General features: G+C 72.1%; 51 protein-coding genes and 1 pseudogene (1 of these 52 only partly in view). 27 read left to right on the top strand and 25 right to left on the bottom strand.

What is annotated here, in order from left to right:
- The 4 genes from ISO16_RS01845 to ISO16_RS01830 all read left to right on the top strand — a co-directional run.
- Window positions 1-556 carry the 3' portion of an alpha/beta fold hydrolase gene (locus ISO16_RS01845; RefSeq protein ID WP_006935025.1) on the top strand. 482 nt of this gene lie to the left of the window's left edge, so the window shows 556 of its 1,038 coding nt (coding positions 483-1,038); the start codon falls outside the window, past its left edge; the stop codon is at window positions 554-556.
- 185 nt (window positions 557-741) lie between these two features.
- Window positions 742-3,246, top strand: a complete 2,505-nt coding sequence (locus ISO16_RS01840) for a DEAD/DEAH box helicase (protein WP_072635143.1) — start codon at window positions 742-744, stop codon at window positions 3,244-3,246.
- Window positions 3,247-3,249: 3 nt separating this feature from the next.
- Window positions 3,250-4,692, top strand: coding sequence for an amidohydrolase (locus tag ISO16_RS01835; protein ID WP_072635142.1), 1,443 nt, complete (start codon window positions 3,250-3,252; stop codon window positions 4,690-4,692).
- Between the two features lie 4 nt (window positions 4,693-4,696).
- Window positions 4,697-5,449: a LysR substrate-binding domain-containing protein gene (locus tag ISO16_RS01830; RefSeq protein WP_072635141.1), complete on the top strand. Its 753-nt coding sequence runs from the start codon at window positions 4,697-4,699 to the stop codon at window positions 5,447-5,449.
- Window positions 5,450-5,484: 35 nt separating this feature from the next.
- On the opposite strand, the gene ISO16_RS01825 is transcribed toward ISO16_RS01830, so the two are convergent.
- Window positions 5,485-5,862 carry a VOC family protein gene (locus ISO16_RS01825; protein WP_006935029.1) on the bottom strand — a complete coding sequence of 126 codons (378 nt, stop codon included), beginning with the start codon at window positions 5,860-5,862 and terminating at the stop codon, window positions 5,485-5,487.
- A 95-nt stretch (window positions 5,863-5,957) separates the two neighbouring features.
- The gene (locus tag ISO16_RS01820; RefSeq protein ID WP_029543381.1) at window positions 5,958-6,614 is read right to left on the bottom strand and encodes a hypothetical protein; all 657 of its coding nucleotides are present in this window, start codon (window positions 6,612-6,614) and stop codon (window positions 5,958-5,960) included.
- Window positions 6,615-6,754: 140 nt separating this feature from the next.
- On the opposite strand from ISO16_RS01820, the gene ISO16_RS01815 reads away from it, so the two are divergent.
- The 4 genes from ISO16_RS01815 to ISO16_RS01800 all read left to right on the top strand — a co-directional run bounded on the left by ISO16_RS01815 (window position 6,755) and on the right by ISO16_RS01800 (window position 10,028).
- On the top strand, window positions 6,755-7,804 hold the full coding sequence (locus tag ISO16_RS01815) for an alpha/beta fold hydrolase (RefSeq protein ID WP_006935033.1): 1,050 nt from the start codon (window positions 6,755-6,757) through the stop codon (window positions 7,802-7,804).
- 111 nt (window positions 7,805-7,915) lie between these two features.
- A complete protein-coding gene (locus tag ISO16_RS01810) occupies window positions 7,916-8,503 on the top strand; it encodes a cysteine dioxygenase family protein (protein WP_006935034.1) in 588 nt (195 codons plus the stop codon).
- Window positions 8,504-8,555: 52 nt separating this feature from the next.
- On the top strand, window positions 8,556-9,653 hold the full coding sequence (locus ISO16_RS01805; protein ID WP_230304461.1) for an MBL fold metallo-hydrolase: 1,098 nt from the start codon (window positions 8,556-8,558) through the stop codon (window positions 9,651-9,653).
- A 111-nt stretch (window positions 9,654-9,764) separates the two neighbouring features.
- On the top strand, window positions 9,765-10,028 hold the full coding sequence (locus tag ISO16_RS01800; RefSeq protein ID WP_006935037.1) for a hypothetical protein: 264 nt from the start codon (window positions 9,765-9,767) through the stop codon (window positions 10,026-10,028).
- 49 nt (window positions 10,029-10,077) lie between these two features.
- Here the strand turns inward: ISO16_RS01800 and ISO16_RS01795 are convergent, their stop codons facing one another.
- Window positions 10,078-11,340, bottom strand: a complete 1,263-nt coding sequence (locus ISO16_RS01795; RefSeq protein WP_006935041.1) for an aminotransferase family protein — start codon at window positions 11,338-11,340, stop codon at window positions 10,078-10,080.
- A 68-nt stretch (window positions 11,341-11,408) separates the two neighbouring features.
- Here ISO16_RS01795 and hrpA point away from each other — a divergent pair, with 68 nt between their 5' ends.
- Window positions 11,409-15,329 (top strand): ATP-dependent RNA helicase HrpA, encoded by a 3,921-nt coding sequence (gene hrpA, locus ISO16_RS01790; RefSeq protein ID WP_072635140.1) that lies wholly within the window; start codon window positions 11,409-11,411, stop codon window positions 15,327-15,329.
- A gap of 42 nt (window positions 15,330-15,371) precedes the next feature.
- Here the strand turns inward: hrpA and nrdR are convergent, their stop codons facing one another.
- On the bottom strand, window positions 15,372-15,845 hold the full coding sequence (gene nrdR, locus ISO16_RS01785) for a transcriptional regulator NrdR (RefSeq protein ID WP_029543374.1): 474 nt from the start codon (window positions 15,843-15,845) through the stop codon (window positions 15,372-15,374).
- A gap of 192 nt (window positions 15,846-16,037) precedes the next feature.
- Entirely contained in the window at window positions 16,038-16,667 is a 630-nt protein-coding gene (locus tag ISO16_RS01780; protein WP_083662504.1) for a LysM peptidoglycan-binding domain-containing protein, read from the bottom strand.
- Between the two features lie 251 nt (window positions 16,668-16,918).
- On the opposite strand from ISO16_RS01780, the gene lexA reads away from it, so the two are divergent.
- Window positions 16,919-17,632 (top strand): transcriptional repressor LexA, encoded by a 714-nt coding sequence (lexA, locus tag ISO16_RS01775; protein ID WP_006935055.1) that lies wholly within the window; start codon window positions 16,919-16,921, stop codon window positions 17,630-17,632.
- 93 nt (window positions 17,633-17,725) lie between these two features.
- Here lexA and ISO16_RS01770 read toward each other — a convergent pair whose 3' ends face one another.
- The 3 genes from ISO16_RS01770 to ptsP form a co-directional block, all read right to left on the bottom strand.
- The gene (locus ISO16_RS01770; protein WP_029543369.1) at window positions 17,726-18,868 is read right to left on the bottom strand and encodes an acyl-CoA dehydrogenase family protein; all 1,143 of its coding nucleotides are present in this window, start codon (window positions 18,866-18,868) and stop codon (window positions 17,726-17,728) included.
- 80 nt (window positions 18,869-18,948) lie between these two features.
- On the bottom strand, window positions 18,949-20,259 hold the full coding sequence (locus ISO16_RS01765) for a uracil-xanthine permease family protein (protein ID WP_029543368.1): 1,311 nt from the start codon (window positions 20,257-20,259) through the stop codon (window positions 18,949-18,951).
- A 73-nt stretch (window positions 20,260-20,332) separates the two neighbouring features.
- Entirely contained in the window at window positions 20,333-22,018 is a 1,686-nt protein-coding gene (gene ptsP / locus ISO16_RS01760) for a phosphoenolpyruvate--protein phosphotransferase (protein WP_072635139.1), read from the bottom strand.
- Window positions 22,019-22,157: 139 nt separating this feature from the next.
- Between ptsP and ISO16_RS01755 the strand changes: the two genes are divergently transcribed.
- The 4 genes from ISO16_RS01755 to ISO16_RS01740 are packed head-to-tail and all read left to right on the top strand — an operon-like array spanning window position 22,158 to window position 26,295.
- On the top strand, window positions 22,158-22,925 hold the full coding sequence (locus ISO16_RS01755) for a DeoR/GlpR family DNA-binding transcription regulator (RefSeq protein WP_006935066.1): 768 nt from the start codon (window positions 22,158-22,160) through the stop codon (window positions 22,923-22,925).
- The gene (locus ISO16_RS01750; protein WP_065922626.1) at window positions 22,922-23,944 is read left to right on the top strand and encodes a 1-phosphofructokinase family hexose kinase; all 1,023 of its coding nucleotides are present in this window, start codon (window positions 22,922-22,924) and stop codon (window positions 23,942-23,944) included. The genes ISO16_RS01755 and ISO16_RS01750 overlap by 4 nt, the downstream gene beginning before the upstream one ends.
- Window positions 23,945-23,953: 9 nt before the next feature.
- Complete coding sequence (locus tag ISO16_RS01745) at window positions 23,954-25,999, top strand: PTS fructose transporter subunit IIABC (RefSeq protein ID WP_029543363.1); 2,046 nt, start codon at window positions 23,954-23,956, stop codon at window positions 25,997-25,999.
- Between the two features lie 38 nt (window positions 26,000-26,037).
- On the top strand, window positions 26,038-26,295 hold the full coding sequence (locus ISO16_RS01740) for an HPr family phosphocarrier protein (RefSeq protein ID WP_006935073.1): 258 nt from the start codon (window positions 26,038-26,040) through the stop codon (window positions 26,293-26,295).
- Between the two features lie 2 nt (window positions 26,296-26,297).
- Here ISO16_RS01740 and ISO16_RS01735 read toward each other — a convergent pair whose 3' ends face one another.
- The 5 genes from ISO16_RS01735 to ISO16_RS01715 form a co-directional block, all read right to left on the bottom strand.
- Window positions 26,298-27,329, bottom strand: coding sequence for a hypothetical protein (locus ISO16_RS01735; RefSeq protein WP_072635138.1), 1,032 nt, complete (start codon window positions 27,327-27,329; stop codon window positions 26,298-26,300).
- Window positions 27,329-28,777 carry a GTPase HflX gene (gene hflX / locus ISO16_RS01730; RefSeq protein ID WP_006935077.1) on the bottom strand — a complete coding sequence of 483 codons (1,449 nt, stop codon included), beginning with the start codon at window positions 28,775-28,777 and terminating at the stop codon, window positions 27,329-27,331. The genes ISO16_RS01735 and hflX overlap by 1 nt, the downstream gene beginning before the upstream one ends.
- A 102-nt stretch (window positions 28,778-28,879) precedes the next feature.
- Window positions 28,880-29,746 carry a diaminopimelate epimerase gene (gene dapF / locus ISO16_RS01725; protein WP_029543356.1) on the bottom strand — a complete coding sequence of 289 codons (867 nt, stop codon included), beginning with the start codon at window positions 29,744-29,746 and terminating at the stop codon, window positions 28,880-28,882.
- Between the two features lie 10 nt (window positions 29,747-29,756).
- Window positions 29,757-30,692, bottom strand: a complete 936-nt coding sequence (gene miaA, locus ISO16_RS01720; RefSeq protein ID WP_029543354.1) for a tRNA (adenosine(37)-N6)-dimethylallyltransferase MiaA — start codon at window positions 30,690-30,692, stop codon at window positions 29,757-29,759.
- The gene (locus ISO16_RS01715; RefSeq protein ID WP_029543353.1) at window positions 30,680-31,396 is read right to left on the bottom strand and encodes a hypothetical protein; all 717 of its coding nucleotides are present in this window, start codon (window positions 31,394-31,396) and stop codon (window positions 30,680-30,682) included. The genes miaA and ISO16_RS01715 overlap by 13 nt, the downstream gene beginning before the upstream one ends.
- Before the next feature lie 151 nt (window positions 31,397-31,547).
- Here ISO16_RS01715 and ISO16_RS01710 point away from each other — a divergent pair, with 151 nt between their 5' ends.
- Window positions 31,548-32,906 carry a DUF349 domain-containing protein gene (locus tag ISO16_RS01710; RefSeq protein WP_072635137.1) on the top strand — a complete coding sequence of 453 codons (1,359 nt, stop codon included), beginning with the start codon at window positions 31,548-31,550 and terminating at the stop codon, window positions 32,904-32,906.
- A 74-nt stretch (window positions 32,907-32,980) separates the two neighbouring features.
- Here the strand turns inward: ISO16_RS01710 and ISO16_RS01705 are convergent, their stop codons facing one another.
- Entirely contained in the window at window positions 32,981-33,589 is a 609-nt protein-coding gene (locus ISO16_RS01705; RefSeq protein WP_006948249.1) for an Rv2732c family membrane protein, read from the bottom strand.
- Window positions 33,586-35,136, bottom strand: a complete 1,551-nt coding sequence (miaB, locus tag ISO16_RS01700) for a tRNA (N6-isopentenyl adenosine(37)-C2)-methylthiotransferase MiaB (RefSeq protein ID WP_072635136.1) — start codon at window positions 35,134-35,136, stop codon at window positions 33,586-33,588. Before miaB ends, ISO16_RS01705 begins: the two co-directional genes overlap by 4 nt.
- A gap of 260 nt (window positions 35,137-35,396) precedes the next feature.
- Here miaB and ISO16_RS01695 point away from each other — a divergent pair, with 260 nt between their 5' ends.
- From ISO16_RS01695 to ISO16_RS01680, 4 genes are all read left to right on the top strand, one after another.
- The gene (locus ISO16_RS01695; protein WP_083662503.1) at window positions 35,397-36,125 is read left to right on the top strand and encodes an amino acid ABC transporter ATP-binding protein; all 729 of its coding nucleotides are present in this window, start codon (window positions 35,397-35,399) and stop codon (window positions 36,123-36,125) included.
- A 59-nt stretch (window positions 36,126-36,184) separates the two neighbouring features.
- The gene (locus ISO16_RS01690) at window positions 36,185-37,018 is read left to right on the top strand and encodes a glutamate ABC transporter substrate-binding protein (protein WP_006948252.1); all 834 of its coding nucleotides are present in this window, start codon (window positions 36,185-36,187) and stop codon (window positions 37,016-37,018) included.
- Window positions 37,019-37,100: 82 nt separating this feature from the next.
- Window positions 37,101-37,781: an amino acid ABC transporter permease gene (locus ISO16_RS01685; protein WP_006948253.1), complete on the top strand. Its 681-nt coding sequence runs from the start codon at window positions 37,101-37,103 to the stop codon at window positions 37,779-37,781.
- Entirely contained in the window at window positions 37,778-38,707 is a 930-nt protein-coding gene (locus tag ISO16_RS01680) for an amino acid ABC transporter permease (RefSeq protein WP_006948256.1), read from the top strand. The genes ISO16_RS01685 and ISO16_RS01680 overlap by 4 nt, the downstream gene beginning before the upstream one ends.
- A 4-nt stretch (window positions 38,708-38,711) precedes the next feature.
- Here ISO16_RS01680 and recX read toward each other — a convergent pair whose 3' ends face one another.
- The 4 genes from recX to ISO16_RS01660 form a co-directional block, all read right to left on the bottom strand.
- The gene (recX, locus tag ISO16_RS01675) at window positions 38,712-39,290 is read right to left on the bottom strand and encodes a recombination regulator RecX (RefSeq protein ID WP_006948258.1); all 579 of its coding nucleotides are present in this window, start codon (window positions 39,288-39,290) and stop codon (window positions 38,712-38,714) included.
- Between the two features lie 8 nt (window positions 39,291-39,298).
- A complete protein-coding gene (gene recA / locus ISO16_RS01670) occupies window positions 39,299-40,339 on the bottom strand; it encodes a recombinase RecA (protein WP_006948259.1) in 1,041 nt (346 codons plus the stop codon).
- Window positions 40,340-40,524: 185 nt separating this feature from the next.
- Complete coding sequence (locus tag ISO16_RS01665) at window positions 40,525-40,719, bottom strand: DUF3046 domain-containing protein (RefSeq protein WP_029543347.1); 195 nt, start codon at window positions 40,717-40,719, stop codon at window positions 40,525-40,527.
- A 63-nt stretch (window positions 40,720-40,782) separates the two neighbouring features.
- Complete coding sequence (locus ISO16_RS01660; RefSeq protein ID WP_044476646.1) at window positions 40,783-41,937, bottom strand: glycosyltransferase; 1,155 nt, start codon at window positions 41,935-41,937, stop codon at window positions 40,783-40,785.
- 160 nt (window positions 41,938-42,097) lie between these two features.
- Here ISO16_RS01660 and ISO16_RS01655 point away from each other — a divergent pair.
- Window positions 42,098-42,600 (top strand): annotated as a pseudogene (locus ISO16_RS01655) (DUF427 domain-containing protein).
- A 117-nt stretch (window positions 42,601-42,717) separates the two neighbouring features.
- On the opposite strand, the gene ISO16_RS01650 reads toward ISO16_RS01655, so the two are convergent.
- From ISO16_RS01650 to ISO16_RS01640, 3 genes are all read right to left on the bottom strand, one after another.
- Window positions 42,718-44,259 carry a serine/threonine-protein kinase gene (locus tag ISO16_RS01650; RefSeq protein WP_072635134.1) on the bottom strand — a complete coding sequence of 514 codons (1,542 nt, stop codon included), beginning with the start codon at window positions 44,257-44,259 and terminating at the stop codon, window positions 42,718-42,720.
- Between the two features lie 83 nt (window positions 44,260-44,342).
- Window positions 44,343-45,878: a glycerol-3-phosphate dehydrogenase/oxidase gene (locus tag ISO16_RS01645; RefSeq protein ID WP_006948267.1), complete on the bottom strand. Its 1,536-nt coding sequence runs from the start codon at window positions 45,876-45,878 to the stop codon at window positions 44,343-44,345.
- Window positions 45,875-46,492 carry a TetR/AcrR family transcriptional regulator gene (locus ISO16_RS01640; protein ID WP_029543340.1) on the bottom strand — a complete coding sequence of 206 codons (618 nt, stop codon included), beginning with the start codon at window positions 46,490-46,492 and terminating at the stop codon, window positions 45,875-45,877. Before ISO16_RS01640 ends, ISO16_RS01645 begins: the two co-directional genes overlap by 4 nt.
- A gap of 20 nt (window positions 46,493-46,512) precedes the next feature.
- On the opposite strand from ISO16_RS01640, the gene ISO16_RS01635 reads away from it, so the two are divergent.
- Together ISO16_RS01635 and ISO16_RS01630 are read left to right on the top strand one after the other, a co-directional pair.
- On the top strand, window positions 46,513-48,135 hold the full coding sequence (locus ISO16_RS01635) for an FAD-binding oxidoreductase (RefSeq protein ID WP_072635133.1): 1,623 nt from the start codon (window positions 46,513-46,515) through the stop codon (window positions 48,133-48,135).
- The gene (locus tag ISO16_RS01630; RefSeq protein ID WP_072635132.1) at window positions 48,132-49,037 is read left to right on the top strand and encodes a diacylglycerol kinase; all 906 of its coding nucleotides are present in this window, start codon (window positions 48,132-48,134) and stop codon (window positions 49,035-49,037) included. The genes ISO16_RS01635 and ISO16_RS01630 overlap by 4 nt, the downstream gene beginning before the upstream one ends.
- On the opposite strand, the gene ISO16_RS01625 is transcribed toward ISO16_RS01630, so the two are convergent.
- Window positions 49,019-49,738, bottom strand: coding sequence for a PIG-L deacetylase family protein (locus ISO16_RS01625; protein ID WP_006948272.1), 720 nt, complete (start codon window positions 49,736-49,738; stop codon window positions 49,019-49,021). The genes ISO16_RS01630 and ISO16_RS01625 overlap by 19 nt on opposite strands.
- A 57-nt stretch (window positions 49,739-49,795) precedes the next feature.
- Between ISO16_RS01625 and ISO16_RS01620 the strand changes: the two genes are divergently transcribed.
- Complete coding sequence (locus ISO16_RS01620) at window positions 49,796-51,130, top strand: alpha/beta hydrolase (RefSeq protein WP_072635163.1); 1,335 nt, start codon at window positions 49,796-49,798, stop codon at window positions 51,128-51,130.
- A complete protein-coding gene (locus tag ISO16_RS01615; protein ID WP_072635131.1) occupies window positions 51,127-53,616 on the top strand; it encodes a bifunctional lysylphosphatidylglycerol flippase/synthetase MprF in 2,490 nt (829 codons plus the stop codon). Before ISO16_RS01620 ends, ISO16_RS01615 begins: the two co-directional genes overlap by 4 nt.
- A 15-nt stretch (window positions 53,617-53,631) precedes the next feature.
- Here ISO16_RS01615 and ISO16_RS01610 read toward each other — a convergent pair whose 3' ends face one another.
- Window positions 53,632-53,805: a hypothetical protein gene (locus ISO16_RS01610; protein WP_029543328.1), complete on the bottom strand. Its 174-nt coding sequence runs from the start codon at window positions 53,803-53,805 to the stop codon at window positions 53,632-53,634.
- Window positions 53,806-54,022: 217 nt separating this feature from the next.
- Here ISO16_RS01610 and ISO16_RS01605 point away from each other — a divergent pair, with 217 nt between their 5' ends.
- From ISO16_RS01605 to ISO16_RS01595, 3 genes are read left to right on the top strand one after another with little or no spacing between them, the layout of a single operon-like run.
- A complete protein-coding gene (locus ISO16_RS01605; protein WP_006948276.1) occupies window positions 54,023-54,619 on the top strand; it encodes a biotin transporter BioY in 597 nt (198 codons plus the stop codon).
- Between the two features lie 22 nt (window positions 54,620-54,641).
- Window positions 54,642-55,322, top strand: coding sequence for an energy-coupling factor ABC transporter ATP-binding protein (locus ISO16_RS01600; protein WP_072635130.1), 681 nt, complete (start codon window positions 54,642-54,644; stop codon window positions 55,320-55,322).
- Window positions 55,319-55,924: an energy-coupling factor transporter transmembrane component T family protein gene (locus ISO16_RS01595; protein ID WP_006948278.1), complete on the top strand. Its 606-nt coding sequence runs from the start codon at window positions 55,319-55,321 to the stop codon at window positions 55,922-55,924. The genes ISO16_RS01600 and ISO16_RS01595 overlap by 4 nt, the downstream gene beginning before the upstream one ends.
- A 15-nt stretch (window positions 55,925-55,939) precedes the next feature.
- Here the strand turns inward: ISO16_RS01595 and pspM are convergent, their stop codons facing one another.
- A complete protein-coding gene (pspM, locus tag ISO16_RS01590) occupies window positions 55,940-56,749 on the bottom strand; it encodes a phage shock envelope stress response protein PspM (protein ID WP_029543323.1) in 810 nt (269 codons plus the stop codon).
- Between the last annotated feature and the right edge of the window lie 16 nt (window positions 56,750-56,765).

Genomic DNA, 56,765 nt, shown 5'->3' with positions numbered 1-56,765 from the left:
GCTGCGGCTGCCCGGCGCCCTGCCCGCGGTACGCATCGCCGGCGGCCTGCTCGGACAGTTGCACGACACGCCGCTGCGGCCCGGCCCCTTCCTGCACGACACCTCGGATCTGATCCGGGTCCTGAGCGGATTGCCCGATCCCACCGCGTACGAGGCGTTCCTGCGCACGCTGCGGGCCGTCGTGGACTGGCGCGGCCAGGTGGTGACGATGCTCGACCGCTGTTACCTGACCGAGAACCTGCCCGTGCAGCTGATCTGGGGAGATCACGACAGCGTGATCCCGGTCAGTCACGGTTACCTGGCGCATTCGGCGATGCCCAACTCCCGGCTCGACGTCTTCCGCGGCGCCGGCCATTTCCCGTTCCGGGACGACCCCATCCGGTTCCTGCGGGTCGTCGAGGAGTTCCTCGACTCGACCGCACCCCTCGTGTTCGACGAGCAACGCTGGCGCGAGTTGCTGATCAACGGCGTCAGCGAGAACCAGATCACGGGCGGTCCGGCCACCCGCAGGGCCGTGCTCGGCGCGATGGGCGCCGACGAACGCAGCGCCACCTGAGCGACCCGCCGCCCACGACGTCCCGCGCCGAGTCCTCGAACGCCGTCGCACGTCGCCGTCGGCCCGCTCCGGCAGGTGCAGCCGTCGAGACCGGCGCGGGCGGCAGGACCCGTCGGCCGCCGCGCGCCGGCCTGCCGCACACGGCGCGTCGGCGCGGTCACGGCGGCAACAACTAGCCTGGAGCGGTGCTGCTTCCGGATCTGACCCCCGACATCGTCGACGAGGACTCGCTGTTCGACGCCTTCACCACCTTCACGACCGGGCGCGGCCTCTCGCTGTATCCGGCGCAGGAGGAGGCGCTGCTGGAGCTGGTCTCCGGGTCGAACGTGATCCTCGCGACGCCCACCGGGTCGGGCAAGTCGATGGTGGCGCTCGGCGCGCACTTCTTCGCCCTGGCCACCGGTACGCGCACCTTCTACACGGCCCCGATCAAGGCGCTGGTCAGCGAGAAGTTCTTCGCGTTGTGCGAGGTGTTCGGCGCCGATCGGGTCGGGATGATGACCGGCGACGCCTCGGTGAACCCCGGTGCCCCGATCATCTGCGCCACCGCCGAGATCGTCGCCAATCTGGCGCTGCGGGAGGGCGCCGGCTCGGACATCGGCCAGGTGGTGATGGACGAGTTCCACTTCTACTCGGAGCCGGACCGCGGGTGGGCGTGGCAGGTGCCCCTCGTGGAACTGCCCCGCGCGCAGTTCCTGTTGATGTCGGCGACCCTCGGCGACGTCACCTTCCTGAAGAAGGACCTGACCCGGCGCACCGGCCGCACCACCACCGAGGTGTCCGGCTCCGAGCGGCCGGTGCCGCTGTCGTTCACCTACTCCCAGAAGCCGATCGGCGAAGAGATCGAGGAACTGGTCACCACGCACCAGGCCCCCGTCTACGTCGTCCACTTCACCCAGGCCGCCGCCCTGGAGCGGGCGCAGGCCCTGACCAGCGTGAGCATGTGCTCGCGCGGGGAGAAGGACGCGATCGCCGAGGCGATCGGCGCGTTCCGGTTCTCCACCGGCTTCGGCAAGACGCTGTCGCGGCTGGTGCGGCACGGCATCGGCGTGCACCACGCCGGGATGCTGCCGAAGTACCGGCGGCTCGTCGAGCGGCTGGCCCAGGACGGGCTGCTGAAGGTCATCTGCGGGACCGACACCCTCGGGGTGGGCATCAACGTGCCGATCCGGACGGTGCTGCTGACCGGCCTGACGAAGTTCGACGGCACCCGGACCCGGCAGCTCAAGGCCCGCGAGTTCCATCAGATCGCCGGCCGCGCCGGCCGTGCCGGATTCGACACGATGGGCACCGTCGTGGTGCAGGCGCCCGAGCACGAGATCGAGAACGTGCGGGCCCTCGCCAAGGCCGGTGACGACCCGAAGAAGCGCCGCAAGGTGCAGCGCAAGAAGCCGCCCGAGGGATTCGTCTCGTGGGGCGAGGGCACGTTCGACAAGCTCGTCGCCGCATCCCCCGAGCCGCTCACTTCGCGCTTCTCCGTGAGCAATTCGATGCTGCTGAACGTGATCGCCCGCCCCGGCAGCTGTTTCGAGGCGATGCGCCATCTGCTCGAGGACAACCACGAAGCGCGCCCCGCCCAGCGCCGGCACATCCTCAAGGCGATCTCGCTGTACCGGGGGCTGGTGCAGGCCGGGGTGGTGCAGCAGCTCGACGAGCCCGACGAGTTCGGCCGGACGGCGCGGCTGACCGTGGACCTGCAGCGCGACTTCGCGCTGAACCAGCCGCTGTCGCCGTTCGCGCTCGCCGCGATCGAGCTGCTCGACATCGACTCCCCCGCCTATGCGCTGGACGTGGTGTCGGTGATCGAGTCCACGCTCGACGATCCGCGGCAGATCCTCATGGCGCAGCAGCACGCCGCGCGCGGTGAGGCCGTGCAGCAGATGAAGGCCGACGGCATCGATTACGAGGAGCGCATGGAGCTGCTCGAGGAGATCACCTGGCCGAAGCCGCTGGCGGAACTCCTCGAGCCGGCGTTCGAGACGTACCGCGCCGGGCATCCGTGGGTCTCGGAGTTCCCGCTGTCCCCCAAGTCGGTGGTGCGGGACATGGTCGAGAAGGCCATGACGTTCGCCGAACTGGTCGGTCACTACGGGCTGACCCGTTCGGAGGGACTGGTGCTGCGCTACCTCGCGGACGCCTACCGGGCGCTGCGCCAGACGGTTCCGGACGCGGCCCGCACCGAGGAACTCGAAGACCTCACCGAGTGGCTGGGCGAGCTGATCCGCCAGGTCGATTCGAGCCTGCTCGACGAGTGGGAGTCGCTCACCAACCCCGGCGTCGAATCCGACGATCAGCAGGTGGCATTCGGCGCGGATGTGCCCAAACCGATCTCGGCGAACACGCGGGCGTTCAAGGTGATGGTGCGCAATGCGATGTTCAAGCGGGTGGAACTGGCGTCGCGGCGACGGTGGAACGAGCTCGCCGAGCTGGGCGACGGGCTCGAGGCCCAGGACTGGGCCGACCTGCTCGAGTTGTACTTCGAGGAGTACGACGAGATCGGCACCGGCCCCGACGCGCGGGGCCCGCAGCTGTTCACCGTGGTCGAGGAGAAGGATCTGTGGCGGGTCCGGCAGACCCTGGCCGACCCCGCCGGGGACCACGGCTGGGCGCTGCTCGGCGAGGTGAACCTCGCCGAGTCCGACGCGGCCGGCGAGGTGGTGTTCGACGAGTTCGAGATCGTCGAGGGCTGAGCGGTGCCGCCGTCCCTCGTCCTGCGTGGCGCCCGCACGGCGCCCGGTGCCGGCCCGGTCGACCTGCCGATCACCGGCGACCGCATCGGCGGTGACATCGCGGGCAGCACCGAGGTCGTCGACGCCGGCGGGCGACTGGTGCTGCCGGGCCTGTGGGACGCGCACGTGCACTTCGACCAGTGGACCCTCGCGCAGGCCGCGCTCGACCTGTCGGGCGCGACGTCGGCCGCGCACGCGGTCGCGCTGGTGGCCGCCCGCCTGGCCGGTGACCCCGCCCCCGTCGTGGTCGCGCACGGTTTCCGCGACGGGCTGTGGCCGGACACGCCCACCGCTGCGGCGCTCGATGCGATCGCCCCCGGCCGGCCGGTCGTCGCGTTCAGCGCGGACCTGCACAGCGCCTGGTTCAATACTGCTGCGCTACAGCGTTTCTCGCTGCATCCACACCCCACGGGGCTGCTGCGGGAAACCGAGTTCATGCCGCTGATGAACGAGATCCAGCGCGTCGACCCCGAGGTGCGCGATCGCCTCGTGGACTCCGCGGCCCGGGCGGCCGCCGCCCGCGGCGTGGTGGGCGTCGTCGACTTCGAGATCGCGGACACTCTCGCCGCGTGGAGGCGCCGCATCGGCGCCGGGACGCGGCACCTGCGTGTGCGGTGCGGGATCTGGCCCCGGTGGCTGGACGCGGCGATCGCGGCGGGCATGCGCACCGGCGACGTGGTACCCGGCACCGCGGGGCTGGCGACGGTGGGTCCGCTGAAGGTGATCGTCGACGGATCGCTCGGCACCCGCACCGCCTACTGTCACGACCCGTATCCCGACGGCGGGCACGGGGTGTTGTCGGTGCCGCCGGAACGGCTCGAGCCGCTGATGCGCCACGCCCACGAACACGGGGTCGAGAGCGCGATCCACGCGATCGGTGACCACGCCTGCGAGCACGTGCTCGACGCGTTCGCCGCCACCGGGGCGCGCGGCAGCGTCGAGCACGCCCAGTTCGTGGCCGAGCGCGACTTCCCGCGGTTCGCCCGGTCGGGTGTCACGGCGAGCATCCAGCCGGCGCACGTGTACGACGACGTGGACCTGGCCGAACGGTACTGGCCCGGCCGCACGCACCGCGCCTTCCCGTACGGGACGCTGCACGCGGCCGGGGCGCGGCTGGTACTGGGCTCCGACGCGCCGGTCGCGCCCCTGGATCCGTGGCGGACGCTGGCCGCCGCGATCGACCGCACCCTGCCCGACGGCCGGGTCTGGCACCGCGAGCACGAACTGGACCTGCAGGTGGCGCTGGCCGCGTCCACCGGTGGTCGTGCCCGCGTCGCCGTCGGCGACGTCGCCGACCTGGTGGTGCTCGACGCGGACACGCTGCCCCGCTCCGGTGCGGAGCTGGCCGCGATGCCGGTGTGGGGCACGATGCTCGGCGGACGCTGGACGCACGGGCCGCTAGCCTGAGCGGGTGAGCGAAGAGTCCGCCCCGGTGTTCCGGCTGGCCTACGTCCCCGGGGTCACCCCCGCGAAATGGGTGCGGGTGTGGGCGGAGCGGATACCCGACGTCCCCCTCGAGCTGGTGCCCGTGGACGCCGCCGACGGCGAGGCCGCGGTGCGCGACGGCACGGTCGACGCGGCGGTGCTGCGGTTGCCGCTGCCGCGCGAGGGGCTGTCGGTGATCAATCTCTACACCGAGGTATCGGTGGTGGTGGTACCCGAGGAGCATGCCGTCGCGGCCGTCGACGAACTGAGCGTCGCCGATCTCGCGGAGGAAACGGTGCTGCATCCGCGCGACGACGTGCTGGACTGGGCGCGCCTGCCGGGAGAGACGGCGTTCGAGCGCCCGGCCACGACGGAGACGGCCGTGTCGTACGTCGCCTCCGAGGTGGGGGTGCTGGTCGTGCCGCAGTCGCTGGCCCGGCTGTACCACCGCAAGGATCTGACGTACCGGCCGGTGACCGATGCCCCGCAGTCGCAGGTGGGCCTGGTGTGGCTTTCGGAGCGGACCACCGATCTGGTCGAGGAGTTCGTCGGGATCGTGCGCGGCCGCACCGCCAACAGCTCCCGCGGCCGGCAGGACGAGTCCCAGCCGAAGCAGAAACGGCGCGGGGAGCGGCAGGGATCGCAGCCGAAGAAGGTGGTCGGCGACAAGAAGCCGAAAACCCGCCGCGGAAACGCGGGCCGGCCGAAGAGCGCCGGACGGGCGCGCCGGCGCCGGTAGCCGCCCGGGAGGCCCCGGGCCGGAACACGGACCGCTCACGCGGACCGCACCAGGCAGAAGAGGTGGCCGCTCGGATCCCGGTAGGTGCGGAAGGTCGGGCTGGGGTTGGGCCCGACGACGCGGGTTGCGCCGTGCCGCAGCACCCACTCCTCCGCGGCGTCGAGGTCGTCGACCTCGAGGTCCAGGTGTGCCTGCAGCCCGACCCGGTCGTCCGGCCACGTCGACGGGGTGAACTCGGGGGCCAGCTGGAACGCCAGGCCCCCGCCGGCCGGGGCGCGCAACTGGACCCAGTCGTCGTCGGTGGCGGCGTCGTCGATGTCCCAGCCGAGCAGCACGGCGTAGAACGAGGCCAGCCCGGACGGGTCCGGCGTGTCGAGGACGTAGACCTGCAGTGCGATGGCGGGACGCGACATGGGCTCATGATCCCGCGAAGTCGTCGCGCGGGCCCGGCGAACGGGCCTATCCGGCGGCGTGGGCCTCCGGCGGGGCGACCGAGCGCACCAGCCCCTCACCCGTTTTCGGGAGGCACGACCTCGATCTCGCGCCCCCATGCGACCCCGGGCGCGGCCGGCAACCGGTCCCCGCTCCAGAACCGTCCGGGGTCGTACCAGTTGCTGCCGCGCCCGCGTTGCTCGAGCAGCCCCATCGCCTCCAGGGTCGCGCCCACCACCTCGGCGCAGTACGCGCGCTCGAGACCCGCATCCGACGTGCGTTTCCGCCACGGCAGCCGGCCCGCGAACCAGCGCCCCGCCAGCCGGCCCGTCGAGGGGAACGGCGTGCCGTCCAGCCGGGCGACGGTGCGCAGCAGCTGATCCTCCTGCTCCGGCGTCACCTCGACGCCGAGCTGGCGCAGCCAGCCGCGCTGCCCGTACCGGGCACTCCACACCTGCACCGCCTCGCGCAGGTCGTGCAGCTGCACACCGCGGTGGTGCCGGCCGGTCCACATGTCCGGCAGGCTCCTGCCCAGCTCGGCATGCCACATCAGCGGTGGCAGATCAGCGAGGACCACCGCCATGCCGACGTGGTTGACGGGGGCGTTGGTCAGCGTCTGGATCGCCCGGTCGGCGTGGCTGCTGCCGCGGAAGATCCAGAGGTCGCCGGTGCGGGTCAGTTCCACCGCCTCGTCGAGGGTGATCCGGGACTGCGCTGAGCTCCGCTGCTGCATGACCGACAGCCTCTCACGCGGGGAGGTAACGGGATCCGGCCGCCGAGCACGGGAGGTGGTGGCCGGCCCGCCGTCGCTGCCCCGCCTCGCTGCGCCTCACCCGAGGTTGACAGCGCGGCAGACGGCGCTACGGTGCAGGGATGGACCACGAGGTCCGGTACGCCGCCAGCGGGGATGTCAGCATCGCGTACCAGGTGCTGGGCAAGGCGGGACCCGACCTCGTCTTCGTTCCGGGATTCGTCTCGCACCTCGACCTCGCCTGGGAGGAGCGGTTCTTCGCGCGTTTCCTGCGCGGCCTGGCGTCGTTCGCCCGGTTGATCTGGTTCGACAAGCGGGGCACCGGCCTGTCGGACGTGCCGCGGGAGGAGGTGTCCATGGACGCCTGCGTCGAGGACATCCGCGCCGTGATGGACGCCGCCGGGTCCCGGCGGGCGACCCTGTTCGGGGTCGCCGTCGGCGCCGGGATCTGCACCTCGTTCGCGTTGAAGTACCCCGGCCGCACACGTTCGATGATCCTGTGGGACGCCCATGCCCGGCTCCTGGAGGACGACGGGTATGCGGCGGGGTGGAGCGAGGAGTTCTTCTCGTCGGTCCTGGCCGGCATCGACGAAGGGTGGGCGACGGGCTCCGGCATCGCGTCGATGAATCCGACCCTGGCCGGGGACGAGCGGTATCGATCCTGGTTCGCGCGTCACGCCCGGGCGGCGGCGGGCCCGGCGCAGGCACGGGACCTGTTCCGGCTCTGCGCCGCGACCGATCTTCGTCCGAGGCTGCACGAGATTCGGGTGCCGACGCTCCTGCTCCACCACGTCGACGATCCGTGGCTGTCGGTTGAGCATTCCCGCTACGTCGCGGCGCGCGTTCCGGGCGCGACACTCGTCGAACTGCCCGGGATCGATCACTGGCCCTGGATCGGCGACATGGACGCGGTGCTGATCGAGATCGAGGCCTTCCTGACGGGGGTACGGCGAGGCCGCCGGGACCGCCCGGCCTGGGGGCCGGAGGCCCTGAGCACCCGCGAACGGGAGGTGGGCGCGCTGGCGGTCGCCGGACTCAGCTCCCCCGAGATCGGCCGGCGCCTGTTCATCAGCGAGCGAACCGTGGAGACCCACCTCGCCAACATCTACGCGAAGCTCGGCATCAACTCGAGGGTGGAGCTGGTGCGGCGGGCGGTCGAATTCGGTCTGTGAGCCGGCGCCCGGCACCACCGGGACGGCGCGCGACGTCCGTACTGGTACCGATGCATTCATCACTGTTGTGCGCATACCGTTCTCTTCGAGAGCGGTTGCAGGAGGTGCATCATGAACAGGCACACCGAAGTCGGCCACCGGCAGTCGATCCACGATCTGATCCCCCGCCTCCGACAGGCGTCCGCACTGCGCGACGGACCGGAGGCGGTCCGTGCGGTTCTGGCCGCAGCAGTCGCCGACGACAGCGACTGGCTGGACCCGCAGTACCAGGAGCGTCCCGAGACGCGGGACTGGGTGCTGTACCCCCTCTACCGGGCCTCGGACGGGCACCTGTCGATCCTGGTGGCGGTGTTCAAGGCCGGAGTGAGCACTCCGGCGCACAATCACGGCGCGTGGGCCGTGGTCGGCGTGTATCGGGGCCGGGAACGGGAGACGTGGTATCGCCGGCTCGACGACGGGAGTGTGCCGGGCAGGGCCCGGCTCCAGGTTGCCGACACCTTCGTGAACCCGCGGGGCACGGTGACCGTCGTTCCCGACGGAACGATCCACTCGGTGGAGGCACTCGACGGGACCGATGCGATCTCGATCCACGTCTACGGCACGGACATTCTCACGCAGAACCGCAGCACGTTCGATCTGCGGACGGGCAGCGAGGCGCCCTTCCGTCCCGATTTCACCGACCTCGGCCCCGAGCACTGACGGCCCGGCCGGCCGAAGGCTGTTTCACCGTATCCACCGGAAGGAGGAGGGCGTGAGGACGGGAGCGGAGACCCGCGATCGACGATCCGCCGGACAGCTGCCGGAGCGGGACCCGGTACGGGTGGAGCTCCGGCCGGTCGACGCGGTCGATGTGACGACGCTGGTGGACAACTCCTCCGACGTGCTGCTGCCCGACGTGGGGCCCGTCCGCCGCTGGGGGCCGGCCGGATCGGCAGGTCCGCTCCCGATCGTCCCCAGCGATCTGGCGGTCGGATTCCGGACTGTCGACCTCCTCCGAGCGGAGCACGGGTTCTCCGTACTGATCGAGGTCCGGGTCGGCGAAACCACGCACCGCGTGCTCTACGACGCGGGGGCCACGCCGGACGGTCTGATGGCGAATCTCGATCGGCTGGCGATCTCCCCGGACGGCATCGAGGCGATCGTGTTCAGCCACGGCCACTTCGACCACGTCATGGGTCTGCAGGGCCTCGCCCGCCGGCTCGGTTCCCGGCACCTGCCGATCCTCGTGCACCCCGACTTCTGGACGAGGCGGCGCATCGTCGGTCCCGACGGCGCCTTCGAGTTACCGACGCCGAGCCGCGCGGCGATCGAGGGCGCGGGATTCGTCGTCGTCGAGAACCGGCGCCCCTCCTTCCTGCTGGACGGAATGCTCCTGGTGACCGGCCGGATCGCCCGGACCACCGAGTACGAGACCGGCATGCCGGGCCATCAAGCCCACCGGCACGGCCGCTGGCGGCCCGACCCGCTCATCCACGACGACCAGGCCGTCGTCCTGCACCTACGCGACCGGGGACTCGTCGTGCTCACCGGATGCGGGCACGCCGGGCTGATCAACATCCTCGAGCACGCCGAGCGGCTCACCGGGGTCGGCCGGCTCCATGCCGTCCTCGGCGGGTTCCATCTCCGCGACGGCCCGATCGTCCCCCGGACGGTGACCGCCCTCGCCGCGGCGGATCCGGCCGTGGTCGTGCCCGCCCACTGCACGTCGTGGAAGGCGCAGCACGCGCTGTTCACCGCCCTCCCGGACGCCTTCCACCCCAATGCCGTCGGCAGCCGATTCGAATTCCGGACAAGCCCGCAGCCGGATACGGCCGCGCAGGGACGCAACGGAGTACCGGACAGGCCCTGAGGCACACTGTTCGGCCGGAGCGTCCGGGCGATCGCGCCGATCGACGGTGGCGAGCATCGGTCCCAGGTGAGCGCGGCCCCAGCCCAATCCCTACCGTCTAGGCTCGCGCCCATGGCATTGAAGGGCAGGCAGTGGTGGAAGCTCGTCGGACTCGCCGGTGTGGTCGGCGTCGCGGCGACGGGCGCAGTCGTCGCGCGCGACGAGCGCAGACGACGCGCCCACACGCCCGACGAGGTACGCACGGTGCTCCACGACCGCTACGCCCGCGTCGCCGCCGCGCACGACACGCAGGGCGCGGTGCCGCTGGACGACGTGCCCACGGGACTGCGCGAGCGGATCTGCACTGTGCTGCAACGGCTCCGCCCCCGCCGCTGACGCGACCCGCGGTGCCGGTGCCGAACGGTCGGCGCCGCTCGATCGTCGATCAACCCAGGGCCGAGGAGAACCCGTCCACGAGGCCCTGCACCTGCTCGTCCGTCATCACGAACGACGGCGAGATCTGCAGCGCACCCTGTCCCGCCGCCCGGCTCGAAACCCCGTGCCGCCGAAGCGCCTTCACGAACTCCAGCGCCTCACCCGGGTCGGCGAGCTGCACTGCGGCGACGGCGCCGAGACCACTGCGGACCTCCGCGACGCGCGGGTGCTCGGCCAGCGGGGACAGCTTCTCGTGCAGGGTCCGCTCCAACCGCGCCGACTCGTCGAGCAGGTTCTCGCGCTCGATGATGTCCAGGTTCGCCAGGGCAGCCGCGGCGGCACCGGCGTGCCCGCCGTAGGTGTAGCCGTGCCGCCACCACACCCCGCCGGCAAAGAACGGCTCGGCCACCTTCGGCGCCACGAACACCGCGCCCATCGGCACGTACCCCGAGGTGAGGCCCTTCGCCGTGGTGATCAGGTCGGGTTCCAGTCCGAACCGGCCAGAGGCGAACCACGACCCGCCGATGCGGCCGAAGCCGGTGACCACCTCGTCGACCACGAAGAGCACGTCGTGCTCGCGGCAGATGTCGCGGACCTCGGCGAGATAGCCCTCCGGCGGCAGGTACACCCCACCCGCGCCGATGATCGGCTCACAGAAGAACGCCGCGATCCGGTCCGCGCCGACCCGCTCGATGAGGGCGAGCAGCGACTTCGCGTCGTCCCAGGCCACCTTCGCGGCGTCGTCCCACAGGTTCCCGTACCCCTCGGCGTTGACGGGGATCCCGGCGAGCGACGTGCCTCCGACGTGCATGCCGTGGTAAGCCTTCTCGCGACTGACGACGAGGGTCTTCTCCGGCCGGCCCATCTCCTGCCAGTAGCGGCGCGTCAGCTTGGCCGCGGTGTCGATCGAATCGGAACCGCCCGAGGTGAAGAAGATCTTGCTGCCGGGAACGGGAGCGATCGTCGCGAGCCGCTCGGCCAGCTCGACGGTCGGCTCCGCGGCGAGGTCACCGAAGTTGGAGTAGTGCGCCACCTTCGCCAGCTGCGCCGCCACCGCGTCACCGATCTCGGAGCGGCCGTGGCCGACGTTCGCGAACCACAGGCCGGCGGTCGCGTCGAGATAGCGGGTGCCGGCGGAATCCCAGATGTAGGCGCCCTCTCCGCGCGCGACGACGAACGCACCGTCCCGCTCGACGACACCCATGTCTGCGAACCCGTGCCACAACGCGCCCACGATCTGCTCCTGTTCCACGAACGGCGATGAAATTGCCATCCTATGCGGCGACGGTCCGCGGGTGCCGCGCGGCGACGGTCCGCGCTTCGCTAGGCTGTTGATTCAGCATGTCCACCTCACCCGAGACCCCGCGCTCCCCCGCCCCGCCCGGGGCGACCCGTCGCGACCTGAAGGCAGGCCTCACCGAGGTATCGCTGCGCGATGAGCACCGCATCCGCCGGCGGCTCGACCGCGCCCGCGGACCCGAGGCTCTGGCGAAGATCGCCGACGAGATCGAGCAGGCGCGGTTGCGGCTCGCGGCGCGGGCGGCCGGCGTGCCGACGGTCACCTACCCCGACAACCTCCCGGTCTCGCAGCGCAGGGACGACATCGCCGCCGCGATCCGCGACCACCAGGTGGTGATCGTCGCCGGCGAGACCGGCTCCGGCAAGACCACGCAGATCCCGAAGATCTGCCTCGAACTCGGCCGCGGCGTCCGCGGCCTGATCGGGCACACGCAGCCGCGCCGCATCGCGGCCCGGGCGGTCGCCGAGCGCATCGCCGAGGAACTCGACTCCGAACTCGGCGACACCGTCGGCTACACCGTCCGGTTCACCGACCGGGTGTCGGACTCGACGCTGATCAAGCTGATGACCGACGGCATCCTCCTCGCCGAGATCCAGCGCGATCGGCTGCTGCGCCGGTACGACACCCTCGTCATCGACGAGGCCCACGAACGCAGCCTCAACATCGACTTCATCCTCGGCTACCTCAAGGAACTGCTGCCCCGGCGGCCGGACCTGAAGGTGATCATCACCTCGGCGACCATCGACCCGGAACGGTTCGCGAACCACTTCGCAGCGGCCGACGGCACGCCCGCGCCCATCGTCGAGGTCTCCGGCCGCACCTATCCGGTCGAGATCCGGTACCGGCCCCTGACGGTCGAGGTGGGCGACGCGCTCGTCGACCGCGACCCGGTGGATGCCGTCTGTGAGGCGGTCGAGGAACTCTGCGCCGAGGGAGACGGGGACATCCTCGTGTTCCTCTCCGGTGAACGCGAGATCCGCGACACCGCCGACGCGCTGCGCGACCGCAAGCTACGGGGCACCGAGATCCTGCCGCTGTACGCGCGGCTGTCCGCCGCCGAGCAGCACCGGGTGTTCACCCCACACACCGGCCGGCGGGTGGTGCTGTCCACCAACGTCGCCGAGACCTCGCTCACCGTGCCCGGTATCCGCTACGTCGTCGACCCCGGCACCGCGCGGATCTCCCGCTACTCGGTGCGCACCAAGGTCCAGCGACTGCCCATCGAGGAGATCTCACAGGCCTCCGCCCAGCAGCGGTCCGGCCGCTGCGGCCGCGTCGCCGACGGCATCTGTATCCGGCTGTACTCCGAGGAGGACTTCGAGGCCCGCCCCGAGTTCACCGAACCGGAGATCCTGCGCACCAACCTCGCCTCGGTCGTGCTGCAGATGACGGCGCTCGGGCTCGGCGACCTCGCCTCGTTCCCCTTCGTCGAGGCCCCCGACCCGCGGGCCGTCCGCGACGGTGTCGCGCTGCTCGAGGAACTCGGTGCGCTCGAACCGCCGTCGAAGGACGAACCACCGAAACTGACCGGCACCGGACGCGAACTCGCGCTGTTGCCGGTCGATCCGCGCATGGCGCGGATGATCGTGGAGGGTCACCGCAACGGGTGCCTGCGCGAGGTCCTGATCATCGTTGCGGCGCTGTCGATCCAGGACGTGCGCGAACGGCCGGCCGAGTTCCAGCAGGCGGCGGACGAGAAGCACGCCCGGTTCGCCGTCGAGGGCTCGGACTTCCTTGCGTACCTGAAGCTGTGGGACTACCTGAAGGAGCAGCGGAAGGAACTGTCGTCCAGCCGGTTCCGCAAGATGTGCCGCGACGAGTTCCTGCACTGGCTGCGGATCCGGGAATGGCAGGATCTGCAGGGCCAGCTGCGCCAGATCACCCTCAACCTCGGGTGGGAGACGCGGCATCAGGACGTCGGCCACGACGCGATCCACCAGTCGCTGCTGGCCGGGCTGCTCTCGCACGTCGGCGTGCGTGAGGGCGAGAAGCGGGACTTCCTCGGCGCGCGCGGGACCCGGTTCGCGATCTTCCCCGGCTCGTCGCTGTCCAGGAAGCCGCCGCGCTGGGTGATGGCCGCCGAGCTGGTCGAGACGTCGCGGCTGTGGGCTCGGGTCACCGCGCGGATCGAACCCGAATGGGCCGAGAAGCTCGCCCCGCACCTGGTCAAGCGCACCTACTCCGAACCGCACTGGTCCACCAGGCGCGAGGCCGCCATGGCCTACGAGCGGGTCACGCTCTACGGCATTCCCCTGGTCGCGCAACGGCCCGTGCAGTACGGCCCGATCGACCGCGAGGCCTCACGCGAGCTGTTCATCCGGCATGCCCTCGTCCAAGGCGAATGGCGGACGCGCCACAGGTTCTTCCACGCCAACCGTGAGTTGCTCGAGGACGTGGAGGCGCTCGAGCACCGGGCCCGCAGGCGCGACATCCTCGTCGACGACGAGACCCTGTTCGAGTTCTACGACCAGCGCGTCGGACCGGAGGTCGTCTCGGCGCGGCACTTCGACGCGTGGTGGAAGAAGGAACGGCAGAAGAATCCCGACCTGTTGACCTTCACCCCGGAAACGGTGGTCAACCAGGAGGCGCCCACCGTCCTCGGCGGCGACTACCCCGACGCGTGGCGGCAGGGCGATCTGCAGTTCCCCCTCACCTACCAGTTCGAGCCCGGCACCGAGGAGGACGGCGTCACCGTCCGCATTCCCGTCGCGCTGCTGGCCGGGGTCCGGCCGGTCGGCTTCGACTGGTCGGTACCCGGTATGCGGGTCGAGCTGGTCACCGCCCTGATCAAGACGCTTCCCAAGCATCTTCGCCGCCAAGTCGTTCCGGCACCGGACTTCGCTGCGGCAGCCCTCGCGTCCGTGCAGCCGCGCTCCGAGCCGCTCGTCAACGCGATGGCGCGGGAGCTGTCGCGGCTCGGCGCGGCGCGGATCGAGCCGAGCGACTTCGACCCGACCGCCCTGCCGGACCACCTGCGGATGACGTTCGCGGCCGTCGACGAACGCGGCGCCGTACTCGCGCGCAGCAAGAGCCTGACCGCGCTGCGCAGGCAGCTGGCGAACCGTGTCGAGGCCGAGGTCTCCCGGGCGGCGTCGAGCACCGAGCGCGCGCCGGCACTGGTATGGACAGCCGAGACGCTCGGCACCCTCGAGCCCACGGTCACACGCACCGTCGCCGGCCAGCAGGTGACCGGATATCCGACGCTGGTCGCCGAGGATGGTGGCGTGGCCGTGCGGGTGCTCAGCACCCCGCACGCGCAGCAGGCCGCGATGCGCACCGGGCTGCAGGCTCTGCTGCTCGAGGCGGTCCCGATGCAGGCGCGCGCCGCGACGTCGGGCCTGAGCAACGGCGAACGGCTGGCGCTCGGCCGCAATCCGGACGGCTCGTTCGAGGATCTGCTCGAGGACTGCCGGGCGTGCGCCGTGGACGAGCTGATCGCCCGGCACGGCAAGCCGGTGCGCACACCGGACGAGTTCACCGCGCTGGCGAAGGTGGTGCGGGCCCAGTTGCCGGGCCGGGTGGCGGCGCTGCTGAAGCTCGTCGTCCCCGCCCTGGCCAGGGCACACGAGGTGGAGGTGCTGCTCGAACGGGTGCGCGGCGAGGCCGCCGAGGACGTGCGTGAACAGCTGACCTCGCTGCTGTTCCGGGGTTTCGTCGCCGAACTCGGCAGTGCCCGGCTGGCCGACCTGCCCCGCTACCTGGCGGCGGCGGCACACCGGCTCGAATCGCTGCCGGCGAGCGCGCTTCGCGACCGGCAGGGCATGGACGTGCTGGACCGGGTCTACGCCGAGTACGACCGACTGCTCGCCCGGCTGCCGGAGGAGCGGGCCACGGCTGCCGACGTGGTGGAGGTCTCGTGGATGATCGAGGAGTTGCGGGTCAGCCTGTTCGCGCAGCACCTCGGCACCCGCGGGCCGATCTCGGAGACGCGAATCCTCAAGGCCGTCGCGGCGATTCGCTGATCCGGCGACGAGGATCCCGGCGCGCGCCGAACGGCGCGGCGCTCAGTCCGGGGACTCGGTCTCGCGTCGGTGCTGGTGCTCGCGCAGTTCCTTGATCTCGCGCTCGAAATCCTCTGCGGAGCTGAAGGACCGGTAGACGGAGGCGAATCGCAGATACGCCACCTCGTCCAGGTCCCGCAGCGGGCCGAGGATGGCCAGACCGACCTCGTTGCTCGGAATCTCCGGGGAACCCTTGGCCCGCACCGCGTCCTCGACCTGCTGGGCGAGGAGGTTGAGGGCGTCGTTGTCGACGTCGCGGCCCTGGCAGGCACGGGCCACCCCGCGCACCACCTTCTCCCGGCTGAACGGTTCGGTGACGCCGCTGCGCTTGACGACCGACAGCACCGCCGTCTCGACGGTGGTGAAACGCCTGCCGCACTGGGGGCATGCCCTTCGGCGACGGATCGCGGCCCCCTCGTCGGCTTCGCGGGAATCGACGACGCGGGAATCGGGGTGCCGGCAATACGGGCAGTACATGTCGATTCCTTCGTCGTAGCCGTGCTGGCCGCGACGTCGGCGTCGAACCGATGCCGTCCTCCCGAGACCGGACTCACCGGCAGGCGAATCGCTCTCGGCGCGACCACACGAGGTGGTGTGACTGACAAGAGTCGACAATACCTGCATACCCGGATCGTCGGCCGGATCCGGTACCCGCCCGTCCATGCCGGTTCACCGCGGCGCGGAGGCCGGAACGAGCAGGGTCTGGCCGTCCCGCAGACGGCCGTCCGACATGGCATTGAGTTCGAGGATCCGCTCGATCGCCTCGGGGCGGGGCAAACCCGGAGTCACCCGCGCCGCGACGTCGCCGAGCGACTCCCCCGCCTGCACGACGGTGACGTCGGTACGTGCGGCCCCGGCCGCAACCTGGCTGGTGCGCAGGTGGGCAATCCCGAGCAGTCCCGCGGTCGCGACCGCGGTCAGCAGGGCCGTCGCCAGTACGGTGCGCAGGCCGGGCTGCGCGGTCCCGGCGGGCCGGTGCGGGACGCGCGAGACCCGGACCGGAGCGCGCCGGTAGTCCACCACCCCCGGATCCGGGCGGACCGGCAGCCGCCGGTCCGGCGCCTCGTGCGGCCGCCGGGCGAGGTGCGTCGCCGCGGAGCGTCGTGCCCGGCCCTCGCCGTCCCGTCCGGTGTCGTACTGCCCTGTGTCCTCGAACTGCCCGGTGTCGTTGCACGGCCCTGTGTCGCACTGCCCGGTGTCGTCGTAGTGTCCCGTGTCGTACTGCCCGGTGTCGTCGCACTGGCCTGGGTGGTGCCGGGTGTCGTTCCATTCGGTGCGGCGAACTGCTGATGTCCTCATCGAGGCCTCCGTGTCGCTCGTCCGCGGGACGGGGCCCGCGGCGGAACTTCGGTCACCGCTCGATCGACGGCGAGAGTAATTCGATCACCTGTTCGAAAGAACGTGTGTTCGATGTGTACCACGCCGCTCCGACAAAGTCAGCACTACCGGCCGAAAATCTCGAACAGATGTTTGATAACCGGCCATCGGAGAGCTAGATTCGATCCATCACATCCAGCACATCCGACACACGACGCACGGAGGTCACGATCATGACGGACGGCCATCCCCGGGCCGGGCGGAGCCGGACGACCACCGCCGATCCGGCCGCCGGCCTGACCGAACGCCAGCGCCGCGTCCTCGAGGTGATCCGCGAATCGGTCACCGAACGGGGCTACCCTCCGAGCATCCGCGAGATCGGCGACGCGGTGGGCCTCAACTCCACCTCGTCGGTGGCGCACCAGTTGCGCACCCTCGAACGCAAGGGCTTCCTCCGGCGCGATCCGAACCGCCCCCGGGCAGTGGACGTGCGCGGCCTCGACGATCCGCAGCCTGCGGCCCCGCAGGCGCAGCCGGCGGAGGGGGTCGACACCGCCGCCGAGTCCGCCACGCCGGCCGCCATGGTTCCCGTGCTGGGCAGGATCGCGGCGGGCGGTCCGATCCTGGCGGAGGAGTCCGTCGAGGACGTGTTCCCGCTCCCGAGAGAACTGGTGGGGCAGGGTTCGCTGTTCCTGCTCAAGGTGGTCGGCGAATCGATGGTCGATGCGGCCATCTGCGACGGTGACTGGGTGGTGGTGCGCCAGCAGAACGTCGCGGACAACGGCGATATCGTCGCCGCGATGCTCGACGGCGAAGCGACCGTGAAGACGTTCAAGCGCGTGAAGAAGGACGTGTGGCTGATGCCGCACAACCCGATGTTCGAACCGATTCCGGGCAACGACGCCGTCATCCTGGGCAAGGTCGTCACCGTGATCCGCAAGCTCTGACCTCGCTCCTCCCCGCGAACGCGCGCGGGCGGCGCCGCGGATCGCGGCGCCGCCTGTGCTCGTTCCGGGCCGGGACCGGTGCCCCGGGGCCGGTCAGAGATTCAGGCCGCGGCCGATGATGTCCTTCATGATCTCGTTGGTGCCGCCGTAGATCTTCTGCACGCGGGCGTCGAGATACGCCTTCGCGACCGGGTATTCGCGCATGTAGCCGTAACCGCCGTGCAACTGCAGGCACCGGTCGATCAGCTCGACCTGCTTGTCGGTGGTCCAGTACTTGGCCATCGCCGCCTCCTGCACGCTCAGGGTTCCGGCGTTGAGCTGCTCGATGCACCTGTCGACGAACACGCGCGCGAGGGTGGTCTCGGTGGCCAGCTCCGCCAGCTCGAACCGGGTGTTCTGGAAGCTGCCGATCGACTTGCCGAACGCCTTGCGGTCGCGGCAGTACTGCATCGTGTCCTCGAGCACGGCCTCCATCGCCGCCGCCGCCACCACGGCGATCGACAGGCGCTCCTGCGGCAGGTTCTGCATCAGGTAGATGAAGCCCAGGCCCTCCTCACCGAGGAGGTTGGCGGCGGGCACCCGCACGTCGGTGAAGTGCAGCTCGGCGGTGTCCTGCGCCGCGAGGCCGATCTTGTCGAGATTGCGGCCGCGCTCGAAGCCGGCCATCCCGCGCTCGACGACGAGGAGCGAGAAGCCCTGCGCCCCCTTGTCCGGGTCGGTGCAGGCGACGACGATCACCAGGTCCGCGTTGATGCCGTTGGTGATGAAGGTCTTGGAACCGTTGAGGATCCACTCGTCGCCGTCCCGCACCGCGCGGGTCTTGATGCCCTGCAGGTCGCTGCCCGTGCCGGGCTCGGTCATCGCGATCGCGGTGATGATCTCGCCGGAACAGAATCCCGGCAGCCAGCGCCGCTTCTGCTCCTCGTTCGCCAGCTTCAGCAGGTACGGCGCCACGACGTCGTTGTGCAGCATGAAACCGATGCCGCTGAAACCTCCGCGCGTGGTCTCCTCGGTGACGATCGTGTTGTAGCGGAAGTCCTCGACACCGCCGCCGCCGTACTCCTCGGGCACGGCCATGCCCAGGAAGCCCTGCGCGCCTGCCTTCTTCCAGACCTCACGGTCGACGATCTTGTCCTGCTCCCACTGCTCGTGGAAGGGAGCCACCTCCTGCTCGAGGAACTTCCGGTACGACTCGCGGAAAAGTTCGTGCTCGGGCTCGAAGAGGGTGCGTTCCATGTGCGCTCCTGTATCCGATGACGTACGTCACGCTCACGGTAGACATCGGAGGACGGGTCTGACGCTGACAGGAACGAGCGTTATTTGTGACCGGACACGCCGGGCGGCCGGCGGCGCAGGTCCGCCAATCGCCGCAGGAGCGGGTAGGCGATCAGGATGCCGATCGAGCCCCACGCGATGCCACCGAGTTCGACGGAACCCACAGTGAGGGTGAGGTCGCCGATCCCGGCCACGAGCGCGGCGGCGGCCACCGTGAGGTTGACCGGATCGGTGAAGTCGACCTTCGCCTCCATCCAGATCCGCACGCCGAGGATGCCGATCAAGCCGTACAGGACCAGGGTGGCGCCGCCGAGCACGCCGTCCGGGACGGTGAAGACGAGGGCACCGAACTTCGGGGAGAAGGCGAGGACCACGGCCGTCGCGGCGGCCACCCAGTACGCCGCGGTCGAGTACACCCGCGTCGCGGCCATCACGCCGATGTTCTCGGCGTAGGTGGTGGTGCCCGAGCCGCCACCGACCCCGGCGAGCGTCGTGGCCAGGCCGTCGGCGAGCAGCGCGTCGCCGGCGACGTCGTCGAGATTGCGGCCGGTCATGGCCGCCACGGCCTTGACGTGGCCGACGTTCTCGGCGACGAGAACCACCACGACGGGCAGGGCGATCAGCACCACGGACAGCTCGAACGCGGGGGCGCGCAGTTCGGGCAGGCCGAACCACGCGGCGTCGCGCAGGGCCGCGACGCGTTCCTCGGCGAGGCCGCCGGAGACGGCGGCGAAGAGCCAGCCGACGATCACGCCGACGAGAATGCCGAGGCGGCCGACGAGGCCGGGGCCGAGCACCGTGACGAGCAGGATCGCGGCCAGCGTGATCGCCGCGACGAGCGGCTGGGCCTCGAAGGATCCGACCGCGACCGGCGCGAGGTTCAGGCCGATGAGGGCGACGATCGCGCCGGTCACGACGGGCGGCATCAGCGCGTCGACGACGCGGGACCCCAGCGCCTTGACGACGAGACCGACGAGCGCGAGGGCGACTCCTACGGCGACGATGCCGCCGAGCTGGGCGGCGGGGCCCTCGCCGGCCGAGGCCGCCAGCGGCGCGATGAACGCGAACGACGAGCCGAGATAGCTGGGCACCCGGCCGCGGGTGATCAGCAGGAACAGGGCGGTGCCGACACCGGAGAAGAGCAGCGTCGTGGTGACCGGGAAGCCTGTGATCGTCGGCACGAGCAGCGTGGCGCCGAACATCGCGATCACGTGCTGCATGCCGATGCCCACGGTGCGGGGCCAGGACAGTCGTTCGTCCGGGGCGACGACCTCGCCGTCGGCAACGCGACGTCCGTCGCCGTGCAGGGTCCAGCCGAACCCGGCCGTCCGCGTCCTCAGTTGTTCGTTCACAACGGGGAATGGTAGGCGCCGGCCGGCTCCGGGAGCAGGTCGCGGGGGTCGCTCCCGACGCGGATCACCTCGGTCAGGCGAGCACGCGGGCCGCCACCTCGCGCGCCTCGCCGGGGTCGACGGTGCGGAGCACTTCGTCCGCGGCCTCGCGGCACCGGTCGAGGGTGACCGTGGCCAGGCGGGAGCCGACGCCGGCGACGGCTGCTGCCGCACAGGACAACGAGGTGACCCCCATGCCGGTCAGGACACAGCCGAGCAACGGGTCGGCTGCCGCCTCCCCGCACACCCCGACCCGCTTGCCGGCCGCGCGCCCGGCGGCGGCGGTGCGGGCGACCAGGGCCAGCACGGCCGGCTGCCACGGGTCGGTGAGGGCCGCGAGGTGCGGCGACATGCGGTCCGCGGCCATCGTGTACTGCGCGAGGTCGTTGGTGCCGATCGACAGGAAGTCGACGTGTTCGAGGAGGCGTTCGGCGAGCAGCGCGGCAGCCGGCACCTCCACCATCACCCCCGGCACGAGGTCGCGGGCGCGGACGGCGGCGGCGAAGTGCGCGGCCTCCGCGACGGTCGCGATCATCGGCGCCATCACCCACGGCGCGGCGCCTGTGCGGGCGGCCGCGGCGGCGACGGCGTCGAGCTGCCGGTCGAGCAGTCCTTCGGTGGCGGTCGCGATCCGGATGCCGCGCAACCCGAGTGCGGGGTTGTGCTCGTCGGGGTGGTTGACGAAGCGCAGCGGCTTGTCGGAACCCGCGTCGAGGGTCCGCAGGACGACCTTCCGGCCGGCGAAGGCGGTGAAGACCTCCGCATAGATCGCGGCCTGTTCCTCGACGGTCGGCTCGGTTTCCCGGTCCAGGAAGCACAGCTCGGTCCGGAACAGGCCGACCCCCTCGGCCGGGGTCTCGCGGGCGGCACGGGCACCGGCGCCGTCCTGCACGTTCGCGAGGATCTCGACACGATGACCGTCCGCGGTGGTGCCGGGGCCGGCCCAGGACGCGATGCGCGCACGCTCGCTGCGGTCGGTTGCGACCGCAGCGGCCGCGCCTTCGGGGTCGGGGTCGAGACGGATCTCACCGGCGGCCCCGTCGAGGAGGACGCGGGTGCCGGCGGGAACGGTGTCCAGGTCGGCCGCCGCGACCACGCAGGGGATGCCGAGCTGCCGGGCGATGATCGCGGTGTGGCTGGTGGGCCCGCCGAGGGTGGTGGCGAGCCCGATCACGCGGGTCGGATCGAGGCCGGCGGTGTCGGCGGGGGCGAGGTCCTCCGCGAAGAGAATCGACGGTTCCTCGGGCAGGTCGAGACCGGGTTCGGGGTGGCCGCTGAGCTCGGCGAGCACGCGGTCGCGGATGTCGAGGAGGTCGGTGACGCGCTCGGCCATCAGCCCGCCGAGCTTGGTGAACATGTCGGCGAACTGGTCGGTGGCGCCGACGGCGGCCTCGACCGCGCCGGCTCCGCTGCGGATCTTCGCGGCGACGGCGCCGAGCCAGCCGCGGTCCTCGGCGAGCTGGGCGTTGGCGAGCAGGACCTCGGCGGCGGCGCCCGAGGCCTGGCCGGCGCGGCTGCGCAGCCGGTCCGCGACGGTGGTGGCGGCCGCCCGGAAACGCTCCGCCTCGGCGTCGCGCGCGGTGTCCGGGATGCTCTCGAACGTGGCGGGTATCTGCGGCCGCGGCGCGGGGCGCACGACTGGGCCGTAGGCAACCCCGGGCACGACGGGCGTGCCCCGAACGATCGACATCTCCGCCGCTGCGGGAATCACCTTCTCCATGTCTCCTCCTCGCCGCCCGGTGTGTCGGGATGGGCCTCCGGGGTAATTCTGTGATCGAGATTACTCCGAACCATTGACATGTCAACACATACGGGCGTAAAACAACATAAACCAACATTTCGGCGGTGAGGAGCCCGGCGTGTACGCAGAGGAACGGCAGCAGGCGATCGCCGAGCTGATCGGCCGACGGGGACGGATGTCCGTCGCCGATCTGGCCACCCGTTTCCGCGTCACCACCGAGACCGTCCGCCGGGACCTCGCCCTGCTCGAGCGGCTCGGCCATGTGCGCCGGGTGCACGGCGGCGCGATCCCCACCGCAGCGCTCACGGTGACCGAACCCGCGCTGAGCGAGCGCGAGCACACCCACGCCGCACAGAAGGACCGGATCGCCGCCGCGGCGGCCCGGTACCTTCCCCCCGCCGGCGGCAGTGTGGTGTTCGACGCCGGCACCACCACCGGCCGGCTGGTGGCGGCGCTGCCTGCCGACGTGGACCTCGAGGTGGTCACCAACTCGGTTCCGATCGCCGCGCGGCTCGCCGGCCTCGGATCGGTGCGCCTGCACATGCTCGGCGGCCGGGTCCGCGGGATCACGCAGGCCAGCGTGGGCGAGGACGCGCTGCGATTCCTCCGGGCTCTGCACGTCGACGTCGCCTTCATCGGCACCAACGCGCTCAGCGTCGGCCACGGCCTGTCCACTCCCGACCCGGACGAGGCCGCCGTCAAGCGCGCGATGGTCCGATGCGCCGACCGGGTGGTCGTCCTCGCCGACTCCTCCAAGATCGGCCGACAGCACCTGATCAGCTTCGCCCCCGTCGACGCCGTGGACGTGCTCGTCACGGACACCGAGATCGACGACACCGACTGCAAAGAGCTCACCGACAACGGAATCGAGGTGGTGACGGCATGATCGTCACGCTGACCGCCAACCCCAGCCTGGACCGGACGGTCGCACTGACGGGCCCGCTCGTCCGCGGCGCGGTGCACCGCGCCGCCGCCACCCGCGTGGACCCGGGCGGCAAGGGCGTCAACGTCGCCCGCGTGCTCCGCGCGGCCGGCCGGCCGGTCCTGGCCGTCCTGCCGGGAAACACCGGCGACCCGTTGCTCGCCGCGCTCGACGACCACGGCATCGGCTACCGCGCCGTTCCGACCGGGGGCTTCGCGCGCAGCAACATCACCGTCGCCGAGCCCGACGGCACCACCACCAAGCTCAACGAGCCCGGCCCGGCGTATACCGAAGGGACACTCGATGCGCTGCGCCGGACCGTCGTCGATGCCGCCGCCGACGCCCGCTGGGTGGTGATGTCCGGATCGCTGCCGCCCGGCGTGCCCGCCGACTGGTACGCCGATCTCGTCCGCTCCGTCCGCGCGGCCGCCGTCGACGGGTCCGTCGCGTGCCGCATCGCGGTGGACACCTCCGAGTCTCCCCTGCTGTCGCTCGCGGCCCGGTTCCCCGACGCCGCCCCCGACCTGCTCAAACCGAACTCGGACGAGCTCGCCCAGCTCACCGGCGCGGACGCCGCCGCCCTGGAATCCGCGGCGGCGGCCGGCGACACCGGACCCGTCGTCGCCGCCGGACGCCGGCTCGTCGAGCGCGGCGTCGGGGCGGTGCTGGCCACGCTCGGCGCGGCCGGCGCGGTGCTGATCACCGCCGAGGGTGCCTGGCACGCGGTGCCCGGACCCGTGACCGCGCGCAGCACCGTCGGCGCCGGCGACTCCTCCCTCGCCGGCTATCTCGTCGCGGAGCTGGCCGGGCTCGGCCCCGCCGAGCGCCTCCGCCACGCCGTCGCGTACGGCTCGGCGGCCGTGGCACTTCCCGGCACCACGCTTCCCGGACCCGACGACGTCGACACCGGCGCCGTCGAGGTCGCTCCGCTCCGCCCCGTTCCCCTGGACACCCCGTCCCCGGCCCTCCCTCACCACCAGTAAGGACACGCCATGCCAGACATCGCTTCCGGCGCCACCTCCGGGCCCGCGATCATCGACGACGGCCTGATCGCGCTCGACGCAGACCTCGGCGCCGACAAGGAGTCGGTCATCGCCGCGCTGGCCTCGCGGCTGGCCGCCGCCGGCCGCGCCACCGACGCGGCGGCACTGACCGCCGCCGCCCTGGACCGGGAGGCCAAGTCGGCCACCGGCCTGCCCGGTGGGATCGCCATCCCGCACTGCCGCGCCGACGCCGTCGCCACCGCGTCGCTCGGCTTCGCGCGACTGTCCCCCAAGGTGGACTTCGGGGCCCCCGACGGACCCGCCGACCTCGTGTTCCTCATCGCCGCCCCGGAGGGGGCCGGAGCCGAGCACATGAAGCTGCTCTCGTCGCTCGCCCGGGCACTCGTGCGGCCGGACTTCGTCGGGTCACTGCGCGACGCGGCCACACCCGCGGACGTGATCGCGCTGGTCGAGGGGGTTCTGCCGAAACCGGCCCCGGCCACCACCGCGGCCCCGGCCGCCGAGTCCGCGCCGGCCACCCCGGCGCCCGAACCCACCCCGGCCGCCGAGCGCACCATCGTCGCTGTCACCGCCTGCCCGACGGGAATCGCCCACACCTACATGGCCGCCGATGCCCTCAAGGCCGCGGGCGAACGCGCCGGGGTCACGGTGCGGGTCGAGACCCAGGGTTCGAGCGGCAGCACCCCCCTGCCGGCGTCCGTGATCGCCGGCGCCGACGCCGTCATCTTCGCCACCGACGTCGGCGTGAAGAACCGCGAACGGTTCGCCGGCAAACCGGTGGTCGCCTCGGGCGTCAAGCGGGCGATCAACGAGCCCGACGTGATGGTCGCCGAGGCGATGCGCGCGGCGAAGGACCCGTCCGCGGGCACCGTCGACGCGGCCGCCGTGGCTGCGGCCGCCGACGAACCCTCGGCGGGCGAGGTCGGCTGGGGCACCCGGCTGCGTCAGATCCTGCTGACCGGCGTGAGCTACATGATCCCGTTCGTCGCCGCGGGCGGCCTGCTCATCGCCCTCGGATTCCTGCTCGGCGGGTACGAGATCACCGAGCCCGCCGCCGACATCGTGGTCGGCAACTCGCTGACCGACCTCCCGGACGGCGGCCTGACCACCTATCTCGGCGCGGTTCTGTTCCAGCTCGGCTCGCTGGCGTTCTCCTTCCTGGTGCCCGCCCTGGCGGGCTTCATCGCCTTCGCGATCGCGGACCGGCCCGGCCTGGCGCCCGGCTTCACCGCCGGCGCGGTGGCCGTGTTCGTCGGGGCCGGCTTCATCGGTGGCCTCGTCGGCGGCCTCATCGCAGGCTTCGCAGCGCTGTGGGTGGGTCGCATCCCGGTCCCGGTGTGGGCCCGCGGGCTGATGCCGGTGGTGATCATCCCGCTGTTCGCCACCCTCATCGTCGGCGCCCTCATGTTCCTCGTCCTCGGCAAGCCCCTCGCCGCGATCACCACGGGCCTGACGAACTGGCTCAACGGCCTGTCCGGGAGTTCGGTCGTCATCCTCGGCGTGATCCTCGGCCTGATGATGTGCTTCGACCTCGGCGGCCCGGTCAACAAGGCCGCCTACGCCTTCGCCGTCGCCGGGCTCGACGTCTCGAACAACGCCTCGCTGCAGATCATGGCGGCCGTGATGGCCGCCGGCATGGTGCCGCCGCTGGCGATGGCACTGTCGTCGACGCTGCGGCCGGGCATCTACAGCACCGCCGAACGCGAGAACGGCAAGGCCGCATGGCTGCTCGGTGCCTCGTTCATCTCCGAGGGAGCGATCCCGTTCGCGGCGGCGGACCCGCTGCGGGTGATCCCGTCGATGATGGCCGGCGGCGCCGTCACCGGCGCGATCGTGATGGCCACCGGGACGACCCTCAGCGCCCCGCACGGCGGCATCTTCGTGTTCTTCGCCATCGGCAACCTGCTGTGGTTCCTGGTCGCCCTCGCCGCCGGCACCGTCGTGGGTGCGCTGTGCGTGACCCTCGCCAAGGAGGTGCACCGGCCCGCCCACCTGCGCAGCAGCGACACCGCGGCCCAGCCCGCCGTCGCCTGATCGGATCCGACGACCGTCCCTACCCCGAAGGAGTTCCCATGCCCAGCACCACCGTCACCGTCGGCTCGTCCATCGGCCTGCATGCCCGGCCGGCCGGCATCATCGCCGAAGCCGTGGTCGCCTCCGGAGTCCCGGTGACCCTGGCCGTGGACGGCGGCGAACCCGTCGACGCGGGCTCGGCGCTGCTCATCATGACGCTCGGCGCCACCCAGGGCACCGAGGTCACCGTGACCAGCGACGACACCGACGTGCTCGCCCGGGTCGCCGAGCTGGTGGCCGCCGACCTCGACGCCTGACGTCAGCCCCGGCGGCGGCGCGCGGCCCGTCGCCACAGCCCGCCTGCGGCGGCTGCGATCATCACGATGCCCGCGGCGATCGCCGCGGGCATCGCCCCGCCCGGGGTCTGCGCCGGCTCCTCCGCAGGCGTGGGCCGGAACAGGCCCACCACGTCGCGCCACACCCGCACTCCCGGCAGGGCGCCGCCGGCGGATTCGGAAGCGGTCAGCAGGTCCCCGCTCGCGGTGAAGGCCACCGCCTCGCCCTGCGGTTCGTCGGGCACCGGCACCCGCAGGGCCGGGCCCGCCGCGAGCGCCGCCGCGACGTCGCCGTCGGGGGCGTGGAAGAGGTAGACATCGGTGTACGTGCGCACTGCGGCGACGGTGCCGTCGGCGCTGACCGCGCCACCGGTGACCAGCGCGGAGGAGGCCCCGCCGACGGGTCCGCCGGGGGTGTCCGTGGGGCCGAGGGTCAGGGATCCGACGCGTTCGAGCGGGACCGGCCCCGGGTCGGGCAGGTCGTCCACGCTCCGCCCGCCCGCCGGCCGGTAGATCCCGGCACTGCCGAACAGCGGCTTGGAGACGATCAGCGGCACCCCGTCGCGCGGGACGAGCAGCGTCTCCGCGTCGCGTGGGCCGTCGGGATAGGTGAGCCGGTGCAGGCTGCCCGCGCCGGTCTGCGGGTCGACCGAGATCAGCGCGACGGTGTCGCGCGCGGCGCGATTGTCGCCGACGTCGCCGAGCCACAGCCGACCGTCCGGACCGGCGGCGAGGTCCTCCACGTCGTACGGGTCGACGGGCGGCGGGATGCGGCGCACCACCGCGCAGTCGGCCCCGAGCTCGAACACCGCCTCGTCGGCCCCGGCGTCCGGCACCGCGAACACGCGATCACCGGAGGCGACGAGGCCCGACAGCTCCGCGAGGGCGGGATCGGTGGGGGTGCACAGCACGCCACCGTCGACCTCGGCGATCGGGACCGTGGAGGTCTGCGCCGCGGCGGCCGGCGCCGACACGACGGCCGCCGAGGCCACCAGGCCGACGAGGGCCCCGCGCACTAGGCGGCGTACTCGACCAGGGCCGACGCGAGCGCCTGCGGCACGCGGGCATGCACGCGCGTACCGTCCACCTCGTGCGCGGAGTTCAGGACCTGCCCGTCCGAGTGGATCCGCGCGAGCAGGTCGCCCCGCGTGTACGGCAGCAGCACCTTCACCTCGACGTCCGGGTGCTCGAGCAGCGCGGCAAGGTGCTCGCGCAGTTCGTCGAGTCCCTCGCCGCTGCGCGCCGAGACGAACACCGCGTCGGGCAGGAGGGCGCGCAGCTCGGTGAGGGTCAGCGGGTCGGCGGCGTCGACCTTGTTCACCACGATCAGCTCGGGCGGCGGCGGAGCGTCGGACTCGCGCAGCACGTCGGTGATCACCTCGCGCACGGCCTTGATCTGGTCCGTCGGCAACGGATCGGACCCGTCCACCACGTGCAGCAGCAGGTCCGCGTCCGTGACCTCCTCGAGGGTGGAGCGGAACGCCTCGACGAGCTGGGTCGGCAGGTGCCGCACGAAGCCGACGGTGTCGGTGAGCACGTACTCCCGTCCGTCCGGCAGTTCGGCCCGGCGGGTGGTCGGGTCGAGCGTTGCGAACAACGCGTTCTGCACCAGCACACCGGAACCGGTGAGCTTGTTGAGCAGGCTGGACTTGCCGGCGTTGGTGTAGCCGACGATGGCGACCGACGGGATGCGGTTGCGCATGCGCCGGGTGCGCTTGGTGTCGCGAACGGACTTCATCGCCTTGATCTCGCGGCGCAGCTTGGCCATCCGTTCGCGGATGCGGCGACGGTCCGTCTCGATCTTCGTCTCGCCGGGACCGCGCAGGCCCACGCCGCCGTTGCTGCCGGCACGGCCGCCGGCCTGCCGCGACATCGACTCGCCCCAGCCGCGCAGTCGCGGCAGCATGTACTCCATCTGCGCGAGCGATACCTGCGCCTTGCCTTCACGGGAGGTGGCGTGCTGGGCGAAGATGTCGAGGATCAGTGCAGTGCGGTCGATGACCTTGACCTTGACGATCTTCTCCAGGGCGGTCAGCTGCGCAGGGGTGAGCTCGCCGTCGCAGATGACGGTGTCGGCACCGGTGGCCAGCACCACCTGGCGCAGTTCCTCGGCCTTGCCGGAGCCGATGTAGGTCGCGGCGTCGGGACGGTCCCGGCGCTGGATCAGGCCCTCGAGTACCTCGGAGCCCGCGGTCTCGGCCAGTGCGGCGAGCTCGGCGAGGCTGGCCTCGGCCTGGGCCGCGGTGCCGCCGGTCCACACCCCGACCAGCACGACCCGCTCGAGGCGGAGCTGCCGGTATTCGACCTCGGTGATGTCCTCGAGTTCGGTGGACAGCCCGGCGACGCGGCGCAGGGCGCTGCGGTCCTCGAGCTGCATCTCGCCGACCGACGGGTCGGCGGGGGCCCAGCCCGCAACGCGGTCCGCGTCGTCGGTGGCCGATTCGTTTCGTCGTGTGTTCGTCATACACGACCATCGTCCCACGTCGGACGCGCCGACGCATGCGACTTTCCGGGTGTCCGCGCAGGGCGAAACCCGCGCGGCGCACCGGCGCCGCCGGGCCGGGAGTCAGTCCAGGCCGCCCCACCAGTCGTCGCCGATCGTGCCCGACGCCACCAGCACCGACGGGCCGCGCAACGCGGCCCGGCCGTCCTCGAGGCGCACCTGCACGGTCCCGCCGGGGACGTGCACCTGGACCGTACCGGAGCCGGACCCGTCGAAACGCAACGCCGCGGCGGCGGCCGCGACCGTGCCGGTGCCGCAGGACCGGGTCTCCCCCACGCCCCGCTCGTACACCCGCATGTCCACCGCGCCCGCGGAGATGGGCGTGAGGAACTCGATGTTGACCCCCTGCGGGAAGAAGCCGGGGTCGAAACCCGGACCGGAAAGGTCGAGGGCGGCCAGGGTCGCCGCGGTCAGGTGCGGATCGACACAGGCCAGGTGCGGGTTGCCGACGTCGATGCCCAGCCCGCGGTACACCCGGCCCTCGATGGTGGCCGTCGACTCCCCCAGCTCCCGCACCACACCCATGTCGACGGTGACCTCGCCGTGGGTGGCGTCGGCGCTGTGCACCTGCACCGGCTTGCCGCCGGCGCGGCTGCCGACGACGAACTCGCCGCGCGACTCGAGCCCGCTGGCGGTGACGAAGTGCGCGAACACCCGCACCCCGTTGCCGCACATCTCCGCGATCGAGCCGTCGGCGTTGCGGTAGTCCATGAACCAGTCGTCGGCGTCCGTCCCCTCGGGCAGTGCCGGCAGAACCCCGGCGTCGACCAGGGCCCCGGCGCGCGCGACGCGCAGGACCCCGTCCGCCCCGAGGCCGCGACGGCGGTCGCACAGCGCCGCCACCCGCTTCGGCTCGAGGGAGATCCGCACGTCGGGATCCGGGAGGATCACGAAGTCGTTCTCGGTGCCGTGGCCCTTGCTGAAGTCCATGCCCGTCACCTTAACGACGGTTCGCATCGGCGAGAACCCGCAGCGCCGTGTCCCGCAGCGCCGGATCGGCACCGTCGAGCCAGTGCACCCGCGGATCCCGGCGGAACCACGAGCGTTGCCGGCGCACGTAGCGCCGCGTCCCGATGAAGGTGCGCTCGCGGGCGTGGGCGAGGTCGCACTCACCGGCCAGGTACTCGAGCACCTGCGCGTACCCGATCGCCCGACGGGCCGTCACCCCCTCGTGCAGCCCCTGTTCGCACAGCGCCGCCACCTCGTCGACCAGTCCGCGCTCGAACATCAGGTCCGTACGCCGAGCGATCCGGTCGTCGAGGGCCACGGTGTCCCGGTCCACCCCCAGCACGACGGTCCCCCATCTGGGATCGCCGATCTGCGGCTGCGACGCCGCAAACGGCGCCCCGGTGAGCTCGACCACTTCGAGGGCGCGGACCATGCGGCGGCCGTCGGTGGGGAGGATCGTCGCCGCGGCGACCGGGTCGGCCCGCTGCAGCGCCGCGTGCACCGCGGCCACCCCCTCGTCGGCGAGCAGCGCCTCCCACTTGGCCCGTACCTGCGGATCCGTCGCGGGGAACTGCCACTCGTCGAGGAGGGCCTGCACGTACATCATCGAGCCGCCGACGATGATCGGCACGGCGCCGCGGTCCCGGATCGCCTCGACGTCGGCGGTCGCGGCCTGCTGGTAGCGGGCGACCGTGGCGGTCTCGGTGACATCGAGGACGTCGAGCTGATGGTGGGTGATGCCGCGCCGCTCGTCGACGGGCAGCTTGGCGGTGCCGATGTCCATGCCGCGGTACTGCTGCATCGCATCGATGTTGACGATCTCCCCGCCGAGCTCCTCGGCGAGATCGAGACCCAGATCGGACTTGCCGGTGGCCGTCGGGCCGACGACGGCCACCGGAGGGAGGGGCTCACGGGTCACGGTCGCCACATCCCGACGTGGTATCCCACGCCGTACGGCGCGCTGCTGTGGGTCGTGGCGGCCGCCGCCGGTCCGTCGGAGCCGAACACCGCGGCCAGCACCTGCCATGCGGCGCGGCCGTCGAGGACCAGTTCGGTGCAGAGCGCCGGGTCGAGCGCGGCGAGCGCGGCGGCGTCGCCGACCGCGAGGGCGGCGCCGAGCGCCTCGTCCACCTCCTGCGCCCCGGGGTGGTAGGCCCCGGGTGCCTTCGCGGTGAGCGTGGCCGGGCCGTCCGCGACCACGAGCAGGGCCGTCGGGGTGCGGTCCGCGTCCAGGGCGCCGCGCAGCCGCCGCCCGAAGCGGGCGCAGTCCTGCGGGGTCGTGTCGGCCGGCACGACGTGCGTGGTGGCGCGCACGACCGGCGCCGTCCGGTCGCGCAACCAGCCCGCGATCAGGGCCGGCAGCGGCAGCTGCGGATCGGGCGTCCCCGCGGTCGCCGGCCCGAGCGAGACGGCCAGGTCGACACCGAAGCCGCGGAACGTTCCGACGGCCGTGTCCGGGAGGTGCGCGGCCTCCGTGCCCGTACCGACGACGACCCACTGCGCCGCGGCGCGCAGTTCCGCCCCGACGTCGAGCACGGCGGCGCGCAGGTCGGCGGTCTCGGCGGCCGCGGAGCCGGTCAACTCGGGAACGAGCAGGGGTGGGGACGGCACGAACGCCGCGGCGATCAACACACGGGCCACCGTAGTCGACCCGACCCGCCGCCTCCCGGCCGTGCGACCTGTTTCAATAGTGGGCGGGCGTGGTCTCGGAGCGACCTCCGCGGCCCGACCACGCGAACCAGTGCGACCAGGCAGCCGTGCCGCGCGGCAGAGATGAGGACCGATGACCGACCCGAACGCAACGCAGGAATCCCGCGCTCCGAAGCCGGGCGCTCCCAAACCGGGTCGGCAGCGGCCGGCCCCCGAGTCGTCGGCACCCAAGCCGCACCCGGCCGCCCATCCCCATCCGCAGCCCACGGTCCCGGCCAGCGATCCGAGCCGGTGGGGCCGCGTCGACGAGGACGGCACGGCGTGGGTGAAGACCGCCGAGGGCGAGCGGTGCATCGGGTCCTGGCAGGCGGGCGACGCCGCCGAGGGGCTTGCCCACTTCGGCCGCCGGTACGACGACCTCGCGACCGAGGTGGCGATCCTCGAGTCGCGGCTGAGCTCGGGCACCGGGGACGCGAAGAAGACCCGGGCGGCGGCCCAGGCGCTCGCGGAGTCCTTGCCCACCGCCGCCGTGATCGGTGACCTCGACACCCTCGCCGAGCGGCTCGCGGCGATCGTCGCGGACTCGGAGAAGGCGGCGGTCGCCGCAAAACAGGAGAAGGAGCACCAGCGGGCGGCGGCCACCGCCCGCAAGGAGGCCCTCGCGGCCGAGGCCGAGCAGATCGGCGCCGAGTCGACCCAGTGGAAGGCTGCCGGCGACCGGTTGCGGGAGATCCTCGAGGAGTGGAAGACGATCCGCGGCGTGGACCGTAAGGTCGACGACGCCCTGTGGCGGCGCTATTCGAAGGCCCGCGAGGCGTTCAACCGCCGGCGCGGCGCGCACTTCGCCGAACTGGACCGCGAGCGCGCCGCCGCCCGGGCCCGCAAGGAGGATCTCGTGGCGCAGGCCGAGGAACTGCAGGACTCGACCGACTGGGGTGCGACGGCGGCCGCGTTCCGGGAACTTCTCGCCGAGTGGAAGGCGGCCGGTCGGGCGCCGCGCGAGGCCGACGATCAGCTGTGGAAGCGGTTCAAGGGCGCCCAGGACGTGTTCTTCGCCGCCCGCAACGCGGCCGCCTCGGAGCGGGACGCGGAGTTCGAGGAGAACGCGCAGGCGAAGGAGGCGCTGCTGCAGTCGGCGGCGTCGATCGATCCGGCGGCGGACATCGACGCCGCCCGGGCCCGGCTGCGCGAGCTGCAGGACAGGTGGGAGGAGATCGGCAAGGTCCCGCGGGAGCGGATGCACGACCTCGAGAGCCGTCTGCGGGCGATCGAGAAGCGGGTCCGCGAGGCTGCCGAGTCCGAATGGCGGCGCACCGACCCGGAGGCGCTCGCCCGTGCCGCCCAGTTCCGGGAGCGCGTGCGCCAGTTCGAGGAGCAGGCCGCCAAGGCCACCGCCGCGGGCCGCCCGAAGGACGCCGAGAGTGCGCTCGCGCAGGCGCAGCAGTGGCGGGAATGGGCCGACGCCGCGGAAGGAGCCGTCGGGGAGCGCTGAGCGCCCCTCCGGACACGACGATGCCCCCGGCTCGTTCGAGCCGGGGGCACCGTCGTTCGTCCGGTCCCGGGCGGTCAGTCGTCGAGCAGGCCCTTGTTCTCCTGCTGGGCGGCCGCGTTGCGGAGTTCCTCCTCGGCGGCGAGCTGAAGCGCGGTGCGCGTCCACACCACCTTCGCCCAGTGGAAGGTGAGCACCATGACGGTGATCCAGCCCAGGATCAGGCCGATGCCCGGTCCCGCGCCCGGGTCGCCGACCGGCAGGGTCTGCCTCGACCAGATCGAGAGCATGCCGAACACGATCGACACCGCGGAGCCGGCCAGCGCCAGCCACGCCAGCACCCACCGGCGGGTGACGAGCGCCAGGATGGAGAAGATCGCGCCGAACACCAGAGCGAGCCACACGAAGATGCGGGAGGGCAGCGCGATGGACTCGGCGGTCGCGTCGGGGGCGAAGGACAGCACCTCCCACCCGTTGGCCGCCCCGGCATGGGGCAGGCTGAACGAGCCGAGCAGCACGAGCACCGCGACCGCGACGACGAGCGCGCGGGCTCCGGGGTCGATCTCGCCGGCGATCTTGCGTTCGGCTGCCTCGAGGTCGGCGCGGACTTCGTCCATCGGATCCCTTCCGTCGTCCCCGGCGTCGTCGCCGGGCGTCCTGCCCTCGTCGGGGCCGCTCGCGGTCATGCGTCACATCCCGTCTGTGCCGGAAGTGGCTCGGGCACACCGATCTGCGGGAGACCGAGCCCCACCCCGATGGGGGGCGTCTTGGGGGTGCGGCCCTGCTCGAACCGGTCGCCGGCGCGGGTGCGCCGATGAGTCAGGATCTGGGTGTCCGCGACCAGATGGTGCGGGGCGGCCTCGCTGATCACGATCGTGACGACGTCGCCCGGGCGAACCGCACGGTCGATGTTGCCCTCGGGCCGGAAGTGCACGAGCCGGCCGTCACGGGCGCGGCCGCTCATCCGGGCGGTCTCGGAGTCCTTGCGGCCCTCCCCCGCGGCGACGAGCAACTCGACCTCCCTGCCGACGAGCGCGAGGTTCTCCTCGAGGGTGATCCGCTCCTGCAGCGCGATGAGCCGTTCGTACCGTTCCTGCACCACCGCCTTGGGCACCTGGCCGTCCATCTCCGCGGCCGGCGTGCCGGGTCGCCTGGAGTACTGGAAGGTGAAGGCGCTGGTGAACCGGGCCTTCTCGACGACGTCGAGGGTCTCCTGGAAATCCTCCTCGGTCTCGCCGGGGAACCCGACGATGATATCGGTGGTGATCGCCGCGTGCGGCATGGCCGCGCGCACCTTCTCGATGATCCCGAGGAACCGCTCCTTGCGGTACGAGCGGCGCATCGCGCGCAGGACGCGGTCCGAGCCGGACTGCAGCGGCATATGCAGCTGCGGGCACACGTTCGGGGTCTGCGCCATCGCCTCGATGACGTCGTCGGTGAACTCCGCGGGGTGCGGGGAGGTGAAGCGGACCCGTTCGAGACCCTCGATACCGCCGCAGGCGCGCAGCAGCGCGGCGAACGCGCCGCGGTCGCGGGGCTGCTCCGGATCGGCAAAGGAGCGGCCGTAGGAGTTGACGTTCTGCCCGAGCAGGGTCACCTCGAGGACGCCCTCGTCGACGAGCGCGCGGACCTCGGCGAGGATGTCATCGGGCCGGCGGTCCACCTCCTTGCCACGCAGCGACGGCACGATGCAGAAGGTGCAGGTGTTGTTGCAGCCCACGGAGATCGACACCCAGCCGGCGTAGCTGGACTCGCGCCGGGCGGGCAGGGTCGAGGGGAACGCCTCGAGCGATTCGAGGATCTCGACCTCGGCGCGGCGGTTGTGCCGGGCACGATCGAGCAGCGCCGGCAGGTTGCCGATGTTGTGCGTCCCGAACACGACGTCGACCCACGGCGCCTTCTTCACGACGACCTCGCGGTCCTTCTGGGCAAGGCACCCACCGACGGCGATCTGCATGTTCGGGTTGGCGTCCTTGACGGGCCGCAGATGGCTCAGGTTGCCGTAGAGCTTGTTGTCGGCATTCTCCCGCACCGCGCAGGTGTTGAAGACCACGAGATCGGCGGGCGCACCCGGCCCTGCCTTGGTGAACCCGGAGTCCTCGAGCAGCCCGGACAGGCGCTCCGAGTCGTGCACGTTCATCTGGCAGCCATAGGTGCGCACCTCGTAGGTGCGGGCGCCGACCTCGGCGGTCGCGTCGAGGGCGGCCGGGGCGCTGGGGGGTTCATGGTCCATCGATGACACGTCCCAGCCTAGCTCACGGGGCCGGACCGCTCCTGAAGTGGGCCGAGAGAGACAACCTAGTCCATCGCGCGACCCGGCGGGGCGAACCGGAACCGGCCTTTCGGGGCCGACCGTAAATTTTCCATTACGCAGTCCGAACTCGGCTTGCGAAAATTGCGGCACGGCGGCGCGGGCAGCATAGGGTTCTGTCCATGACACCAGCGGCGGTCGAATTCGAGAAGCCCTCCGGCTCGGCAGGCGGCGCACCCCCGATGATCTCGATGTCGGCGGTGGAGAAGCACTTCGGAGCCCTGCACGTGCTGCAGGACATCAACCTCGAAGTATCGGCGGGTCAGGTCGTGATCGTGGTGGGGCCGTCCGGGTCCGGCAAGTCCACCCTGTGCCGGACCATCAACCGGCTCGAGCCGATCGACTCGGGCGAGATCCGGGTGGACGGCAAGCTGCTTCCCGCAGAAGGTAAGGCGCTCGCGGCGCTGCGAGCCGACGTGGGAATGGTGTTCCAGTCGTTCAACCTGTTCGCGCACAAGACCATCCTCGAGAACGTCATGCTCGCCCCGGTAAAGGTCCGTCGCAAGGGCAGGACCGAGGCCAAGGAGCAGGCGCTGCAACTTCTCGACCGCGTCGGCATCGCCAATCAGGCGGACAAGTATCCCGCGCAGCTCTCGGGCGGCCAGCAGCAGCGCGTCGCGATCGCGCGGGCACTGGCGATGAACCCGAAGGTCATGCTGTTCGACGAGCCGACCTCGGCGCTGGACCCCGAGATGGTCCAGGAGGTGCTCGACGTCATGACGTCGCTGGCCCGGGAGGGCATGACGATGCTCGTCGTCACCCACGAGATGGGCTTCGCCCGCAAGGCCGGCAACCGCGTGCTGTTCATGGCGGACGGGCAGATCATCGAGGACACCGACCCCGACACGTTCTTCACCGCACCCAAGTCCGCCCGCGCCCAGGACTTCCTCGGCAAGATCCTCAGTCACTGATCCGGCGTCGCTGCCGCACCGGAACCGGGGCGGCATCACCCACAACACGGAGGTACTCGATGAGAATCACCCGCTCGGTTCGCCTGGGCATCGGCGCGATCGCCGTCGCCGTGCTCGCCACCGCGTGTGGCGGAGACGAGCAGCGCAGCGTGTCGCAGTCCGCCGAGAGCGGCTCCCTCGTCGTCGGCATCAAGTTCGACCAGCCCGGGCTCGGGTTGCGCAACCCCGACGGTACCTTCAGCGGGTTCGACGTCGAGGTCGCGAAGTACGTCGGGCAGCAGCTGGGAGTGGCGCCGGAGAACATCGAGTTCAAGGAAGCCCCGTCCCCGCAGCGCGAGACCCTCATCGAGAACGGTGAGGTGGACTACATCGTCGCCACCTACTCGATCACCGACACGCGCAAGGAGAAGGTCGACTTCGCCGGGCCGTACTTCGTCGCCGGCCAGTCGCTGCTCGTGCGTGCCGACAACACCGACATCACCGGACCGGAGTCGCTCAACGGCGGCAAGCGGCTGTGCTCGGTGGCCGGCTCCACCCCCGCACAGAAGGTCAAGGACACCTACGCGCAGGACGTGCAGCTGCAGGAGTTCGACACCTACTCCGCCTGCGTCGAGGCGCTGCGCAACGGTGCGGTCGACGCCGTGACCACCGACGACATCATTCTCGCCGGTTACGCGGCCCAGTACCCGGGCCAGTTGAAGGTCGTGGGCGAGCCGTTCACGGAGGAGCGCTACGGTATCGGTCTGGCCAAGGGCGACACCGAGTCCCGCAACCAGATCAACGACGCGATCGAAGAGATGATCTCGAGCGGGGCCTGGCAGGCCGCCCTCGAATCCACTGTCGGCCCGTCCGGATACCCCCTGCCGGAACCGCCGCAGGTCGACCGCTACTGACCATCCCCGTCGTCCGGCCGGCCCGTTCGACGACTCGTCACGGGCCGGCCGGATCCCAGTCCCCGATCGGTGGAGTTGACCTGTGGATCTGTTGAGCAAGTACGGCGATCAGTTGATCGACGCCTTCTGGACCACCGTGCAGTTGACGGTGTTCTCGGCGATCGGCGCGCTGATCCTCGGAACGATCCTCGCCGGCATGCGCGTGTCCCCGGTGCCGGTGGCACGGGCGGTCGGCACCGTGTACGTGGGGATCTTCCGCAACACCCCCCTGACGCTGATCATCATCTTCTGCCTGTTCGGCCTGTCACAGACGCTGGGCATCAGCCTTGCCCCCCAGTCGTCGCCGACGTTCCTGGTGGACAACAACTTCCGGCTCGCGGTGCTGGGCCTGAGCGTCTATACCGCAGCGTTCGTCTGCGAGTCGCTGCGCTCGGGCATCAACACCGTCAACGTCGGGCAGGCCGAGGCGGGCCGCTCCCTCGGGTTGACCTTCGGCCAGAATCTGCGCCTGATCGTGCTGCCGCAGGCGTTCCGCGCGGTGATCGCACCCCTCGGCAGCGTGCTGATCGCCCTGACCAAGAATTCGACGATCGCGTCCGTCATCGGCGTCTCGGAGGCCTCCCTGCTGATGAAGACCATGATCGAGAACGAGGCGCAGATCTTCGTCATCGGCGGCATCTTCGCCCTCGGCTTCGTGATCCTGACCCTGCCCACGGGCCTGCTGTTCGGCTGGCTGAGCACGCGATTCGAGGTGTCCCGGTGAGCACCGGCCGCGCAACCGTCCTCTACGACGCCCCCGGTCCCCGGGCGCGAACGATCTACCACGTCGCCTCGGCGGCGGTGGCCGTGCTGCTCGTCGCCGTCGGCTATTTCGTCTACCGGGCTCTCGACGACAAGGGGCAGCTCACCACCGCGAAGTGGGAGCCGTTCCTGGAATCGAGCTCGTGGACCACGTATCTGATCCCCGGCATCCGGGGCACCCTCATCGCGGCCGCGGTATCCATCGTGCTCGCCCTGATCCTCGGGGCCGCGCTGGGCATCGGCCGGCTCTCCGATCACCGGCCCGTGCGCGCGGTGTGCGGCTTCATCGTCGAACTGTTCCGGGCCATCCCGGTACTGATCCTGATGATCTTCGCCTACCAGCTGTTCGCCGAATACCAGGTCTTCCGGTCGAAGTACCTGGCGCTGGCGGCGGTGGTCACCGGCCTGACCCTCTACAACGGCTCGGTGATCGCCGAGATCGTCCGCGCCGGCATCCGGTCGCTGCCCCGCGGGCAGACCGAGGCCGCCGCGGCGCTGGGCATGCGCAAGGGCCAGATCATGCGTCTGATCCTGTTGCCACAGGCCGTCACGGCGATGTTGCCGGCGATCGTCTCGCAGATGGTGGTGGCCCTGAAGGACTCCGCGCTCGGCTATCTCATCGGGTACGTCGAAGTCGTGCGCGCCGGTCAGCAGCTCGGCGCGTTCTTCGGCAACTACCTGCCGTCGCTGCTCGTGGTGGCCGCGATCATGATCGTGCTCAACGGCGCGTTGACGGTCGTCGCGACGCGGCTCGAGCGGCGTCTGCGGACCGGACGCAAGAACCGTGCCGCGATGCCGGAGGCCGACGAGAACGCCCCCGACAACGTGCTTTCCGGCATGACCGTCCCGGGGGTGGACATCACCAGCGATCACGACAAGCGCCGGTAACCCGTCAGTCGGTGGCGACGTCGCCGGGCTCGGGATCGAGCCCGGCGAGTTCGCCGCGGACCACGTCGAAGGCCACGCCCTGCGGGTAACCACGGCGGGCGAGCATGCCGACCAGCCGTCGCACCACCTTGTCCCGTTCCGCGGCGATCTCGCGCCGATCCCCCTCCGTGGGCAGCGGGGGCTGGGTGCGCAGCTTCTTGCGCACCAGTTCGGCGGCGCGGGCGCGTTCGTCGTCGCCGTCGATCTGCTCCAGCGCCTCAGCCGCCTCGTGCTGCCCGATCCCCTTGCGGCGCAGTTCCATTGCCAGAGCACGTTTGCCCCGGCCGGCATGCCGATGACGGGAGCGCACCCACTGCTGGGCGAACTCGGCGTCGTCGACGAGACCCACCTCGGTGAGCCGGTCGAGGGTCCGCTCGGCGACGTCCGCGGCGAAGCCCTTCTGTTCGAGTTTCGCGGCGAGTTCGGCGCGGCTGCGAGCCCGGTCGGTCAGCAGACGGAGGCACAGGTCCTTGGCCTGTGCCTCCGTTCCGCCGCCGGGCAGGTCGCCGCCGCGCCGGTCACCGCGACGGGAGTCGCTGCCCAACGCTCGACTCAGAAGTCGGCGGGCTCGTCGGCGGGCTCGGCGGTGACGTCCGCCCCGATGCCGAGCTTCTCCTTGATCTTCTTCTCGATCTCGTCCCGGACGTCGGTGTTCTCCAGCAGGAACTTGCGGGCGTTCTCCTTGCCCTGACCGAGCTGGTCGCCCTCGTAGGTGTACCAGGAGCCGGACTTGCGGATGAAGCCCTGCTCGACCCCCATGTCGATGAGCGAGCCCTCCTTGCTGATGCCGTGGCCGTAGAGGATGTCGAACTCGGCCTGCTTGAAGGGCGGCGACACCTTGTTCTTGACGACCTTGACGCGGGTGCGGTTGCCCACCGCGTCGGAGCCGTCCTTGAGGGTCTCGATACGGCGCACGTCCAGGCGCACCGAGGCGTAGAACTTCAAAGCCTTGCCGCCGGTGGTCGTTTCGGGCGAGCCGAACATCACACCGATCTTCTCGCGCAGCTGGTTGATGAAGATCGCGGTGGTGCCCGAGTTGTTGAGCGCACCGGTCATCTTGCGCAGCGCCTGGCTCATCAGGCGGGCCTGCAGGCCGACGTGGCTGTCACCCATCTCGCCCTCGATCTCGGCGCGCGGCACCAGGGCCGCCACCGAGTCGACCACGATGATGTCGAGCGCGCCGGAACGGATCAGCATGTCCGCGATCTCGAGCGCCTGCTCACCGGTATCCGGCTGCGACACGAGCAGGGCGTCGGTGTCGACACCGAGCTTGCGCGCGTACTCGGGATCGAGCGCGTGCTCGGCGTCGATGAAGGCGGCGATGCCGCCGGCGGCCTGGGCGTTGGCCACGGCGTGCAGCGCGACCGTCGTCTTACCGGAGGATTCCGGGCCGTAGATCTCGACGACCCGGCCGCGCGGGAGGCCGCCGATGCCGAGCGCGACGTCGAGCGCGATCGAGCCCGTCGGGATCACGGCGATGGGCTGGCGGGACTCCTCCCCCAGGCGCATCACCGAGCCCTTGCCGAAGCTCTTGTCGATCTGCGCGAGCGCCAGCTCGAGCGCCTTGTCGCGATCGTGTGCCTGTGGTGCCATCGTGGTCCCCTTTTCGAGTCTCGTCTTGCTTGCCGATGACGTTAGAGTCCGGCACCGACAAGTTCGCCGTCCCGACCGGCGAGCGGCCGGATCTGTGGATGAATCGGACGCCTGTGGACTACTTCTTCACCACCCGCGGACCAGCATAGGCGAACAACTGTTCGAACGGAACGGGCGCGGCGGTTTCACCGGCGCGCGGGCGGGACGTCGAACTCCTCGCACAGGGCCCGCCACACCTCACGGGGTTCCCGGCCGGCCTCGATGGCCGCGGCGGCGGTCCGCCCGCCGAGCGAGAGCAGCACGTGGTCACGTAGCAGGGCGTCGCCGCGCAGCTGCCCGAACTCGTTGCGGACACACTCGTGAAATTCCGTCAGTCGCACCTGCGCCACGGTAGTCGCTTCCCGGACCCCCGACAGCGGCCGGTGGAGCGGACGCGGGGCACGTCACCGCATCGGCGCCACGACGCTGCGGCAGACGGTCACCGGGTCCTCGACCTGCGTTGCCGTCGCGGCGGCCAGGCGGGCCGCGCGCGTGAAGCGCGGCTCGGTCAGCACGGTGTCCACGGCCGCCCGCAGCGCGTCGGAGTCGAGTGGCCGCACGACCACCGCGCTGCCCTGCCGGGCGGCCCGATTGGCCAGCTCCCACTGGTCGCCGCCGCCGGGCACCACTACCGCGGGCACCCCGGCGCGCAGGGCCTTGGCGAGCATCCCGTGGCCGCCGCCGCACACCACCACGTCGGCCTGCTCGAGCAGCAGGTCCTGCCGGCCGTGCCCGGCCACGACGCCGTCCGGCCAGTCCCGCTCGGGCGGCTCGAGCATCGCGACGACGATCCGCATCCCGGATCCGCCGAGGCCCGTGCACACGGCGTCGAGCAGGCCGGGCACGCCGGTAGCCGCGGTGGACGGGGCCACCATCACCAGCGGTCCGTCGCCGGAGGGCGGCGCCAGGACGTCGCCGGTGGGCTCCCACAGCAGCGGCCCGACGACGTGCGCCCCGGCGGGCCAGTCCGGTCGCGGGACCTCGAGGGCGGGCAGGGTGGCGACGAGCCGGGCCGCCGGCCCCGGATCCCGGGCGGCCAGGCCGATCCCGACGCGCGCCGCGGACCGTTCGCGTTCCCCCTGCCGGATCGACCGGGCGGTCGCCGCGCGCAGCACCGTGTCCCGCGCGCGCCCGCGCAGCCCGGTGCCTGCGGCGAGACCGCTGCCGATGGGGGGCAGCCCCCGCGAGGGCAGATACAGCGGATGGGGCGACAGCTCCACCCAGGGGATACCGAGGCGTTCGGCGGCCATGCCGCCGCCCGCGGTGAGCACGTCGGAGACGACGAGGTCGGGCAGCAAGGCGCTGAGCCCGGGCAGCATCTCGGACGCGATGTGGGCGGCGCGGGCATGGATGCGGGCACCGGCATCGGCATCGTCGTCCTCCGGACGCGGGGCCAGCCCGGCGAGCGGCGCGAGCGTCACCCCGTCCAGGTCGAGGCCGAGCCACCGCTCGCCGGTGAAGAGGACGGGCTCGTCGCCCGCCTCGGCCAGACGCAGGCTCAGGGCTATCGCCGGGATCGCATGCCCGGCGTCGGGCCCGGCCACCACCGCCACTCGCATCGGCTCAGACTGCCACACCCGCTCCGCGCTGCCCGGTTGTGGAGGCGACGCCGGGAGTACCGGCCGCCGCTGCAGCGCCTCGGCGGTGGGGCTCGCCCGGGCTGTGCCCACCGCGTCGTACGTGCGAGCCTGGAAGCATGACGATGTCGGCAGGTGTCCCGTGAGGAGCGGCCATCCGGTGCCGGACCCCGTCGGTCCGGGGCAGGAGTCGGTGTGGACTACCCACGGCCGCCCGTGGTCCGACGGAGCGACGAGCTGGTCGAGGTGTGGTTCGGCGGGCAACTCGTCGCGCGCACCCGCACCCTGTTGCGGCTGCTGGAGACGAGCCACCCGCCGACCTACTACCTGCCCCGGACATGCTTCGCCGAGGGGGTCCTGCGGCCGGTTCCCGGGAGCACGGTGTGCGAGTGGAAGGGACGGGCCGACTATTTCGACGTCGTGGCAGGCGGACACGTCGCCGAGCGTGCGGCGTGGCACTATCCCCGGCCGGTTGCCGGATACGAGGCACTCGTCGGGCATGTGGCAGTCATGCCGGGTCCGATGGACGGCTGTTTCGTCGACGGCGAGCGGGTGCGTCCCCAGGCGGGGGGCTTCTACGGCGGCTGGATCACCGATCGGGTGGTCGGCCCCTTCAAAGGCGGGCCCGGCAGTCGCTACTGGTGATCGCAGGGAGGGGCGGGCACGGCCGCGGCGACGGGCCCGAATCCGGGGCCGGCCACCGATTGGCGCGGAGATCGGCGGCAACAGTCCCACGCCGTGGCCGTTCCGCGGCGCCGGCGGTCACGGATACGCCGACCAGAACTGGAGCACCTGCTCGCGGGTGGTGACCGTTCCGTTGTCGATGATCAGCAGTTCGTCCTCGTCGAACGTGTAGCGAACAGGTCCGGCCACGACGGTGAATCCGGCGGCGGCCGGGGCGGCGTCGGCCAGTTCGATGTCGGCACCGTCGCTGAGCCGCAGGCCCTTGTAGTAGAGGCGATCGAAGTCGTTGCGGCACACCAGGACCCGCGACTCCGACGTGCGCGCCACCGCGACGGCCTCGTCGGTCGAGTTGCAGCGCGGCCCGATGTCGTCGTCGAAGCCCCGGGTGTCCGCCTGCGCGACCGGGATGCGGTCCGGGCGGCTCTGCGGCGGGGCCGTGGTCGTCGGTGCGGACGAAGTGGTGGGGAGGTCGGTGACCTCCGCCGTGACCGTCGCGGGGGGCGGCACCACCGGACCGGGGCTGTCGATCTGCCCGGTGGCCGAGGTGTCGGCCCGCACATCCGGCTCCGGCGCCTCGCCGCGGCCGGGCAGGATCCACGTCAGCGATCCGACGAGCGCGAGGCCCACGACCGCGGCGCCCAGCAGCACGAGCAGCGGCCGACGGGAACGCGACGTCGGGTGTCCGGGCGGGGCGGTCGGACCGGCGGACACGGGGGCGGGTTCAGCGGCGGTGACCGCCCGGGTCGGCGCGGTGACGGGCTCGGTGACCGGCTCGGTGAGAGCGGCACGCGCGGCCGCGGCCAGCGCACCGCACGTGGGGAAGCGGTCCTCGGGGCGCTTGGCCATCGCGCGGGCGATCACATCGTCGAACGCGGACGGCAGGTCCGGCCGCGCCGCGGTGGGGCGCGGCGGGGGCAGATGCAGATGCGCGTGGACCAGATGGGCCGGCTCGGACCCCGGATACGGTGGCCGCGTCGTGAGCAGCTGATAGAGCGTGCACCCGAGGGCGTAGACGTCGGTCCGGGGGCCGAGGGGCCGCCCCTCGATCTGTTCGGGGGACGCGTACTGCAGGCTGGCGACGAGCATGCCGGTCTCGGTGACCGCCGTGCTGTCGAGGCTCTTCGCGATCCCGAAGTCCGCGAGCAGGACGCGCTCGGGTTCGCTCGCCCCGCTCGGCGTGAGCAGGATGTTCGCGGGCTTGACGTCGCGGTGCAGTATCCCGTGTGCATGCGCGTAATCGAGCGCGCGGGCGGTCTCGGACACGATGTGCACGGCGCGCCCCGGAGGCATCGGTCCCCTGCGCAGTGCACCCACCGCGTCGGTGCCGTCCACGTACTGCATCGCAATCCACAACTGGTCGCCGACATTGCCGCGGTCGTACACGGTGACGATGTTGGGATGTTCGAGCCGCGCGACGTGGTCGGCCTCCCGGAGGAACCGGCTGCGGTTTCCCGGGTTCGCGGTCGCCGACGGGTCGAGCAGCTTCAGCGCGATGAAACGCGGCAGGTTCGGATGCCGCGCCAGGTAGACGCTGCCCATCCCTCCCGTGCCGAGGCGGCGTTCGATACGGTACCCGGCGAACACGGAGCCGGTCTGCAGTTCTCCCACGATGTCGTCCACTCCCGAGTCCGTCGCGGCGCCCGCCCGACAGCCGTCTCAGAATATCGCGCACGTGAAGAGTGCCGGGCCGGACGCTCCGGCGGTCAGGCCGACACATCCCCGGCGGCGTCGAGCGCCCGGGCCCGGTCGCCGGGCACGAGCCCGATCCGGGTGCGGCGGTCGAGGATGTCGTCGACGTCGAGGGCGCCCTCGTGGGTGACGGCGAATTCCAGTTCGGCGCGGCTGACGTCGAGCCCGGGGACGATCGGTTCCAGCCGGCGCGGGTCCGCGGCGAGCAGGGCCGCCTCGGTGCCGTAGCGCCGCACCAGGTTCGCCGGGGCGGCGACGGTGCGCAGCACGGCAGGAGTCGCGGCGCCGACGAGGGGGAGCCGCTGGGTGCGGCACGGCCCGACACGCAGTCCGGCCGTCTCGACGGCCGCGTCGACGGCGTCCTGCGCCATCCGCCGGTAGGTGGTGAGCTTGCCGCCGACGATGCCGATCGGACCGGACTCGGAGCGCACGACCGCGTGCCGGCGCGACAGGTCCGCGGTGCCGCCGCCGGTGTCGGTACCCGGCGCGGAGGAGTCGAGCAGCGGCCGCAGACCCGCGAAGGTGCCGAGGACGTCGTTGCGGGTCAGGGGCACGGCGAGGGCCGTGTTGGCGGTGTCGAGGAGGAAGTCGATCTCACCGTCGGTGGCCTGCGGGACGTCGGGCAGCGCGCCGGGCGCCTCCTCGTCGGTCAGTCCCAGATAGATGCGGCCCAGCTGGGCGGGCAGCGCGAAGACGAACCGGTTGGTGGCGCCGGGAATCGGCACGGTGAGCGCGGCCGTGGGGTTGCCGAGGGCGGCGGCGGCGAGCACGAGGTGGGTGCCGCGGCTCGGTCGCAGCCGGATCGACGGATCCACCTGTCCCGCCCATACCCCCGCCGCGTTGATCACGGCGCGGGCCGTCACCCGCACCTCGGTGCCGGTGAGGGTGTCGCGCAGGGCGGCGCCGTCGGCCGTGACGGAGTGGGCGTCGACGCGGGTGAGGATGCGGGCGCCGTAGGAGGCGGCGGTGCGGGCGAGGGCGACGACGAGCCGGGCGTCGTCGACGAGCTGGCCGTCGTAGGCGAGCAGTCCCCCGCGCAGCCCGTCGCGCCGGACGGCGGGGACCAGGTCGGCGGCGCGCCCCGCGCCGATGCGGCGCGAGCGCGGCAGCACCGCGGACGGCGTGTGCGCGGAGACCCGCAGGGCGTCGCCGGCGAGGAACCCGGTGCGCACGAGCGCGGCCTCGCCGCGGCCGACCGACGGCAGCAGCGGCACCAGCTGCGGCATCGCGCGCACCAGGTGCGGCGCCGTGTGGGTCATGAGAATTCCCCGCTCGACGGCACTTTCGCGGGCGATACCGATGTTCCCGGTGGCGAGATAGCGCAGGCCGCCGTGGACGAGCTTCGAACTCCACCGGCTGGTGCCGAAGGCGAGATCGTGCCGTTCGACGAGGACGACGCTCAGGCCGCGCGACGCGGCGTCGAGCGCGGCGCCGGCGCCGGTGACACCGCCGCCGACGACGAGCACGTCGACGGTGGGCCGGGCGGCGAGGTCGTCGAGTTCCCGGCGGCGGCGGGCGGCGTCGAGGGCACTGGAGGCGGGTCCGGTCACGGGCGATCCTCCCCGGAGGGTGCGAGATAGGTGTCGACGGCGTGCGCCAGCTCGGCGAGCAGGGCCGCCCGGTCGACCACCTCGGTGACCATCCCGGCGGACTGCACCACGGACTGGGCGGTGAGCAGCACGAACGCGGCGAGCGCGCGGACGTCGCCGGCGCGGACGGTGCCGTCGCGCTGGCCGAGGACGAGCGCCCGGGTCAGCACCTCGAGCACTGCGTGCTGGCTGGTCCCGAGCCGGTCCACGATGTACGTCATGAGCAGGTCCGGGTCCGACCGCAGGATCTTCTCGAACAGCGGATGTGTGCCGATCTCGTCGACGGCCGTCACGACGGCCCGCACGACGCGCGGCCGGACGGGCCCCTCTTCGCGGAGATCGGGCAGGACGGCGCGGATCTCACGGGTGAGAAGGTCCGCGACCAGGGCACGGGTGTCGGGCCAGCGGCGATAGACCGTGGGGCGGCTGACACCGGCGCGCCGCGCCACCTCGGCGAGGGTGGTGCGCCGCAGTCCGAAGTCGAGCAGGCACGAGCGGGTGGCGTCGAGGATCTGGTTCTCGACGGTTGCCGCCGGCGGGCCGGAAGACCGGATCTCATCGTTACGAATAGACATTGTATGTAACACTGTAACGCATGACTGTGAGGTTCACACCGCAACACCCCACCGCCGCAGCCGAGATGGAGTGGGACGCGTGGGGCACGGCGGACCGCCGGAAGGAACTCGGCGAGGGCGTCCGCACACTGCTTCGACAGGCTCTCGGCGTGGACACCGAGCGCGCCCGTTCGCTGCCCGAGACCGCCGTGCGGCTCACCCCGTCCCGGCTGGACACCCGGCACCACCAGGGCCTGCGGCGCATCGTCGGTCCGGAACACGTCGCCGACGACGACGCGGCCCGGCTCCGTCACGCCGGCGGCAAGAGCACCCTCGACCTGCTGCGGCGACAGAACCCCGGCCCGCAGGACGGTCCCGACGCGGTGCTGCGGCCCGGCAGCCACGACGAGGTGCTCGCCGTACTCGACTACTGCACGGGCGAGGGGATCGCCGTCGTGCCGTTCGGCGGCGGCACCAGCGTCGTCGGCGGGCTGGATCCGGTGCGCGACGGCTTCGAGGCCGTCGTCGCAGTGGACCTGCAACGGATGAACGCGCTCACCGATCTCGATCCGGTCTCCGGTCTGGCGACGCTGCAGGCCGGCGCGACCGGACCGCAGGCCGAGGAGCTGCTCGGTGCCCACGGCTTCTCGCTCGGGCACTTCCCGCAGAGCTTCCGCCACGCGACCGTGGGCGGGTTCGCCGTCACCCGATCCTCCGGCCAGGCCTCCGCGGGCCACGGCCGGTTCGACGAGATGGTCGAGCACCTCGTCGTCGCCACCCCGCGCGGTACCGTCCGGGCGGGCCGCGCCCCGGCCTCGGCCGCGGGCCCGGACCTGCGGCAACTGTTCCTCGGGTCCGAGGGCCTGTTCGGCATCGTCACCGAGGTCGGCGTGCGAATCCACCCGATCCCCGCCGCGACCGCCCACCGCGCCTGGTCGTTTCCCGACTTCGCCACGGGTGCGGACGCCCTGCGCACCCTCGTGCAGACCGGCGCCGTCCCCACCGTGCTGCGCCTGTCGGACGAGACCGAGACCGCGACGAACCTCGCGTTGCACGAGCACATCGGTGCGACCGCCCCCACCGGATGCCTGGCCGTGACCACCGTCGAGGGCACCGCCGAACACGTACGAGCCCGCGCCGCGGAGGTCGACGCCCTGCTCTCGACCCTGGGCGGCACCGACCTCGGAGAAGAGCCGGCCCGCGCCTGGGAGCAGGGACGGTTCGACGCACCGCACCTGCGCGACGCCCTGCTGCGGGTCGGGGCACTCGCCGAGACCCTCGAAACCGCCACCACGTGGAGCAATCTGGCGCGGCTGCGGACGGCGGTGACCGATGCGCTCACCGCCTCCCTGCAGGAACAGGGCACCCCGCCACTGGTGCTGTGCCACATCTCGCACACCTACCCCACCGGCGCGTCCCTGTACTTCACCGTCGTGTGCGCGCAGACGGACGATCCCCTCACGCAGTGGTCGGCGGCCAAGCGCGCCGCCACGGACGCGATCATGACAGCCGGCGGCACCGTCACCCACCACCACGCGGTCGGGCGCGACCATCGGCCGTGGATGGCCGACGAGATCGGGACTCTGGGCACCGGCCTGCTCCGCGCGGTCAAGGACGCACTCGACCCGCTCGGCATCCTCAACCCTGGAAAGCTGCTGCCGTGATCGAATCCGTCACCGTCCTGACGAACCCGGCCGCGGGCCCGCACACCGCGCGCGCGACGAGGTCCGCCACGGCCCGGCTGCGCGAACGGGGCCTGCGCGTCACCGAGATCGCCGGCGACACCCCGCAACACTCCCTCGAACTGGTGCGCCACGCCGTCGCCGAGGGAACCGGGGCACTCGTCGCGGTCGGCGGGGACGGGCTCGTCTGGCTCGCCTGGCAGGCGCTCGCGCAGACCGGGATTCCGCTCGGCATCGTCCCGGCCGGGACCGGCAACGACCTCGCCCGCGTCCTGCATGTGCCGTCGGATCCGGTGGCGGCGGCCGACGTGATCGCCGACGGGGCCACAAGGACGATCGACCTCGGAAGGGTCCGGGCGCCCGGGCGGCCGGACCACTGGTTCGGCACCGTGCTCGCCAGCGGATTCGACTCCCTGGTCACCGACCGCGCCAACCGGATGCGCCGGCCGCGCGGCCGGTTGCGCTACAACGTCGCGATGGTCGCGGAACTGGCGAATCTCCGCCTGCTGCCGTATCGCATCACGCTGGACGGCGACGACCTCGACGTGGCGGCGACGATGGTGGCCGTGGGCAATGCCTCCACCTACGGGGGCGGCATGCGCATCGCGCCGGACGCGCGTCTCGACGACGGCCTCCTCGACGTCGTGATCGTGACCTCGGCCAACCGGACCCGCCTGCTGCGCCTGTTCCCCACCGTCTACCGCGGCACCCACGTCGACCTGGACGAGGTGAACGTGCACCGCGCCCGGCGGGTGCGGCTCGAGTGTCCCGGCATCTCCGCCTACGCGGACGGCGAACCGCTCGGACCGCTGCCCGTGGACGTCGAGGCCGTGCCCGGTGCCGGAGTCGTCCTCGTACCCGGCGGTCAGCCCCCGAACGTGTAGAGCTCGAACCCGGCGGCCCGTTCCGCCGCGAACCCGGGCAGAGCGGCCGTGGCCGACTCCACCTGCGCCCGGGCCTGGTCGAGCACGGGGGTGGGCGCGAGTGCCTCGAGATAGCGGCGGTGCTCGGCGAGGGACGCGACGCCGTCCTCGACGGTGTCGGTGACGTCCACTCCGTGAGTGGGAGACGTGGTGCTCACCGCCACCCACCGCACCCCCGGCCACGGCGGCAGACCCTGCTCGGCCAGGTCCGGGAAGATCCACTCGTTCGCCGCGTCGGTGACCGCGTCGAGCACGCTCAGCCCCAGGGCACGGTGGTCGGCGCTGTTGAGGACGCCGGGGAACCACGTGAGCCCGAAGTTGCCGGTCACCACCATCTCGGGTCGGTGCCGCCGGATCGCCGCCGCAAGATCGCGGCGCAGGTCCGGCCCCGCCACCAGGCGGCCGTCGGGATGCCCGAGGAACTCGACCACCTCGACCCCGACGACCCGGGCGGATGCCCGCTCCTCCTGCTCGCGCAGCGGCCCGCACGCGGCCGGCGGCAGGCCCGCGATGCCGGCCTCGCCGCTGGTCGCCAGGACGTAGCGCACCTCCTTGCCCTGTCGGGTCCACCGCGCCACCGCGGACGCCGCGCCGTACTCGATGTCGTCGGGGTGCGCGGCGATCACGAGCGCCCGCTGCCAGTCCTCCGGTACCGGTTCCATTCGTCCACTATCGCCGATCACGATGCGGGGGTGGGGGCCTCGCGCATACTGGACGGCGTGTCGTGGTCCGGGCTCGTCGAAGCAGCGCTCGACATGCGGTTGACGACGACGGCGGCGGCCGTGGTGTTCACCGTCCTCACTGTCGCCGGCCTGGCCGCCCTGGCCGCGCGACGGCACCGCCGCTGGCTCCTGACGGGGATTCCGACGGCCGTCGCGCTGACCCTGGTGCTGGTGGTGCTCGCCGCCGTGCTCGTCGAGCAGGTGTGGCGACCGTTCCCGGATCGGTTGCCTCGGGATGTGTACGCGTGGACCGCCGTCGCCGTCCTCGCCGTCGCGCTCCTGGCCGGCCGGTGGCTCGTCCGCCGCCGGGACCGGGCGCGTCCGCTCGTCGCGGCCGGCCTCGTCGTCGCCGCACTGGCGGTGGTGGTGGCGGGTGCGGGGCGGATCAACGCGGTGTTCGACGCCTACCCCACCGTGCGTTCCGCCCTCGGCATGACCGACTACCGCACCGTGCCGCTCGACGCGGCCCTGGCACCGGCCACGGCGACGGTCGCTCGGCGGCCGCTGTCCGAGACCTGGTCGCCCCCGGCCGATCTGCCCGCGACCGGCGCGGTGACGACCACCCCGATCCCCGGCGCAGTGTCGGGATTCCGCGCCCGCGACGCGCGGATCTACCTGCCACCCGCCTACTTCGCCGATCCGCGCCCCGAACTCCCGGTGCTGGTGCTGCTCGCCGGCCAGCCCGGCAGCACCGACGACTGGCTGATCGGGGGCCGGCTGCCGCAGATCATGGACGCGTTCGCGGCCGGGCACGAGGGGCTGGCACCGGTCGTCGTGCTCGCCGACGGCACCGGCGGCCAGTTCGACAACCCGCTGTGCGCCGATTCCCGCCTCGGCAACGCCGCGACCTACCTGGCGCTCGACGTGCCCGCCTGGGTCCGCGAGCACCTGCAGGTCGACGACGATCCCGCGGGCTGGGCGATCGGCGGGCTCTCGTACGGAGGCACGTGCGCGTTGCAGCTCGCGACCGCCCGCCCCGAGGTGTACCCCACGTTCCTCGACTTCTCCGGCCAGGCCGAGCCGACCCTCGGCGATCGGGACCGCACGATCCGCGAGGTGTTCGGCGGCGACACGGAGGCGTTCGCGCGGAACAACCCTGCCGACCTGCTGGCCCGCAACCGCTACCCCGGCTCGGCAGGGGCGTTCGTCGTGGGCCTCGACGACAGCGAATACCGTTCGGGAATCGAACAACTCACGACGGCGGCCCGGGCCGCCGGCATGGACGTCCACCTCACGGAACTGCCGGGAGCGCACAGCTTCGCGGTGTGGTCCGCCGGACTCGAGAAGGAGCTGCCGTGGCTCAGCCGCCGACTCGGCCTCGTCGCCCCGTGATCGCGCGCAGCGGCGCGGCGCTGCGCCGGGCCCCCGTCGCTCTGACCCTGCTCGCGGCGATGTGGGTGCTCGCGATCGCCACCGGGTCCGTGTGGCGCGGGCCGTCCCACGACCTGGCCCTCGACGTCTCCCTCGGCACCCGTAGCTTCGGCGAGGGGCATCCGTGGGTGCTCTGGACGTCCGGGCTCTTCGCGTCCGGCCTCGGCGAGTACGTCCTGTCGAGCGTGGCGATCCTCGCCGTCGCGGTGCCGGTGGAGAACCGCCTCGGCAGCCGCAGATTCGCACTCGCCGCGGCGCTCTCGCAGGGTGCGGGTGCCGCGCTCGCCCTGCTGGTGGCGCTGCTGGCGTCGACCGTGCCGAACTCGTGGGGCTTCGAGCTGCACGGGCACCTGACCGAGGATCCCCTGCCGTGGGTGCTCGGCACCCTGCTCGCCGCCACCGCGGCGATGGGTACGCTGTGGCGGCGCCGCATCCGCACCCTGGTGCTGGTGTTCCTCGTGACGAGCGCCCTGTTCGCGGGGCACCTGCAGGACGTGGTGCGGCTCTGCGCGGCGCTGGCAGGCCTGTTCCTCGGACCCGTGCTGTTCGGCCGCGCGGCCCGGGGCCCGGCGCTCGGCGGCACCGTGCGGGAGCGCCGCACCCTCGTGGCGCTGGTGGTCGCCGCCAGCGTCCTCGGCCCGATCCTGGCGGCGTTCTCCCCCCACGCCATCGGGCCGCTCTCGGCGCTGCGGGAGCTGTTCGACCAGGTCCCGTACAGCGCACGGGAACTGGTCGACATCTGCGCCGACCCGGCCCTGCGTGACGAGTGCCGCAAGGGGCGGCAGGCGCTGCGCCTGTCCGGGATCGGACCGCTGGTGATGAACCTGATGCCGTCGGCGGTGCTGCTCGTGGGAGCGGAGGGACTGCGCCGGGGCCGCCGCGCCGCATGGCTGCTCTCGGTGTGGGGGCACGTCGCCCTGATCGCGGTGGCCGCCGTCAGCGCGGTCGTGCAGATCACCGAGCAGGAGGAGACCCGGTCGCTGCTGTACGGCACCCGCCGCACCAGCTCGGTGTACATGGAACTCGCTCCGCTGCTGGCCCTCGTCGCGGTCCTCGTGCTGCTGCTGATGACCCGCCGGCTGTTCGGGGTGCGCGCCCCGCGCGGGACGTATCCGCGAGTGTGGCTGGGCACCGCCGCCGCGGCGGGTACCGCGCTCGTCACCTACGTGGTGGTGGGGGCGCTGCTCGCCGACGGCTTCGACCGCGACCCCGGCGGCGCCACGCTGGTGCGCGACGCGCCGCGACGTCTCGTCCCACCCGTGTATCTGCAGCTGTTCGAGCCGCCGGTACTGCCGCTGACCCCGGCCGCCACGCTGCTGTTCGAGTGGGTGGGGGTGCTGGTGTGGGCCGCGTTCTGCCTGTTGATGGTCCGGAGCTTCCTGGTCCCCGCTCTCGGGCACGATCCCGGCGACGAACACCGGGTGCGTGCACTGCTGCACTCCCCCGGCGGCACCTCGCTGTCGTGGATGACGACGTGGCCCGGCAACCACTACTGGTTCGGCGAGGACGGCCGGCACGCCGTGGCCTACCGCGTGCACTCGGGTGTCGCCCTGACCACGGGCGACCCGGTGGGTGATCCGGCCGGCCTGGAGAACGCGATCGACGAGTTCGCCGCGTACTGCCTCGGCAACGGCTGGACCCCGTGCTTCTACTCCGTCGGGGAGGACACCGCCGCGATCGCCCGGGACCACGGCTGGAGCTGTCTGCGGGTGGCCGAGGAGACGGTCGTCGCGCTTCCCGGCCTCGCGTTCAAGGGTAAGAAGTTCCAGGACGTCCGCACCGCCCTCAACCGCGCCGCCAAGGACGGCGTGGAGGCGCGGTGGACGACGTTCACCGAGGCGCCGTTGCCGGTGACGGAGCAGATCGTCGAGATCTCCGAGGAATGGGTCGCCGACAAGGGCCTCCCCGAGATGGGCTTCACCCTCGGTGGGCTCGAGGAACTGCGCGACCCCGAGGTGCGGCTGCTCCTGGCGATCGACGCGGACGACCACGTGCACGCCGTGACGTCGTGGATGCCGGTCTACCGGGACGGCGCCCTGGTCGGCCTGACCCTCGACTTCATGCGCCGCCGCTCCGACGGCTTCCGTCCCGCGATGGAGTTCCTCATCGCCTCGGCCGCCATGTCCGCGCAGGAACAGGGCCTCGAGTTCCTCAGCCTGTCCGGCGCGCCGCTCGCCGGCGCCGACCCGTCGTCGGCCGGCGCCCTCGACCGCGGCGCGCTCGACGCGCTGCTCGACCTGCTGGGCCGCACCCTCGAGCCGGTCTACGGCTTCCGGTCGCTGCTCGCCTTCAAGGCGAAGTTCCAGCCGCAGCACCGGCCCATGTACCTGGTGTTCCCGGACGCCGCGGCCCTGCCCACGATCGGCATCGCCGTCGGTCATGCGTACCTGCCCGACGTGTCGCTCGGGCAGGGTCGCCGGCTGCTCGCACAGTTGCTGCGGCGCTGAGCCGCCGCGACCACATCACACGTGGGTGATGTGGTCGTCCTTGCTGCCGGCCACGGCCTTGTACAGCATGTAGCCGCCGAAGATCAGCGCGCTCACCACGAGAATCCCGAACAGGTGCTCCGCGAGCGCCCCGACCACCACGAGGGCGATCCACACCAGCGCCACCACACCCACGATCTTCCAGAACATCGTCTTCTCCTTGCGTCGTTGCCGTTCGTTGTCGATCGTGACACCCCACGGTCGGAAAAACACCAGGTCAACGCAGAGATCAGGGAAAGATGGGTGGTTACCCGGAGGCCGGTGCGGCCCTGTTCGGGGGCCGGCCCGGAGCGGGGTGGTGAGAAGGAGCACGCCGCGGCGACATACCCTCGACAGGTTCGGTCCCCTCGTCAGAAGGCTGAGAATCGTGTCCTCGACCCGCCGCACGCCCGCCCGCGACCTGGCGCAGATCGCCGTGTTCGCCGCCCTGATCATCGCTCTGGGTCTGCCCGGGCAGATCACCGTCGGCTCGTCGGGCGTGCCGATCACGCTGCAGACGCTGGGCGTGATGCTCGCCGGGGCGCTGCTCGGCGTCCGCAAGGGCGTGCTGTCGGTGGCCACGGTGATCGTGCTGGGCCTGGCGCTGCCGGTGCTCGCCGGGGGACGCACGACCCTCACGGCGCTGGCCGGCCCGACGGTCGGCTTCCTGCTCGGCTGGCTTCCCGCCGTCGCGGTGATCGGCTGGCTCTCGGCGCGCATGCTGCCCCGCTACCGGGTGCTGCCGGGCATCGCCGTCAACGTCCTCGGTGGCATCGTCGTGCTCTACGTCTTCGGTATCGCCGGCATGCTCGCACGCACCGATCTCACGCTGTGGGCGGCGCTGAGCGCGAACGCCACCTTCCTGCCCGGTGACCTGCTCAAGGCCGTCGTCGCGGCGGTCGTCGCCGCCCAGGTGCACCGCGCCTACCCGGCCCTGCTCAGCCCGAGCGCACCGGCACGCCCGGCCACCGACCCCGCGCGCTGAGCGCCGGGCCGGGCACGACCGCATGAGCGAGATCCGCTTCCGGCAGGTGGGCCACGCCTACGGTGAGCGCACCGTCCTCGACGGCATCGACGTGACCCTCACCGAGCGCCGCGTCGGGATCGTCGGCGCCAACGGCAGCGGCAAGTCCACCCTGGCCCGGATGATCAACGGGCTGGTGATCCCGACCTCCGGCACGGTCACGGTGGACGGCCTGGACACCGCCCGCAAGGCCCGCGAGGTGCGCCGGCGCGTGGGATTCGTCTTCACCGATCCCGACCATCAGATCGTGATGCCCACGGTCGCGGAAGACGTCGCCTTCTCCCTGCGCCGCAGCGGACTGAGCAAGGCCGAGCGCGCGGAGCGGGTACGGCGGGTGCTCGCCGACTTCGGGCTGGCCGGGCACCACGACCACCCGAGTCACCTGCTCTCCGGCGGGCAGAAGCAGCTCCTGGCCCTCGCGGCGATCATGGTCACCGATCCGCAGGTGCTGGTGGCGGACGAGCCCACCACGCTGCTGGATCTGCGCAACGCCCGGCTGATCGCGCGGACCTTCGCCGCCCTCGAGCAGCAACTGGTGGTGGTCACCCACCATCTGGACCTGCTGACCGGCTTCGACCGGGTGCTCGTCGTCGACTGTGGGCGCGTCGTCGCCGACGACACACCCGGCCCGGCGATCGCCTACTACCGCAGGCTGGTCGCGTGAGCACCCTGGGCTTGTACCATCGCGCGGCGTCGCCGTTGCACCGGGCGCCGGCGGGCCCGAAGCTGCTGGTCACCGCGGTGCTCATCGTCGCGCTCACGGTGTGGATGCGGCAACCGTGGCAGGTGCCGGTGGCCGGGGCGGTCGTGCTCGGGCTCTACCTGCTGGCGCGGATCCCGCCCCGGCCCGCGCTGCGACAGCTCCGGCCGCTGTTGTGGATGCTCGTGGTGATCGCGGCGTTCCAGGTGCTGCTCGCCGGCTGGGAGCGGGCGGTGGTGGTGTCCGGTCAGCTGCTGGTTGCCGTGGCCCTCGCCGCGCTGGTGACGCTGACCACCCGGGTGAGCGACATGCTCGATGCGATCGTGGCGGGGCTGGGCCCGTTCCGGCGGGTCGGCGTGGATCCGGAACGGGTCGGCCTCGTGCTGGTGATGACCGTCCGGGCCGTCCCGATGCTCGGCGGGATCGTCGCGCAGGTGACCGAGGCACGCAAGGCCCGCGGGCTCGGCTTCTCGCTGCGGGCCCTTGCGGTGCCCGTCGTCGTGGGGGCGTTGCTGACCGCGGAGGCGATGGGCGAGGCCCTCGTCGCCCGCGGCCTGGACGACTGAGCCACCGGGACGACGTCAGTACCGGTAGCGGCCCTCGATCTGCCGGATCTCCCGCCACGACTGGGCCCAGCTCTCGAGCCGGTCCGAGGCCGAGATCAGCTCGGCGCGCTGGCGGTCGAGCAGGGCCATCGAACGGGTTCCGTCGGGGGCCGCCGCGAGCCGGGCCGCGGCGGCGACGAGTTCCTCGAATTGGTCGACGCCCGTGTCGAGTCGCTGTCCGGCGGCCGCGACGGCCGCCCCGAGGTGCGCCCCGGCGGCGGCGCTGTCCCGGGCGGCGGATTCGAGCGCGACCACATCCACCGCGACAGCCTCGAGCGCGTCGGAGGCCTCCCGGGCGGCCGCGGCGATCTCCTCGAGGTCGTCGGCGGCGACGGTGCGGGAACGAGCCAGCACCGACAGCAACTGGGCGAGGCTCTGTTCGTCGCTCGCCAGCCGGGCCATCGGGGCCCGCGCGACGGAACCCGACGGCGGCAGGGCCCGGCGGGCGGGTGCCGGCGGCGGCAGCGGCACGGCGTCGAGGCGCCGGAAGGTACGCACCGCCAGCACGGCGGGCACGACGAGCGCGGCGGTCGTCCCGCCGGTGGCGACGATGGTCCAGTCGGGAGCCGACGCGGCCACCAGCGTCGCGGTGCCGACACCGCTCATTCCGGAGGCTGCGCCGAACAGGCGGGCACGCCGGCGGGCGCGGCGCTTCTTGCGGCGCACCCGGGCCGCGGGGTCGTTCCAGCGGCGCGCCGCCTCGACCACGCTGCCGGTCATGTCCCGGAGCGCAGCCGCAGCCGGACCGGGGAACTGTCCGGTCCGGCCGCGTGCGGGTGTGTTCATTGCGTTGCCGCGTTTC

This window comes from Rhodococcus sp. M8 (assembly GCF_015654185.1).
GTDB lineage: Bacteria > Actinomycetota > Actinomycetes > Mycobacteriales > Mycobacteriaceae > Rhodococcus > Rhodococcus aetherivorans.
This window is presented reverse-complemented; position numbering and strand designations above follow the sequence as displayed.

Bases quoted from the DNA above. Each gene is read 5' to 3' on its own strand.
- ISO16_RS01825 (WP_006935029.1), bottom strand. From the start codon at position 5,862: ATGTCGCGTCCCGCCATCGCACTGCAGGTCTACGTCCTCGACACGCCG.
- ISO16_RS01820 (WP_029543381.1), bottom strand. From the start codon at position 6,614: ATGCAGCAGCGGAGCTCAGCGCAGTCCCGGATCACCCTCGACGAGGCG.
- ISO16_RS01815 (WP_006935033.1), top strand. From the start codon at position 6,755: ATGGACCACGAGGTCCGGTACGCCGCCAGCGGGGATGTCAGCATCGCG.
- ISO16_RS01810 (WP_006935034.1), top strand. From the start codon at position 7,916: ATGAACAGGCACACCGAAGTCGGCCACCGGCAGTCGATCCACGATCTG.
- ISO16_RS01800 (WP_006935037.1), top strand. From the start codon at position 9,765: ATGGCATTGAAGGGCAGGCAGTGGTGGAAGCTCGTCGGACTCGCCGGT.
- ISO16_RS01795 (WP_006935041.1), bottom strand. From the start codon at position 11,340: ATGGCAATTTCATCGCCGTTCGTGGAACAGGAGCAGATCGTGGGCGCG.
- hrpA (WP_072635140.1), top strand. From the start codon at position 11,409: ATGTCCACCTCACCCGAGACCCCGCGCTCCCCCGCCCCGCCCGGGGCG.
- nrdR (WP_029543374.1), bottom strand. From the start codon at position 15,845: ATGTACTGCCCGTATTGCCGGCACCCCGATTCCCGCGTCGTCGATTCC.
- ISO16_RS01780 (WP_083662504.1), bottom strand. From the start codon at position 16,667: ATGAGGACATCAGCAGTTCGCCGCACCGAATGGAACGACACCCGGCAC.
- lexA (WP_006935055.1), top strand. From the start codon at position 16,919: ATGACGGACGGCCATCCCCGGGCCGGGCGGAGCCGGACGACCACCGCC.
- ISO16_RS01770 (WP_029543369.1), bottom strand. From the start codon at position 18,868: ATGGAACGCACCCTCTTCGAGCCCGAGCACGAACTTTTCCGCGAGTCG.
- ptsP (WP_072635139.1), bottom strand. From the start codon at position 22,018: ATGGAGAAGGTGATTCCCGCAGCGGCGGAGATGTCGATCGTTCGGGGC.
- ISO16_RS01750 (WP_065922626.1), top strand. From the start codon at position 22,922: ATGATCGTCACGCTGACCGCCAACCCCAGCCTGGACCGGACGGTCGCA.
- ISO16_RS01745 (WP_029543363.1), top strand. From the start codon at position 23,954: ATGCCAGACATCGCTTCCGGCGCCACCTCCGGGCCCGCGATCATCGAC.
- ISO16_RS01740 (WP_006935073.1), top strand. From the start codon at position 26,038: ATGCCCAGCACCACCGTCACCGTCGGCTCGTCCATCGGCCTGCATGCC.
- hflX (WP_006935077.1), bottom strand. From the start codon at position 28,777: ATGACGAACACACGACGAAACGAATCGGCCACCGACGACGCGGACCGC.
- dapF (WP_029543356.1), bottom strand. From the start codon at position 29,746: ATGGACTTCAGCAAGGGCCACGGCACCGAGAACGACTTCGTGATCCTC.
- ISO16_RS01710 (WP_072635137.1), top strand. From the start codon at position 31,548: ATGACCGACCCGAACGCAACGCAGGAATCCCGCGCTCCGAAGCCGGGC.
- ISO16_RS01705 (WP_006948249.1), bottom strand. From the start codon at position 33,589: ATGACCGCGAGCGGCCCCGACGAGGGCAGGACGCCCGGCGACGACGCC.
- miaB (WP_072635136.1), bottom strand. From the start codon at position 35,136: ATGGACCATGAACCCCCCAGCGCCCCGGCCGCCCTCGACGCGACCGCC.
- ISO16_RS01695 (WP_083662503.1), top strand. From the start codon at position 35,397: ATGATCTCGATGTCGGCGGTGGAGAAGCACTTCGGAGCCCTGCACGTG.
- ISO16_RS01690 (WP_006948252.1), top strand. From the start codon at position 36,185: ATGAGAATCACCCGCTCGGTTCGCCTGGGCATCGGCGCGATCGCCGTC.
- recA (WP_006948259.1), bottom strand. From the start codon at position 40,339: ATGGCACCACAGGCACACGATCGCGACAAGGCGCTCGAGCTGGCGCTC.
- ISO16_RS01660 (WP_044476646.1), bottom strand. From the start codon at position 41,937: ATGCGAGTGGCGGTGGTGGCCGGGCCCGACGCCGGGCATGCGATCCCG.
- ISO16_RS01640 (WP_029543340.1), bottom strand. From the start codon at position 46,492: ATGTCTATTCGTAACGATGAGATCCGGTCTTCCGGCCCGCCGGCGGCA.
- ISO16_RS01635 (WP_072635133.1), top strand. From the start codon at position 46,513: ATGACTGTGAGGTTCACACCGCAACACCCCACCGCCGCAGCCGAGATG.
- ISO16_RS01625 (WP_006948272.1), bottom strand. From the start codon at position 49,738: ATGGAACCGGTACCGGAGGACTGGCAGCGGGCGCTCGTGATCGCCGCG.
- ISO16_RS01610 (WP_029543328.1), bottom strand. From the start codon at position 53,805: ATGTTCTGGAAGATCGTGGGTGTGGTGGCGCTGGTGTGGATCGCCCTC.
- ISO16_RS01600 (WP_072635130.1), top strand. From the start codon at position 54,642: ATGAGCGAGATCCGCTTCCGGCAGGTGGGCCACGCCTACGGTGAGCGC.
- pspM (WP_029543323.1), bottom strand. From the start codon at position 56,749: ATGAACACACCCGCACGCGGCCGGACCGGACAGTTCCCCGGTCCGGCT.